A 57,671-nucleotide genomic window follows, 5' to 3' on the forward strand; every position below is an offset into this window, starting at 1 on the left:
CCGCCGGGGGGCGCGCCCGCCCGAGGGGTGGCCACCCCGGGGCGCGCCTGGGGTTGTTGGGGCTCGCTTGTGTACAGTAGTACACGGCGCTCGCCACGCCTAGCCTGGCGCTCCCTGGCTTGGCAACGCGTGGGGGGTTTAATTGATGACACGCCCTAATCATGCGGCTTGCATTGGGGCAGGATCGGCTGGTATCGAATGGATTGGCCATGCAGCACACCCCGCCAAAGTGGATCAGGCTTGCTGCTTGGCAAACACGTACCCCACGCCGCGTACGGTCAAGATGCGCTTGGGGTTCTTGACGTCTTCCTCTATGGCCGCGCGTATGCGGCCCATGTGCACGTCAATGGATCGATCGAAGGCTTCCAATTCCCGCCCGCGCACGGCTTCCATGATTTGATCGCGCGTCAGCACACGGCCTGCGCGTTCTGCCAACGCCACCAGGAGATCAAATTGATAGCTGGTCAGATCAGCCGGCTGACCAGCCAAGGTCACCACACGCGCATCTCGGTCAATTTCCAGGGCACCGAAGCGCATCAGTTTGTGCTCCGGCGTGGCACCTGTCTGATGGCGGCGCAACACGGCACGGATGCGGGCCAGCAGCTCTCTAGGTTCGAAAGGCTTGGGCAGATAGTCGTCGGCCCCCAGTTCCAGACCGATGATGCGGTCCATGGGATCACCCTTGGCAGTGAGCATCAATACGGGAACACGCGCCATGTCACCGGAGAATGCGCGAATGCGGCGGCAAACTTCCAGGCCGTCGACGTCGGGCAACATCAAATCCAGAATGACCAGATCGGCAGGCTTGTCCCGCAGCGCGGCCAGTCCGGACTCTCCATCCGTCATGTGAGTGACGGAAAAGCCTGACTGCGACAGGTACTCGCTAACCATGCCGGCCAGGCGGGTATCGTCCTCGATCATCAGCAGGTGGTGTGTACTCATGCGTTCCTTAATCCTTCATCGCCATGCTGCCTGCATTAGGACAGCCGCGCTTGTCGGAGACGTAAAGATAGGTAAACCCATGCCCTGTTTCAGCGCTTTCATTCAGTGTGACCATGCCCTGGTTTACATCGGAGAGTTGTCTGCTCTTCTACAGGCAATGCGCCTCACGCGCTGCCCACGTGCCTGCGCTGCACGCGCATGGCCACTGCCACCAACACCAGCACAGGCAGCCCCAATAGCGCGGTACTTGTGAAAAAGGTACTGTATCCAAAGGCGTTCACGTAGTCGCCAGAAAATCCGGCAACGAACTTCGGAGCCAATAACATCAACGAAGAAAAAAGCGCGTATTGCGTGGCTGAATAACTGATGTTGGTCAAACTGGACAAATAGCCCACAAAGGCTGCAGACGCAATTCCCGAGGCAAGGTTGTCCATGGAGATCACTGCAATCAGGGCGGGCACACTGTGTCCGTAGCCAGCCAGCCATGCAAACAGCAGATTGCTGCCTGCGCTCAGCACGGCGCCGAGCATGAGAATGCGCATCACGCCAAAACGCAGCGCCAGGCTCCCGCCCACAAAGGCGCCAACCAGCGTCATGATGACCCCGTAGATCTTGGTGACGGCCGCCACCTCATCTTTGGTGTAGCCCATGTCGACATAGAACGGATTGGCCATGATGCCCATCACCACATCGCTGATGCGATAGACCGCGATCAAGGCCAGGATCAATGCCGCTTGCCACTTATAGCGGCGAAAGAAGTCCGCGAACGGATCAATGAGCGCCGTTTGAATCCACTCTGCGGCACTCCGCGCACGCTGCAAGGGTACGTTGACCGGTTCGGAGGAATACAGGACAGTCAGCACCCCAATGACCATGGAGCAAGCCATGATCAGGTAGGCGGCCTGCCACGCTGAATTGTCATAGCCGCCAGTGGACCCTTGCGCCCGTGCGGCCAACCACAGCACGCCAGCGCCTGCCCAGATCATGGCCAGACGATAGCCTGTCTGGTAGCTGGCAGCCAAAGCCGGCTGGTGGTCTGCAGGGGCGGATTCAATCCGGTAGGCGTCCAGCGCAATATCCTGCGTAGCGGACGCGAAAGCCACCGCCAGCGAACACCACACGACGGTCATAAGCGACACACTGGGGTCTGCCATAGCCACCCCCACCAAGCCCGCCGCCACGCAGCACTGAGCCAGCAGCAGCCAACTGCGCCTACGCCCTAACCAGCGAGTGAGACCAGGCAGTGGCACACGGTCAACCAGCGGCGCCCAGACCCATTTGAAGCCATAGGCCAGACCCACCCAACTCAAATGGCCAATGGTGCTGCGGTCAATACCTGCTTCACGCAACCGAAAGGACAGCGTTCCCAGAACCAGCATCAACGGCAATCCGGCGGAAAAACCCAGGGCCAGCATCCGCAGGCTCGCCGGTTCCAGGTAAATCTTCAGGCTTTCAAGCCAGGACGGCTTGCGCGCTGACGCGGCTGAGGCTGAGTCCAGCGCCTGCTCAGACACAGGCCACTCCGGCAACGATCCTGTCGCTGGCGCGCAGGACGCCAAAGGCCCGGAGAGGGAAAGCGCTGCGAAGTGTTTCTTGGTTACTCATCGCTCTATTATTCACGCTGCCGGAACAGGATCTACCGGCATCAGCAAACCTTCCTTGATCTCTTCCATCACCACGTAACTGTTACTCTGAGCCGGAACGGGTACTTTGCGCAGGATTTGCCCCAACAGATCGCGGTATTCGCGCATGGCAGAAAGCCTGGCCTTGATGAGGTAGTCGAACGTGCCGGACACCAGGTGGCATTCCAGCACACGGGGTTCATGAAGCAGCTCTCGCCGCACCTGCTCAAAGACCTCAGCAGATTTGGACGAGAGCGTCAACTCAACAAACACCAGAAGGCCTCTACCCAGCGCTTCCGGGTCTACCCGCGCGTGGTAGCCCTTGATGACCCCTTCTCGCTCCATGCGCCGGACGCGTTCAGTGCAAGGGGAGGTGGAAAGCCCCACCCGCTCGGCAAGATCGGTCATGGAAATGCGGCCTTCACGCTGCAGTTCATGGAGTATTTTTCTGTCAATTCGGTCGAGGAAGTGCATTTCACTGACAAAACAGTTTCTATCAGTGAATTTTGATAGCTAATCAGCGAAGCATCAAGCAATTCAGTGATTTTTTTGGCGCACTCTTTCTTAGACTTTCTTCTCATTCGAGGAGACGGCGATGAAAGCAATTGTTCTTGGCGGCGGGGTGATCGGAGTCAGTACGGCCTACCATCTGGCGCAGGCTGGAGTCGAGGTAACTGTTCTGGAGCGCCAGCCTGGCGTGGCGCAAGAAACCAGCTTTGCCAACGCGGGCCAGGTATCGCCTGGGTATTCCACGCCATGGGCTGCCCCTGGAATTCCTCTCAAAGCCATGAAGTGGCTCATGCAGCGACATGCGCCGCTCGCCTGGAAACCAGACGGATCACTTTTTCAGTGGCGCTGGATGGCCGCCATGCTGCGCAATTGCACAGCCGAGCGTTATGGGGTGAATAAGGAGCGCATGACACGACTGGCTGAGTACAGCCGTGATCGCCTGCGGCAACTTCGCCTTGAAACCGGTATTGAGTACGAACAACGCACGCTGGGAACGCTGCAGGTTTTTCGCACTGCAGCTCAATTGGAGGCGGCCCGGCGCGACACCCAGGTATTGGATGCCTGTGGCGTTCCTTACCGGCTCATGACGAACAGCGACGCACTGCATGAAATCGAGCCCGCGCTGGCCCACGCAACCGGCTTGGTCGGAGGTTTGCACCTGCCTGGAGATGAAACTGGCGATTGCCATCGTTTCACGACGCAGTTGGCAGATCTGGCCAAGCAAAAAGGCGTGCGCTTGCGCTTCGGAACCCGCATTGCAGGCATGCTCACCAATGGTGACCGTATCACCGGAGTTCGGCTTGAAGGGGGTGAGGTCCTGGAGGCCGATCGCTACGTCCTGGCACTCGGCTGTTACTCACGTGAGTTGCTCGCACCATTGGGCCTGGATCTTCCGGTCTACCCCGTCAAAGGTTATTCCCTGACCGTGCCCCTGGTGGACGCTTCGCGTGCGCCCCAATCCACCGTCATGGATGAGACCTACAAAGTAGCCATCACGCGCTTTGACCAACGCATCCGTGTGGGCGGCATGGCCGAACTTGCAGGATTCGACCTCGCGCTCAACCCGCGTCGGCGAGCCACGCTGGAAATGGTTCTGGGCAATCTGTTTACCGGAGGCGACATCCCGCGCGCGCAGTTCTGGACAGGCCTGCGTCCCATGACCCCCGACAGCACCCCCATCGTGGGCCCTACCCGCTACGACAACCTTCTGCTCAACACTGGTCATGGCACGCTCGGCTGGACCATGGCTGCCGGCTCAGGCAAGTTGGTTGCAGACCTGGCCACGGGACGCCCCACCGACATCTCGATGGACGGGTTGACGCTGGACCGTTACGCAAAAAGCGGATTCGGTGCGGCGCCAGCTTGGCAACGTGCCTCTGCCTGAAGCGCCAGCGCGTGCCTGATCAGCCCGGTTTTGGGACCAGGTACCTGGCGTATCAGGTTCCGCGCACGAAGGGGTTACTGCGCCGTTCCTGTCCGAAGGTGCTTTCCGAACCATGGCCTGGAATGAAGACGGTGTCATCACCCATGGGCCATAGACGCTGGGTGATGCTGGAGATCAACTCTGGATGATTGCCACCGGGAAAATCGGTACGGCCGATGCCTCCGGAAAACAGCACGTCGCCTACGAAGGCCCGCTTGGCTTCCGGTGAATGAAACACGACATGTCCTGGCGTATGGCCCGGAGTGTGCCGAACGTTCAGCACGCTTTCACCCACTTGCACGGTATCGCCATCTTGCAGCCAACGTGAGGGCGTAAAGGGCTCCGCCTTGGGAAAACCAAACATCTGCGACTGCTGTGCAAGGCCGTCGATCCAGAACTGATCGCCCGGATGCGGGCCTGTGATCGGAAGACCATACCTTTTCGCCAATTCGGCCGTGCCGCCGGCGTGGTCAATGTGGGCGTGGGTGAGCCAGATCTGCTCCAACTTGAGGCCAAGCTCCCGGACAGCAGACTCAATTTTGTCCAGATCACCACCGGGGTCAATCACGGCGGCTTGGAGGGTTTGGTCACACCAGACGATGGAACAGTTCTGAGCAAAAGGTGTGACAGGAACCGTGAGGTATTTCAGCATGGGATTCTCGACATATCGGATAGCAAAGTTTCAAAAACTCAAAACATAATGTCAAAACGCCTTGATTCGAAACGACTTTTGGGAGCGTAGCATCACGCGGGCTGCGAAATTTTCGCCTGACTGCGAATCGCCCTTTGTTTCCAGTTCCGCCTAGTGGGTCCAGCGCAGAGAACCCATCCCAACTTGGAGCGGTTGAAACTCAAGGAACTCACTCAGATGCTCTTTCTAAGACAGACGGCCATGCTGTGTTCCTTCCCTGTTTGTTGCGCTGGCGAACCGCTATTGATGCCGTCCTTTGGCAATGGGCGTTGCAGTCCTAGTCACGGTGTGCTTTGCTACTTCAGTTTCAATGACACGTAAGGGGACTGCCCCTACAGGCAGGGCCTTCTCAATCACGAGCTCATCGCCATTGACGCGCAGTTCAGCCTGAAGATTTGTGAAGTCCTGGCACCATCGGGACTCGGCATCAAGGTCGCGTGTCATATCTCTCGATGCAGAGAGCGCAACCGCTCGAACTTGAAATCTTTCGTTGGCAGCCCCACCAGCTACTTCTACGCCGTAACCTGGCATGTCTGGCTTTTTGATGACCAAGCGGCCATCCTGAGCCAGTGTGGTCGACATGCCTTCTTGTACAGAGTACCCCAGCTTGGCCAATCCAAGAAGTACCGCCTGCCTGCGAGCAAGCGCAGTTTTGGATCGCAAAGCTTGAGAAAGTTCGTTTCGCCCCTCATCCGCCAACAAGCGGAGGGGCTCCACAGATCTCTGTTGGGTGGCTAGATCAACCTTGGCCTGCCAACTTGCCGCGTCGATTCCAGCCCTCGAAAACTCAGCTGTCACCAATTGCAGTTCCTTGATGGCTTGTTCGGCGGCAACGAAGGCTGTCTTTGCATTGCGAGCATCAATAAGCAGGCTATCCATGCGCATTGCGTATTGAGTCGTGTCACCGCTTTGCAGCAGAGATGCCAGGTGTGTATTCAACATCTCCGACGTACCGACGTCTCCCAACATGGCCAACTCAGTGATTGCTTTGAGCAGGGCCTCTTGGCGAGAGTCAACCTTGATCTGGTTGGCTTTCCACTGCTCCAAGGTTTGCGTGGTTTCACCAGCTCCCAGACGGCCAGCCAGTTGGCGTTGCCCTTCGGTCAACTGCTTGCCTTCTCGATTTGAAAGCAGCTGAATACCTTTTGCCAACAGCTGGTCGATTGCAGCGATGGATAGGTTCCCTGTTGCCGCCCCTTCGAGCTCGGCGATCAGGTTGGCATCGACACCGGCCTTTGCACGCAACGCTTTAGCCAATGCCTTGGCGTTCTGGCGGCCAGACACATCTCGGGCGCGCTCTCTTGCTTTGGCTTCAATGGCAGCCTGACGTCGCGTCTCAACATCGGATTGAAGATACCCGATTTCATTGTTCGCACCTTTGCTGAATGCTTGGAACTGATCCGCGCGGAGCAGCGTTTCCAGTGCATCGCGGCGCGAAACGGCGTTAGTCAACTCTTGCTCGGTTATCTGTCCAAACTGAGCGCATTGACGCCGCCAAATGTTCAGTGCTTGATCCAGTCGAGCCAGCAAAGACTCTCCCTGAGCCACCAACTCTTCTCTGGTCACAACCCGCACAACTTTGGGACCACTCATGCCGCCACCTCCAAGCGCAAAGCTGCTTGGACAGCGTCAGCAAGTCGCTGCCGCTCATCAGCACCGTTGTGATACCAGCCATGGGACGAAACCCTGTGTACCACGGGGATGGCCCGCCCCAAGACCTTGGAGCGCCACACCTCTCTAGCACGAGCGCGAGCGAGGAGCGCATGCCTTGGGGCATCACATTCAATGCCGATGGCAAACAATCCGGTGTCGGGGCGCTCTACTGCGTAGTCCAAGCCGAAGGCATCGCCTTCCTCCGACGCTTTGATGCTCAGGTTCAATGAGCGCAAAAACTCTCCCACAGCATCAATGAAGCCATCAGCAGATCGTTGAGGCTTCTGCGATGCCGTAGTTTCTCTCGAGATAGAGAGTCTTGAAAGCAGCGTCCGCGCCGAGCTGAATTCGCCGCCAGATACCGCCCTTGCATATTCCATGTAACCCTGAAGGAAATCCCGAGGTGTTGTGGGTGGGCGCCTGGTGGTCAGGATGTCGGATATATCGGATATTGGCATGGATGTCACCATGACAATCTTCTGCCGTGACCGAGTGACGGCGACATTCAGGCGGCGTTCTCCACCCTTTTGGCCCAGCACCCCAAAGTTCCTTCTGAACGTTCCTTGTTTGTTTCGTCCGAACGTCGATGAGAAGAAAATGACATCGCGCTCATCGCCTTGTACGTTCTCAACGTTCTTGACAAACACACCCATGTCCTCGCCGTCTTCATTGCGCTCGCTCTCCAGGCGGTAGGCTTCACGGAATTCTGGATCTTGCTCTGCGCGCAGTTCAAGTGCCTCCTCAATCAGGTCAGCCTGCTTCCGGTTGAATGTGACGACCCCAACGGACGGCCGCTGCGCATAGGGTGCCTTCCACATCTCCGCCAGCAACTCCACCACTTTGTTGGCTTCTTCGGGGTTGGTTTGATCTTGGTAGACGCCATCGACTCGAACCATCTCGATAGGTTTTTCTCGCAGAACTGTGGATTCTGGGTGGCGGACCGGTACGCTCAAGTCATTCCCATAGAAGGCTGCGTTGGAGTAGTTGATCAGCTCCCTGTATGCTGATCTATAGTGAATTTGCAGTCTCGCATTGGGCAAGCAGGTCCGAGCAAGTTGCAGAAGATCTGGACAGTCTTTGATTTCCCTGCGGTTCCAGGTCTCATCAAAGCTTTCGCGCTCGTCCTCCGTGGCATCTTCGTCCGGCATTTCGCCATCAAACGCCTGGGCCTCATCATTCTCGATCCTGCTGGAGAAGAACGCCGTTGGCGGCATTTGCTTCTCGTCTCCACTCACGATGGTCACCCGCGCCCTGAACAAGGACGGCAGCGCGAACTCGACGGGCATTTGAGACGCCTCGTCATAGATGACTTTGTCGAACAGCGCCGCTTTGAGTGGGAGGACGCGACTGGCGACATCCGGATTCATCAGCCAGATCGGACGGAGCTTCATCAGTCCAAGGCTGCTGCCCATGTCGATGAATTCTCGCAGACGTCGCGCACGTTGTCCTGTCAGGCGCGTGATGTCTTCCCAAGCTCTCAGTGGCGCGATGGAGCCTTGCTCGAAGTCCTCCTTCAGAAGTTCACGGTTGAGGGCGCGCATCTCAAGATCAAGGGTCTCAAGGCTCGCGATCTTGCTTTCGAGCTCGTGCCGCTCGAAAGCAAGTTCTGGTGTGGACTGTTCAAAGCTGTTCTTCCAGCCAAGTCGCGCTTCTCTGTTGAGGATCCTTCGAGTGAGCTCTTCAAGCTCATAAACCGGCACAACTTCAAGCTGAGCCTCTCTGGCCCGCATAGCTGCGAATGCTGAGGTGGCCAGTGGGCTCAGTCGTTGCGCTCGACCTCGGAACTGCTGGTATGCCGACAGGGACGGTAGCGCAGCATTAATTGAGTTGACGCTCGTCGCGTTGATCTCATTGGTCACGATGGCCCGTGAGCATCTCTGCACCCATTCTGGTTGCACCCAGCTCTCGAGTCTGTGGAGTGCCTTTTGGCTCTCTGCTCGAGCCTCGAAGCGGGCAAATGCGGCGTCGAATTCGGCAAAGAGCTTCAAGACTGCATCTTTGGATTCCTTAGCGACAGCCTCATCCATACGCTCAGGCCACGGAGCGATAGCCAGGTGGGATGCCAGCACTGATGTTCCTGTAACGTCCCCCAGCGTTCGCGCCAATGTAGGCAGGAGTGTCAAACCGGCATCTGCCTCGAGTTCAGGCAGTTTGAGTTGCGCATGGACCTCCACGATCCGAGCCCGAATGGGGCGCCATTTCAGTTCAAGTGTCGCAGCAGATATCAGCGCCTCAAGGCGTTGCGGTGTCCCTGTATCTCCCAAGTCCTTGAGAAACCGAACGACTTGCCTCTTTCTCAACGCTTTGAATGGATTGAACTTGCCAAGCATTCCGCTGGGAGCACTGGCCTCGGTGGCGAGATCCTTCAACTTGGTGAGCCTGGCCGCTTCTACCTTGGTCAACGCGGGCGACAACTGCCCGTCGTGATCAGCGGATCGGCATGAAGTGAGATCATCTCGGAGGGCTGACAGCTCTGAAATCAAGCGATCGCCAGGCCGGTCTGCGTGCCGGAACAAGGGCAGCCATCTGGCCAACGTCAGTCTCTGCTCGTCGGGCAGATCCAAGAACTCGTGCCCATGCGCAGCCAGCCAGGCTCGATGTGGCGAAGGATCGTCCACTTCAAAGCTGCTTGAGCGGGTCATCAGCACATCGACCCGTAGCGCTTCGCACTGTGCAAAGTGCTTGAAAGCTTCGGTGAAGTCCTCCAGCGTGGCTTGATCCGGTGCGAAGGGCAAGAGCGGAGCCAGCCCGCTGCCCTCGTATTTCGCAGGCAACCAGTGGCGGACCAGAGGTGCAATTTCCTCCTCCAGTGAGGCCAATTCGCCCACACTCACCCGATCCAAGAGTGGGCGAAGGGCTGGGATATCGAGGGGCGGCGCGGGCTCTTCCAGCCGAATCAACTCACCCAGCACCGTTCTGTAGCTGGTGCCGATTCGATCATCAACACGGTGGAGCGCCTCGTGATGTCGGTCGATGGCGCCCTCAAGCGCATCAATTCGGGCTGCAGTAGCCTCTCGCTTTCGTCGAACCGCTGCGACGGGGTCAATACTGCGGCGAGCAAACTCCTCGAGTTGCTCCCGCACCATTCGAATGATGGGCATTCGATCGCGGTTGACGTCGTTGACCATGACGATACGTTGCCCTAGCCCTTCAGCAATGAGCCGCTTGCAAACCACTTCGAGCGCCGCGTGCTTTTGGCAGACGATCAATAGACTTTGCCTTCGACCAATAGCGTCACAAACCATGTTGACGATCGTTTGGCTCTTGCCGGTGCCTGGTGGACCTTCCACCAAAAGACCTGGGGCTTCGCGACTAAGCAACACGGCTTCTTCTTGAGAAGGATCGCTGTGGACCGTGAAAAAACGATCGACTTCTCGCGAAGCTTGTGCCCCCTTCTCGTCGCCATGGGGCTTTGCATTCAAACGTAGCGCCGTCTCAAGGCCAGTCCCCGCAGGCGACCGCTCTTTCAACGTACGAATATCCTCACCAATCGCCTGGCCCATGAAAGTCACATGGAACAACACGGCGGAGCAATCCAATTCATTGCTTCGTGGTGCCACTTGTGTCTTGGGGCCTGGTAGTTGGCCAAGCGCACGGGATCGTGGCGCTGCGAGGGTACCGAACGCGTCGATGACGTCGGCGGCCGTCAATGCGGATCGCCCCAGAACCTCTGCCGCAGCTTGCTGCCACGCCTTTGCTGCCTCAGGCCCCAAGATGGCGTCAAGCGCCGGGTTGAGCCGAACTTCCTCGCGATCATTGTCAAAGCTCAGTGTCGCGTTACCTCGTGTCCCCACCTCGTGATGCAAGCGAACGGGCCATAGCAACACCGGTGCGATCCGCGTGGACGAGCCGGTTCTGCCGTCCTTGGTCAGAATAAAGGGGAACCCCAGATAAAGGCCATCAATCCCCGTGTCACGCTTGTAAAGCTGGTTGTGGCGCTCCAGGCTTTGAAGCCTGGAGCCGGTTGAACTTTCAGGTCTATCTAGTGCTGCTGGATCCAGCGTAACGGAGCGCTCACTGCGCTGAATCAAGTGATTGAGCAGAGCGCTGGCATCTAGTCGGCTTGTTTGAAGTTCTGACAAGTCCACGCGTGGTGAACTTCTTGCAATGGTCATCCGCACCAGTGGTCCCCGCAGGACTGCGCTCACTACCTTCTTCTCAAAGAAGTCAAGAATCTGAGAGATGTACTGCTGCTTCTGTGGTTCTTGCCATTCCTCCTGAGGGATGGACAGCAACACAAGGGCCTTCGAGAGGGGCAGGCGCTTCTCTAGCCTGAACTGGTCTGCCCATTCATTCAGGGGCGCAAAGGCGCATTTGGCAAAGCCTTCAATGCGCTCCGCGACCGCTTGGAGTATCTCGCCGCGTGGCCATTGGATGATGTCCTGCGCGCTCGTTTCGTCGAAAATCAATACGCCAGCCTGCCGGGCCAAGCCCCCCGCTTCATTGACGATGGCATCACAAGATCGAAACTGACTGATTGCTGCACTCAGGACAACGATGAGGTCTTCCTCGCTGACGCTTCGTCGTTCCAACAAATTGAGCAACCCATGGTGTTCTGAGTCCGGCAGATACTTTATGCGTTCTTCCCATTCAGCGGCAAGGCGGGCTCGCGAGGTACTGAGGAGGTTGATGCGGAGCGTGTCTTCGTCGAGATCGATGGACAAGTTGTGGGCACGTGTCCGGACCGCAATGGCACGAGACTTGAGCCGGAGAAGCCAGTTCTCTGCATCAAGTTCGGAAAGCAGATCCGGTACAGCGCCAGACACCAGGTCGTAACCTTCGATCGGATGGTCGAGCAGCCATTTCGGGGTGACGATATCTCCCCGGTAGATCGGAGGCATCTCTGGATTGAGTACCTTCAGCGCAACCAGCAGGCGACAGTCCTCGTCAATGGTGTCGATTTTGGCGATGCGGCGAAGGCCCGCCAGGACTTGCGGTGCGAAGGCTGCGTCTTGTGCCCAGGTAGTGATGCTGCCCCGAGTGAAGTGATCTTGAGCTTCTGCCCAATTGGCGGCCTCTGCGGCGGCCAAGGCATAAGTCTGCGGCGAAAAATATGGGTTGCCACCAAGCGTAAGGCGCGGGCCTCGGCATTGATCTCCTCTAAGCGTTGCCAACGGAGGGGCATAGGGCGCATGGCCGTCAAGCCAATCTTGTACTTCAGACCATTTCCATCGTTGATGTCGATCTCGTGCAAGCAGGCCCCTGAGTAGCACTTCTATGTCTGCAGGCAACCCAGCGGGCAAAGTGACCCCGTGCGAGAGAATGTGAATGAGGAATGCGTGCTGATTGACGCCCTCAAAACACGCTCCTCGCGTGATTTGTTCCAGGAGGACGATGCCAAGGCTCCACCAGTCTGATGCAGCTGCGACGCCTCCCGCCACGGCTTCCGGAGCCATGTATCTGGTCACCTCGAGCGGAGAGACAATGTCCAGGTCGAACTCGGAAAGGCGAGCAGACCCAAAGCCTCCAATGACAAGGTCCAATGGATCGCGGTTGCGAACGAGGAGTGTTCCTGGCCGGATATCTCGATGCCGAAGGCCAGATTCCGCCAGGGCATCCAATGCTTTGCCAAGTTCATAGACGATCCGTCGAACAGAGGTGGCGTCATCTACGACGATGCCCAGGTCCGCCAAGGTGCCTCCGGTTAGTTCCTCCGCGACTTCAAAGGCGCGATCATTCCAGCGGCCCGTTGCGAAGATCTCCGGAACGTGCTCCAGCGATACGCGACGCAGTGCGTCGTACACAGACGGATCTGGCTCGGCACCATGGTGGTACAGCGTCAAAACGCCTGAGCGATCAGAGTCTGTTTCTTCGACCAGGTAACGATCTCGCAATCCAACAGCACTGCTGATCGCGCGAAGCACCCGCCACCCCCCTATGACAGTCTCCTCCGCCTGTCCAGGCGCCGGCTGCGTCGATGGCGTTGCGGCAACTTCTGTTTGAGCAAGGTCTGCGCCGCAGACCGAACATATCAGGTCGCCCGCTTCCATGCCGTGGCCATTGGCGCATGTGAGCGTAGCTGGTGGCTGTGGGGCTTGCGCGGGGATCACGGGTGCTGGGCGCCAGCCGGTGGGACGAATGGAGACGTCCAACAGATTCCAGTCGCAGCGATGGGCGCCAATCGTGCCTTCGCAGAACATCTCTGTGAGAGCTCGCTCAGTTTGGCAGTTCGGGCAAAACCGAACAAGCGTCTGGTCGTTCATAAAATTTTCGGTGCTTCTGTGATGTGTGCCACATGGCCGCTCTCGCGCAGCATTGCCGCGAGGCGATGCATGTCTGCCTTGCGCGGAATACCGGCCAACCACACGGTGCCTTCGTCGTCAAACATGACATCCAGGCTTTTGTCTGAGTCACCCAGTTGCCGCTCGTATTGACCGAAGACGGCCTCTCCCAGCTCAGAGAGGAAGTGAAGACGCTGATTGTCGCTGCCTCTGAGAGGCTTTGTTTGATCCGCATCCCCGACATAAGGGTCCGTGATCAATGCGTCGATCAACCCCCGACGCAACTCTTGATGTGCGTCCAGCCGCTCTAGATCGTATCCACTGTAGACGAGCACATTGGCCGCGCGCCTGTGAGCTTTGATGCGTTTCAGCAGATCAAACAACCCCGCAGCCTGATCGAAAGGCTCACCACCGGAAATCGTGACGCCGTCGCATTCGTTCATCCAGGGGGCTATCCGCCGGATGACATCTTCCGCCATGACGTCACCCTCACGAAATCGCCACGTGTCTCGCGAGATGCAACCCGCACATCGGATCGAGCATCCCTGGAACCAAATGCCGATACGTCGCCCAGGGCCTAGCGTTGTGACGGGGTAATGGATCCGCGAAAGTGAGAGCTTCATGCTCACTCCTCGGTCAATCTGATCTGCCCCTCTCCGATGGCATCGACTCGAAGTCTTGCGCCTGTCTTGACGTCCATATCAAACAACGCACGGGAAAGTGGGTTCACCAAGTGAGCCTCCACTTGATTGCGGATGCCGCGCCCGCCATTAGAAAGATCATGCAAGCAAAGCCCACGTAAGCTCTTTCTGGCAGCATCACAGATGCCGATCGTCAGCCCTTGTGACAGCAAATCAGCTGTAATGCTGTCAACCATTTGCTCAAATATCTGCAGGGCGACGTCCTCCCTGATGAAGTCGAAGACGATGATGTTCTCGCCAATTCGGTTCAGGATTTCAGGACGGTTCAGGACAAGCTTGAAGTGCCGATCTATCTCTGATTCAACCCGCCCCTTTACAACATCGTATGGCTCTGATGAGGAGACGTTGAGCACACGCGCTCCGTCATCGGTGGCTTTGTAGATTCCAAGGTTCGATGTGAAGATGATGAGCGCCTCGGAGAAGTACACCCGGTCACCTCGACCAGAGGTCAGCACACCATCATCGAGTATTTGGAGAAACTTATCCAGGACTTTGGGGTGGGCCTTCTCGATCTCGTCGAAGAGTACGATGCTGAAAGGCTTCTCGCGAATCGCATTGGTAAGTTCGCCACCGGCGTCGTACCCCACATAGCCAGGCGGCGCACCGATCAGGCGCTGATCGGCGTGTTCTGCGCTGAACTCGGACATGTCAAAGCGAATATATGCGCTCTCATCGCCGAACAGCAGGCTTGTCATGGTCTTGGCCAACTCGGTTTTGCCCACGCCTGTTGGGCCGGCAAGAAAGGCAACACCCCTGGGGCGTCCACCACGTTTGCCGCCACCCACCCCCGTCATTGCGCGCTTGACGATGTCAAGCATGTGCGTGACCGCATCGGATTGACCTTTGACGCGTTGACGGACTAACGTTTCAGCATTCCTGATCTTGTCGCGGTCGATCTTCAGCCACGGATCTTCGGTGACGCCTACCTTGTAGCGACGGACAGCGTCAGCAATCTTGTCTATAGTGACCCCCTCCACTCTTGCCAATAGCGCAATGGCATTCATGTCCAGCAGCAGCATGCCTTCCGTGCCATCCACAAAGGCATCAATAGACTTCTGTACCAGCGTCTGATCAGCGTTTGCGGTACTGGCCAGCGGTCGAACCAGTGCCGAGGCGAGCGCCCTTCGCGCTTCGCCATTGGGACGCGAAATCGGAATGTGTCGAATCCTGGGGTTGGCGACCAGAAGCCAATCAGGCAGATCGGCTTCACGTTCTGTGATCCAGACGATGGAGTTGAAATAGGGTTTGCGATCAGGGCCCGCAGGGCGGCTGCGGGCTTTGTGAGAAAGCATCAATGCCCTCGTGAAGAGTTGCTGTTCGGCGCTGGTCAAATCTGATGGTCGGGCAATCAGTCTGGCAGCGAAATCCACAATGAGTGCTACTGGCTCGCCCTGTCGCTCAACCAGCTGCGCCAAGACCGATGAAAGCATGTCAATGCCGCCCGCAGCACGACCATTGGCGACGACGAGGCCAAGCTGTGTCAACACCGATTCAGCGGGGGCAGGGTCCTCTCCTGGTTGGGTGATGCAACTGAAGCCAAGAATAGGTTCATACAGGATGGCGTGGGCATACCCCCCTTGGCGAAAGCTGGCGGCGAGCAATTGCGCAAGAGGCAGCACCGTCACGACACCTGGGGAAACCTCCGCGATTTGTTGATCCCTGACGTTGCCAGACAGAACGAACTGACTTTTGAGAGGTAAGAACCTGTCCAGGTCCTTTTGCCACCTTGGGCGCTCGTACGGGCGTACGGACTCCATCATCTACTCCAGTGCTTGTAACATTTGACGTTATCAGTAAACTACCATAAGTTGTGACGCCATACGGCGTGGCCCGCAACGGGTCATCTTGGGTTCTGGTGGATTCCCGTGAAGCTCATGACCGAATTGCAGGTATGAAGAAGGGCAACTTGCAGGCGTGTTCATTCTCACAGGACCGTCACTGCAGCATCGTCAGCCCTTAGCCATCCCATGTTCCCGGCTAGATTTCAATCTGCTAGGTGGCGGGTTCCGAAATCAGGGTAAGTTGGCTGGACTGACAGCGGTCGATTGCCTCAACAGCCACTGAAAACAACTCGGGGTCATTTGCCCCGGGCCCATGACACCGCAGCCTTGCAGTCGCGACAGATGCCCGCCCTCGCGCAAGTCGGATGAGCGGGTCGACAGACCACCGAGTATGGAATCGATCCACCAACTCCACATGGCCAAGGCCGACCATGCTGATCAATTGCTTTAGCAGTTCGATGTCGGACTGCTCAACCTCTGGCGCTGGTCGTTAGAGTGTTCAGCACAGTCAAATTGCAAGACTTTGAAATCCGTTGCTCAGGAGCGAGTCAAGCTTGGAGTGCTACTTGGATGCGAAACACTCCAGTTCTACCCGAGCGTTAAACGCCAGGCCTGACGAGCCGAAGGCGCTTCGCGCTGGGAATTTTCCCTTCTGGAAGTAGGTCTGATAAACCTCATTGAAGGCGTTCCACTCCTTCATGTCCGCAAGCATCGCAGTGCACTTGACGACATCGGCCATCGAATAACCGTGAGCTTCGAGCGAGGTCTTGATGTTCTCCAGCACCTGCTTGGATTCGCCAGAAATACCGCCAGGTGCGAGATTGAGCGAGCCAGGAATGTTGCCGATCTGACCGGACATCCAGAGAGTGTTGCCTACCTGAACGGCTTCAGAAAATGGGAGGGTTGTCGGCAGAATTTTGCCGGAATTCTTGTACTGCGGGGCGCTAGCGCACGCCGTCAGAGTTGCTACAGCAGCCACTGCGATGATGATGTTGGAAATGCGTCCGATGTTCATGATAACGGTACTTTCTTGGTTGAATCAGGGGGTGCCAACAGCGTTCAAGAAGGTCTGGATGTCAGACATGTCGTTGAACACTGAGGGCGAAATGCGGGCATGGTTCGCGCGCAGCGTGATGACCACGTTTGCTGCGGCGAGACGGGGCGACAGCCGTGCTGCGTCCTGATAGGCAAACGTAACGATGGGAGACGTACTGTCGGGTGGCGTGACCACCTGGAAACCTTTGCTGCGCAGCCCACTCTGCAACGCCTGGAGCATTGGTTGACGATAGGACTGGATTGCGTTTACCCCAACGCTCTGAATCCAATCCAGCGATGCCGCACACGCTGTCTCTACAGCACTGGCTGGGAAAGACCCCATAAAGTAGCCGGCGACACTGTTTATTTGTTCGCTTTCGTATGGAACGACACCCGGTGGGTCGAGTGGGTAGACATGCAGAATTGGGGCGGCAAAGTTCCGCGTTTGGCGATAGCCGTACCAGGGACGTTTGAGCTGCGGAAGCAGGGACTTGCGAACATAGAGGAACGCGAAGCCGAAGTCGCCCATCAGCCACTTGTAGGTTCCGCACGCTGCGAAGTCCACCCCCATTGCTTTCACGTCGATGGGCACAACGCCTGCCGATTGAATCAGGTCTACGTAGACCAGCGCGCCGCGCGAGTGCGCCAGATCGCACAATGCCTTCAGGTCATGGGTGAAGCCGTTGTAGAGCGAAACGTGGGATACGGCCACAAGCTTAGTGCCTGGCGTAATGACGGTCGCCATATCGGACATCGAGATTCGATACTCGCCATCCATCTTCACGGTCACGACGTCCAGCCCCTGCTTCTTGTATTGCTCGTACATGTAGAACGAGCCCACGAAGTGCAACGCATCGGTGACCACGCGACCGCCCGATTCGGGCAGTCCCATTGCCTTGGTCACCAGGTACTCGCCCATGGACGTCGAGGGCACATAGGTCACCTCGTCAGCATCGGCGTTGATGAGCTGTGCGAACCTCGCAGTAGCGCTGACTGAGCCACTCGCAAGCGACAGCTTGGCCTCCCCATATTTTTTCAGAGCGTCCGTGGCCGCCTGATTCCAGGGATGGTCAGCAGCCGAATTCAGAAACACCTTGCCGGCCACGCCGGGAAACATAGCCTTGGCAGGCAGTATGGTGGATGCCTCTGCGCTCGACATCACCCCGCCACCGCCGCAAGCCGACACCTGGGTGAGAAGCGAGGTCGCCAAAGTGGCACCCCCGGCCTTCTTGAAAAAACTCCTCCGCGCAACGTCCATATACCCTCCAACAATCAACATAGTGTTAAATACCAGAGCGAACCTCAGGTAGTGTGGTTCGCCCTCGGACACAACCAGCGCTCGCGCTCGCGCGCAGATGCGCATTTGCTGCATAGTGCAATCAATGCGCCAAGTATCAACATTTTGTTGAAATATTGAACAAGGGTGAACCCTATGAGGGATGCCGGTAATTACTTCGCCGAAGTGATACCTTCGCGTTCGCGGAGGATATCGAGATAGTTGTATATGGTGAACCGGGTAACGCCTAGAGCCTGCGCCACACGACCTACGCCACCGCGTACGAGGAGTACTCCTCTGCTCACCATAGGCTTGAGGGCTTCAAGCTTTTCGTCGCGGCTCATCTCGCGCACAGGCTTGCCCAACCGTGCCACCGCCTCTTCCACGATAGTGCGCATTAGAACTTCAAGGTCTTGCTCTTTGGGCGCCGCAGGTACTTCGACAGCAGGTGAGTGAGGCTCTTGCCGGGGTGGCTCGCTCGCGCCAGCAGGTGTCAGGAATCCTTCCAGCCAGCGCATAGCGTCTTTGACTAATTGCAAGTCCGAGTTCAGGCAGAGCGCGAGAAACGGCACCCCGTCCTGATCTCTGAAGACAACGGTCGCCGACTTAAGTGGCCGCCCGTCAGGTGCGAGTGTCGGATAGTCCAAAATGACGGAATGCTGGTTGCCCCCGGGCTGGGACAACTCGCGTCTGGCAGCCAGAAACGCTTTGTCATTCAAGGGGCCACCCAGAAGCGAGGCGCCTGTCGAACGTCCAGTCACATGTCCGTTTGCGATGTAGATGACCGAGTTCTCGGGCTTACACAGGTCGTGCAGCACGATTTCCACGTGTGGTCCAACCATCGACTGCCAGGCAGGAAGAGTTACCTTGATGGCGGCAAGGATATGCGCTCGTGTCGGGTCCATGGGTGCCTGGCAAAAGGAGTTCGAATGAGTGTGTGCGCCCGACACTGTATCGAAGTTCACACTCGGGGCGCTCGACACCATCTGCAACCTGGCCCCCTGGGATCACCCGGCTCCCCAGAGGAGATCAGGCGCTCCTGCTCCCCGCAATATCCTTGGTGACGGCATGAACACCAAAGTCAAGCTTGTCGAGAATGGCTTCGAGATGCTTCCTGTCATCTGCTGTGAGCACACTCGTGACGCGCTCTTCTACCTCGTGTGATAGACGGTCAAGCTCCTGATTGATGGCGGCGCCACGCTTGGTGACTGTCAAGACAGCGCGCCGACCATCAGCACTGTCCTGCTCACGTTCAATCAGGCCCTCCTCTACCAACCTGGTCACGACCCTGGCCACCTTCGGCGAATCGGACGATGTTCGGTCGACGAGGTCGCTCGGAGAAACGGGTTGATAGCACCCAATGACCGAGAGCATTTTCATTTCGGCCGGGTTGAGCTTGTACTTCTTGCGCGCCATCGAAACCACCAGCGAACTCCAGCGATGGGAGATTTGGTTGAAGCGGTAGTTAATGCGCCTGTCAAGCGGCTGCAATGTAGTTGGCACGGGTGGAGCTAAGTCAGGTTGGTTGTAGGGCGTTCATAGCAATTCTAGTCAGGGGCGGCCCTCAGCACACTCAGCGGAAACCCCGCGTAAACACGCCATTGACATGCCTGCAATTTAATTGCATTATGCAATCATATTACAGGAGACAAGCCATCATGGAGATAGATGTGGTTATCGTCGGTGCAGGTCCGTCAGGACTTCGAGCCTCCGCGAGGTTAGCTCAAAACGGCGTCGCCGTGATAGTCCTTTACCAGGGGCTCATCGGAGGTGAACTCAAGTCGGTTCCGTGGATAGAAGATTCAGAAATTGCCCCGAATGGAATGACCGGCTTGGAGCTCTCGGAAAAATTGGCGGATGCAGCTACGCAAGCCGGCGTGAAATTCCATGTTGTTGAAGTGCACGGTGTTGAGGCCTACGCGGACTGCGCAACCGTACTCCTGGCGGACGAAGCATTTCTCACCGCAAGGGCTGTCATCCTTGCGACGGGGACCAAGCCCGTTCAAATGGACTCCGTCAACTTGAGCGCATACGAAGGCGCTGGCCACATTGCCTGCGTTTCGTGCGATGCAATCTTCTATGAGAATTCGCCAGTGTTGGTCAGCGGCGGCGGCTATGGTGGCGCCGGCGACGCACTGCACCTGGCGCGATATGCTTCCAAGGTGTTTGTGGTGGAGAAGTCCTCCCAGCTCAACTGTGGCGCGACTCGCATGCAGGCCATCGTCGCCCATCCCAAGATTGAGGTATTGCTCAACACGCAGGTGACTTCAGCTGGCGGCTTCAATGGTCTGGACTCGGTGGTTGTCCAAGGCGATGATGGACTCGAACGAGCGCTCCAAGCAACGGGAATATCTATTCAGATCGGCCGCCAGGCAAACAACAATCATGTTCGTGGCGCTTTGGACTTGGACCCAGACGGCTTTATCAAGACCGATGGCAATGGCATAACAAGTGCACCCAACTTATTCGCCATCGGTGATGCGAGGAGTGGCTCCAATCGAACCATTCTGGACGCTCTGGTGGACGCTGACAAGTGCGCAGCGCTCGTTGCATCGGCATTGGATAAAGAGCTTTCAGCTTGATCAGGGGACAAAAATGTTGACAACTCGCCGCCAAATTCTCAGCTTCAGCCTGGCTTCGCTTTTTGCCGGAGGCGCTCACGCGAGCGCGTTCTCTTCCTCATCGCCCCCCATTAAATTCATTATTCCTGCGCCCCCCGGCGGACCAGCTGACCTCATGGCGCGAGCAATGATTCCGACCATGTCGGCAGAGCTTAATGGCAACCCCATCATCGTTGACAACAAGCCTGGTGGCGCGACCGTGCTTGGAGCCAGCCTGGTTGCAAAGGCGCCGTCCGACGGCTTCACGCTGTTACTGACCATCAACGCAACGCACACCCAAGTGCCTCACCTTCTTGCCAAGATTCCCTACGATCCATTCAAGGATTTCACGCCCATTTCCCAGCTCTTCCGAAGCGGCGTGGTGGTGTGTGCGCAGAAGGGCCTGCAAGCGAAGGATCTTCGGGAACTGGTTACCTTGTCTCAGTCATCGCCGGTCACTGCAGCGTCTGCGGGTATCGGCACCACCGGACACCTGTACATCGAGATGCTCAACAGCATCTATGGTGCCAAGCTCATTCACATTCCCTACAAGGGCGCTACGGAGGGACAGCGGGATTTGCAGGCTGGCATTGTGCAGGTCTACTTCGACTCCGTCTCGTCCGCCATTCCCTTCATCAAGGCGGACAAGGTCAAAGCGCTTGCAGTAACGGGGATCAAGAGGCTCGAAGTGCTTCCTGATGTTCCATCCGTCGTCGAGCTCGGGCTCGATGCCTTGAACATCAGCGGTTGGTTTGGAGTGTTTGGACCAGGCAATATGCCAGACTCGGTGGTGGCAGCGCTGAACAAGGCAATACGAGCGGCCGTTCAATCCCCTCAAGTCGTCCGGCAGTTTGCGCCTCTCGGCGTGGAGTTGACAGGCACTACCGCATCTGAGTTCAGCGCAACTGTGCGAAAGGACCACGCTGCGTGGGGGGAGGTCATCAAGAAAGCGTCTATAAAAATCGACTGATCCTTTTGGGTTCAGTATGGGGCGGAAAAAATTCAATGTTGACGCGAACCTTCCCGGGTGGATCGACTTGCTCGTGGCCGACGCGCGCAAGCTCCTCGGCCACTGAGTCTTACGGCTACTTCCAATTGTCGACTTTGACCGTAGACGGATTGTAGAACTGCCAAGCTTGCGACATCGGATTGGTGCGGCCACCCACGACAATGATTTCAATGGAGTTCTCGGGATAGACGCGAAGCTCCGTGTCGTCAGGAGCATCAAGATAGGACTGGGGCCAGCGCCGCTGTTGGTAAGCTGCACCGTTGCCTCTGATACCTTGCTCCATGAATGCCTTGTAGAAGTAATCGCTGCGGAAGTCCTTGGCTGTACGTGTCGCCTTCTCCCATAAATACCGTGTGACGTCTTCTTTAGAGTATCCGGCCCCATGCAGTTTGTCAGCAACGATGGGGTCGAGCAGGAGAAGCGCGCCGCGCGGCATCTCGAACTGTGCCAGACCTCTGGCCATGGAGTCCAGGCCTAATTCAATGCTGCTCATGAATCTGGCAAAAGGAGAAAGAAAATTCCAACCGCCGTAGAGCACCGACACAAGGTCCTCACTGTCGTCAAAACCCCGGGACGCATGGTAGGAGGGCCACGGGCTCTCTATCTGGTTCTCGGTAAATGCCAGGCTGTACTTCGTAGGATTGCCAATGCTGCTGAGGTCACTCACTCCCGATTTAGAGCCTCCGAGGCAAATCAGCGCGAGACGCATGAAGCGACCGATGGTTGCATTTACCCGGTTACCGGTGCCCGCGCCGAGGGCGTTGACGCCGCCATTCATCCCGATGCGCTGTGCGATGGGCCCGCTAACTACGGTTGCAAGAGAGAAGGCAGTGGTTGAACGAACGCACGAAGCGAAGGCTGGTGCACTGACCGCCTTCACCATGGCAAGCAGTATCGGCAAGTGTTCAGGCGTGCAGTTGGCCATGGAAGCCACCGTTGCGACTTTTTCGACCGTGACTCGGTAGCCCTCCGGGTGAAACCGATCGACCACCACGTCTGAGGCATTGCGCGAGGTCCCCCGAAGGAGCTTGCTCACGGCGGACTGAGTGGGAGGAAAGACTGGCATTCCGTCGCTCCAATGGCGGCGGTCAAAGAACTCATTGACCTCTTCCAGGCTGCCCTTGAATGCAATGCGTTGGGGATTGAGGTCACTCGTCTGAGCGGGCGTCATTTCGGCTTCAGTCAGAGGTTCTGTCAGGCTCTGGATGAGCCGTTGCGCGATTGACTCCATTTCTTTGTCCTCAATCATGTCGCACGGATGCGGTACATGCACCCTGCGCAGTGATGGCATGCCTTCCTTCTTGCATGAAATCTCAACATCGAGCCGGAATGGTTCGTCCACGACATACACCGTCGGCACCTTGAGCTTCTCGATTTGCACAGACCAATGCGTCCCCCACATCGAACAGGAGCCGCACGCGCCGCATCCATAAATCACTGCGTCGGCATCCTCTTCCACCCGTTTCCACAAGTCGGGTTCATCTGACATGTAGGTGGTTTCGCGGCGAACAAACACAGCATTGACGCCTGGCGCGAAGCGGTGCAGGTTCTCTGCCATCCATGAAAGAAATGAGTCCGCGCCGCCGATGACCTGGCTGATGCAATACACGGTTTTTCCCTCCAAAGAGGCAAGCCGCCCAGTGGGGGTCAGGGGAGGTGCGTAATGTGGTTCGCCTGACGGGTTGAGTACGGCATATGAGGGCTGATTCGGTTCGGTTACTGCAAACATCTTTGTCTCCTATTCGATGGTATTTTGCTGCACTTTACCTGCAATATGCAATCAATATCTCGGCAAGGCAGTAATCCGTGCGGCACCGGGCCAGGCACAGAGCACCTTGCTTGCGTTAGAAGATTAGCCACGCTCGGGTTTTAGCAACCAAAAGCGCAGTGGCTCGCCTAGCTACCGGGTCCGAGATGAGCGATGGCCCCGTAGCTTGAGATCTCGGCTCAAATCGAATTCATCCACGCAGGAACCGCGCGCAGCGCTACTTCCGTCACAAGCACCTGGAACGTGGCTGCATGCCAGAGCAGTGCAACGTTGTCCAGCGTGGCACGGGCTTCTGGTACCACAAGCCCTGCCCAGGATCTCGCAATCAAGTAAACACCGAGGATCAGCAGCACCACGGTATGAAATCCCTGATAGGACAGCAGGATCGCGACCGACGCGCTCCAGCCATCTACTGTGGGTGAGAGGTTGGCGTCAACCTGCCCACGCAATGCGAGTGCGAAAGCAGCGCCCATGAACAACAAGGCCAGCAGGGTGAATCCACGCAGAGATGTTTGCGAACCAGGCTGAAGACCTCGCCTGGTATTGGCGAACATGCATGCGCTACTCATCACCATGAAGGCGATGTTCGCGTAACTCAACCAGGGGTTTGCCAGACTGGCGCCCGGCGGTGGGCACACATCCAGAGCCATGGAAAGATGCACATGACTGTAGATAAAGGACGCGAAGATCGTGCAATCCACGATGACGAGCAGCAAGGTCGCCCACCATGAATGCGAGCGCCTTGTGAGGGGTTGCACGGGCACGCGCACCCCCTCGCCAATCTCGGCCCATGGCCGCGGGGCTTTGCGGTCCAGTTGCCAGACCCACTGGACCATGGCCGCGATGGAGCCCATTCCGAACACAAACGCTGTAGTCATCCATTCCACTGTCAATAGCAGGAAAAATCCTGCTGTACCCACCGCAGCGAGAAAGGGTTGCCAGCCCTCTGAAGGCAAGCGCAAGAGCTGCAAGGGGCGTGCAGTGCGTGCATGGGTAATCAGCGTTTCACGCCCGCCGAAAATAGTTCCGGGTACCCACCACCGGCCTTGCTCAACCTGTTCGGAAAGTGAAGGGTTATCCCAGAGTGGCTCGGTTCCGCGAACTTCCGGAATACTGCGCACGCCATAATCGCGTGGCGGCAGCCACTCCAACGTGCCGGCGTTCCAGGGATTGTCATGATCACGATCCGGTTTGAGCAGAACGCGCACCGCATCTATGAGGAAAATCAAAACCCCCGCCGCCAAGGTGAACGCCCCGATGGTGGACACCAGGTTCAAGGCATTCCACCCCACATAGTCGGAATAGGTGTATACACGCCTTGGCATTCCGAGCAGACCGGTAATGTGCATGGGGAAAAATGCCAGATGCAGACCAGCGAACATCAACGCGAAACACCAGCGACCCAGGCGCTCTGACAGTTGAGCGCCATTGATCACTGGAAACCAGTAGTACAGCGCGGCGAACACGGGAAAAACCATGCCGCCCATCAAGACGTAATGCAGATGGGCGACGATGAAGTAGCTGTCGTGGGCCTGCCAGTCGAAAGGCAAAACAGCCACCATGACGCCTGTCAGCCCCCCGATCAGGAAGATGCAATGAAAGCCCAGCAGAAAAAGCGTGGGCGTGTTCATGCGCACACGACCGTTCCAGAAAGTGGCTATCCACGCAAAAATCTGAAGCCCGCTCGGGATGGCCACGACGAAGCTGGCAATCGATGTCAGCAGCAAAGCGTTGATGCCCACGCCGCTGGTGAACATGTGGTGAATCCACAGCAGAAAACTGACCACTCCAACACAGACCAAAGCGGCCACCACAGCACGATGACCTACCAATGGAATGCCTGCCATCGCCGGCACCATCATGGAGACCATGCCCGCGGCGGGCAAGAAGATGATATAGACCTCCGGATGGCCAAAAAACCAGAATAGATGCTGCCAAAGTACCGGGTCTCCGCCACGCTGCGGATCGAAGAATGGCCAGTCAAACGCGCGTTCGAGCTCCAAAAGCGTGGTGGCGGCAATGACCGCTGGGAAGGCGAAGATGATCATGACCGCGCTCACCAGCACAGCCCATGCAAACACCGGCATATTGGAGAGCTTCATGCCCGGCGCGCGCGTGAACAAGATTCCGATGATCAGCTCAATGGCTCCGGCGATGGCGGAAATTTCAATGAAGCCTATACCCAACAACCAGAAGTCTGCCCCAATCTCGGGCGAAAACTGTTTGCTGGTCAGTGGCGGGTACATGAACCATCCACCGTCGGGTGACACGCTCCAGAAGATGGTGCAGAAGAACGCCAACCCGCCTATGGCATAAGCCCAGAAGGCGTAGGCGGACAGACGCGGAAACGGCAGATCGCGTGCGCCCAGCATATTGGGCAGCAGGAAAACTGCAATCGCCTCCACGATGGGCACGGCAAACAGAAACATCATCACCGTGCCGTGCATGGTGAAGAGTTGGTTGTAGGTGCTGGCCCCAATCAGATCGTTGTCTGGCGTGGCCAGCTGCAGGCGCATCAGCAGCGCCAGAATCCCTCCCAACACGAAAAACACCATTGCTGCGATGATGTAATAAATGCCGATCTGTGAGTTGTTCACCGCCGTAAGCCTGCGCCAGCCCTGCGGGGGCTCCCAGGCCCGCTCAAGCGCTTCTCGTTCCCCCGTCGGGCGAGGAAGACGGTTGGGGAATGCCTCTTGTATGGCCCCTGAAGACGCCTTCATTTCAGCTGACTGAGCCATTCGGCAATGTCCTCCATGTCCTTTGACGGCACGCGATCGGCGCCAGAAGGCATGCGTGCGCCAGGCTTGATGTCTTGCGTATGTTCGATCCAGCGGCGGAGGTTCTGAGGCGTGTTGGGCAAAGTGGCCGCAGCGAGAGACACACGGCTGCCGACGTGAGTGAGGTCAGGACCGAGACCTGATTGGGCAACGCCGGGGTCGGCATCCGAAATGCCCCGAACGGCATGGCAGAAGTTGCAGCGATTTTGGAGGAAGGCGCTACGACCAGGGTGACTCAACAACAGATCGGTGGTCATGGCAGGCTGAGCCTGCGTTAAGGCCCAGGCATTGAATTCCTCGGCAGAACTCACCACCACATCAAGCGCCATCAAGGCGTGTTGCTCGCCGCAGAACTCTGCGCATTGGCCTCGCCAGCGCCCCAGGGCAGCAGGCGTGAGCAAGAGATGCTGGATTCGCCCAGGAACCATGTCCATCTTGCCTCCCAGTGCGGGCACCCAGAAGCTGTGAATCACGTCCTCGCTTGCCAGCGCAAAGTACACCGGCCTGCCTTGTGGCAGACGTATCTCGTTGGCCGTGACAAAGCGGCTGCCCGTCTGCGTGTCGTGGTAGGTGACTTCCCACCACCACATGTGCCCGGTCACCGAAACCACCAGTGCATTGGGTGGCGGAACAGGTTTCCACGCAGGACGCTTCCATTCGCTGTAGAAAAACAGCGCGGTCAGCACAACCACAGGCATGAGTACGCCCCCTCCCATGAGCCAGAGGCGGGTATGGGCCCGACCTTCGCGAGAGAGGGACAAAAAGAGCAGAAGCATGACGCCCGCAAAGATCACGGTCGCGCCGGCCACCAGTACTATCGTCAACTCAATAAATGCCGCTGACTGTTCGCCGCCTGCATGAAACGCAGATTGCGGGGTCGATAAGGTTGCACCTGAACTCACCGTAGAGTCCCAAGATAGTTCGCCATGTCCTGGGCATGTGCCGGGGAGACCGCCAAAGAGGGCATGGTGGCTGCGGGGACCTGCGAATGAGGATCTATCAGCCACGTCGCCAAGGCTGAAGGCTGGTTAGGAATACGTCCGCCAATAAAACTACGACGTCCAAAGCCCTCTAAGGAAACTGCGGTGACCCCGCGCGCATCAGCCACACCCGGAATGGTGTGACAGCTGCCGCATTGGTACTGAGAAATCAGCGACTTACCGCGCAGCACTGATTGCACAGACGCAGAAGTAGATGCTTGAGGTTCAGGCGAACTCGAGTCGCAACCTATCCCCGCGAATGCCAACACCAGGACGGCCGAAGACAAAACGGGTCTCAGCGACCCGTGCTCGAAGAGGTGGTCCGCCTGCGGCATGTAGTCATTATCGGCCGCGATGCGAAGGCTTTCACCGACAAGAAAGCCAGCATCGCATGTAGGACAATTTCGTATGGATAAACGCGGTGCGAAGATCGTGGCTCTCACGCTGGTTGCAGTCGCAATGACCTGCGTCGGCGTTGCATGGTTTGTGGTGTCAGCAGGCTTCTACAACGTGGCGGGCAACGTTCAGCATCTGCCACCCGTTCATTCTCTGTTTGAGTATGCTTTGCAGGAATCCGTGCGTCATCACGCGCGGAACATAGAGCCGCCAGACGTTGCGGATGCGTCGGTCATGGAGCGCGGTGCGCTGTGCTATCAAAACAAATGCCTGCAGTGTCATGGAGGCCCCGGCATTGCGGCCAATGACTTTGCACAATCGATGCAACCTCTGCCAGGGCCATTGATCGATGCTCCTCAACGCTGGCACGCGCGTGAGATTTACTGGATCACGCGCAACGGCCTCAAGATGACAGGCATGCCCGCGTGGGAACACCGCCTGTCTGAGCAGGACTTGTGGGCCGTGACGGCCTTTGTTCAAAAGCTGCCTTCCCTGACTCCGGCGAAGTTCGCGCAATTGATGAGCCCCAGCGACCGAGGCCAGCGTTGCGAGCGAACGGCAGATGGAGAAGTTCAGGCAGGGGATGTAGAGCGTGGAAGGCGCGCCTTCTATGCCTACGCCTGCATCGGCTGCCACACCATTCCCGGCATCATATTCTTTCCTGACCCTCAGGTGGGCCCCACGCTGAGTGGCATGGCCAGCCGAACCCGGATTGCGGGCGTGGTGGACAACACCGAGGCCCAAATGGTGCGCTGGTTGCGCGACCCGAATGCCGTCAAACCGGGATCAGCCATGCCCGCGATGGGCATGACCGAGCAAGACGCCGCGGACTTGGCCGCATTTCTAGCCACCTTGCGCTGAGCATCCATTTCCTGACGAGGCGACTGCGCCATGGGTTCACCTCGGCTTTAATTTCCCTCTTGGTTCGAAGGGGGTTCAATGGCTCGTCGATCTTGAGCTCGATGCGTGCCATCGTTGTCGGTAGACGTCATTTCAACACTGCCCTTCGTGCTGATGACAATGGGCTATTTTCACCAACCCGGATTAAGTGCAAAGTAGAGCCTCCGGTCGGCGCGAGCCAACCGAGAAATAACCCAGAGACCTCCCATGTATCTCCCACAGCATTTTGCAGAATCAGACCTCACTGAGATTCACCGCATCATCCGAGCCCATCCGCTGGGCATGCTGGTCAGAACGACGTCCGACGGCCTTGAAGCAGACCACCTGCCGTTCCTTCTGGATGCCGATCAAGGCTCAGGCGGAACATTGATTGCCCATGTGGCGCGTGCCAACTCCGTGTGGAAAGAAGTTCAGGACGGCGCCGATGTGCTCGTGGTGTTCCGCGGTGTGGACGGGTACGTCTCACCCAACTGGTACCCTGGCAAGCTGGAAACCCACCGACGTGTACCCACCTGGAATTACGAAGTGGTTCATGCCCACGGCAAGATTCACGTGCGAGACGATGAGAAGTTCATACGAGGTGTAGTGGCGCGCCTGACGCACAAGCACGAGGCCGACCAGGCCAAGCCTTGGAAGATGGGAGATGCGCCGACCGACTACCTCGCCGAACAACTCAGTCGCATCGTCGGCATCGAGATCGTGCTGACCCGCCTGGAGTGCAAGAGAAAGCTCAACCAGCACCGTGAACTGCCTGATAGAGAAGGCGCTATTGAAGGACTTACATCCAGTGGCAACCAGGCTCTGGCGCAGGCCATGCGCGACACCCTGAAGGCGGGCGAGGCGAAGAATCCCAAGTGAATTGATCAGTTCCGGCCCCACACGCGCAGCGCAGCCGGGCTTCATGGAAAATACACGCATGCGCATAGTTACAGCAAACCTCAACGGAATCCGCTCCGCCGCGAGCAAGGGCTTTTTTGACTGGGCCAGCCAGCAGGAAGCTGACGTCATTGGAGTTCAGGAAGTCAAGGCTCAAAGCGAGCAGGTGACCGGCATCCATTGCCATGTGGGCAAGATGCCTGGTCAGTTTCATTACGCCCAGAAACGCGGCTACTCTGGCGTGGGCATCTACATGCACCAGGAGCCTTCCGAGGTCATCGTGGGCTTGGGCGACGAAGAGTTCGACTACGAAGGCCGGTGGGTAGAAGCCCGCTTTGACAAGCCCGGGCGCAAGCTCAGCATCATCAGTTGCTACTTCCCCAGTGGCTCATCCGGCGAAGAGCGGCAGCAAGCAAAGTTCCGTTTTCTCGCCCTGCTCTACCCCCGATTGCTGGCATTGCGTGAGGATCGTGAGTTCATTCTCATGGGCGATGTGAACATTGCCCATCAAAACGCCGATCTTAAAAACTGGCGGAGCAACCAGAAAAACAGCGGTTTCCTGCCAGAGGAGCGGGCCTGGATGACCAAAGTCCTGAGCGAAGGTGGCCTGGTAGACGTCTATCGCCGGCTGCACCCCGACACGACTGACACCTGCTACACATGGTGGAGCAATCGGGGACAGGCCTATGCCAATAACGTGGGATGGCGACTGGACTACCAGATCGCCACCCCTGGCATCGCGCAAACGGCGCGCGCTGCGGCCATCTATAAAGACGTCAAGTTCAGCGATCACGCGCCCTTGACGATCGACTACGACTTCACTCTGTAATCCGATCAGTTTGGCGCATTTTTTGGCGCCGTGAATCTTCGGCTTTCATCGGCGAGTGAACAAATGACCAAACGAGAGTAAAGCAGACCTCCGGCACGGCAATCTGATTCACTCTTCTGCTGTAAAGCCGGTCGAAGAAACAAGAGGCCCCCGTGTTTGTCGGTCCGCCTTGATCTTGGCCGCGAATTCGGTCAGGTTCAGAATCATCGTGGTGAATCTCAACTCGAACAGCCGCTTTTCAATCTCCGGCTTTTTCATCTCTGACTGGATTGCTGTACTGCGCCGGGCTGCGGTCGCCGTAGTCGTGGCTGAAGGCGCAAACATAGCGAACTGCTGGTCCGGAAGCATGCCCTTGTCCCCCCATTCCGTGAATGTCAGAACATTAGACGTGATGAGGGACCGTCTAGGCCCGGTCGTCGCGAGAATCCGCACCTTTTTTTAGATTTGAGATAAGGCACGCTAGCTAAGCGCCATTCGATTGATGAAGAGGGCCGCCAGGCGACCACGTCGTCTGTGTAAACAACAGTGATGACATCCTAGATTCTCAGCGTCCACCTCCGACCGTGGCGATGTTGGGGATTTCACTGAGATACAGGTGCACTGGATGCACTCGGTTTACAGCGACTTCTGCGGATACGACCATTCACAGCAGTCCGAAACAGATTGCGTGCGGTGCACTTCAACGAAAAGCGGACAGTTTGCAAACTGGAGACCTACGTGCAGATCACAACCTCAACTCTCATACGACGTGTTGCCGCGCTTTGCATTGCTGCGGCGTCATGCGTTGCCTCTGCGGAAACCTTTCCTTCACGTCCGATCACGTTGATGGTGCCGTTCGCACCGGGTGGTCCGACAGACACCATCTCACGCAACATCGCGCAGAAAATGACGGAGACGCTGGGCAAGTCTGTCTTGGTAGATAACAGGCCCGGCGCTGGCGGACAGATTGCCGGCAACATTGTTAAACAGGCACGACCCGACGGCTACACCTTGTTTGTCGGCGCGAGCGAAATGTTCGCGATCAATCAAACATTGTTCAAAAAATTCAGCTACGACCCTCTGAAGGACTTCATTCCAGTCGCCGCCTTCGTCGAGACGCCGATGGTGCTCGTGGTCTCTAAAGAAAGTGCCATCAGCTCAGTACAGGAACTGATGGCACTTGCGAAATCGAAGCCGGGGGGCCTCAGCTATGCGTCACAGGGGCTTGGCTCGGTCGGTCACCTGCTTGGAAGCAGCCTGGGGTCAAAGGTCGGCACCACCATGGTCCACGTGCCGTACAAAGGTTCGTCGCCTGCCTTGCAAGATCTTGCAACCGGGCGAGTTGACATGATGTTCGATGTATTCGCGAGCAGCGGTCCTTTGATTACAAGCGGGAAACTCAAGGCCCTCGCGGTCGCGAGCCCAACACGGTCTGCCAGCCTTCCGGGCATCCCTACACTGACGGAGAGCGGTGTCACAGGCCTAGATGCGAGCGTCTGGTTTGGCGTGGTCGCCCCGGCAGGAACATCTCAGGAAGTCATCGCGGTACTCAACAATGCCGTGACCACCGCGATCGGCAACCCCGAGTTGGTGAAGCGCTTCGGCGATCAGGGCATGCGGCCACTTTCTCTGACACCTCAGAAGTTCACAGCCTTCATGAAGAGCGAGATTGAGCGCTGGACACCCATCGTCAAGGCGAGCGGCGCAGAGGTGGAATGATGTCCAGTTTCACAGATCAAAACACCAGCCACTTCGTGGAGATCACCGAAGGCGAACTCAAGCTGCGGCTCCATTACAACGACGCTGGCCACGGCAAAGAGGCGGTCGTCCTGATTCATGGCTCAGGTCCCGGTGCGAGCGGCTGGTCGAACTTCCACCGGAATGTTCAGCCGCTCGTGAATGCTGGCTACCGCGTCATCCTGATGGACTGCCCCGGCTGGAGCCAGAGCGACCCGGTCATTTCCCGCGGATCTCGCTCAGAACTAAATGCCGCTGCGCTCAAGGGACTACTCGACGTGCTCGGAATTGAACGGGCGCACCTCGTGGGCAACTCTATGGGCGGGCACAGCGCCGTCGCGTTTGCATTAGGGCATCCGAAACGCGTTGGAAAACTGGTTCTTATGGGAGGCGGCACGGGAGGCGCCAGTACATTTGCACCCATGCCCACCGAGGGGATCAAGTTGGTGCAGTCGGTCTATCGCACGCCAACGGTCGAAAACCTGAAAGCGTTGATGAATGTCTTCGTCTATGACGGCTCCACCATTGACGACGTGCTTCTGCAAAGCCGCCTTGCCAGCTTGAATGCTCGACCAGAACATCTGGTGAATTTTCTCGAAAGTGCAAAGCTCAACCCGAAGCAATTTCCCGATGTCAGCCCGCGCCTGTCCGAAATCACAGCGCCCGCACTCGTCATCTGGGGACGCGATGACCGATTCGTTCCTCTGGATATCGGCCTGCGCTTGGTGGCCGGCCTCCAGAATGCCGATCTAATCGTCTTCAGTCGCTGTGGACACTGGGCTCAATGGGAGCATGCGGACAAATTCAACAGGCACGTGATCGGATTTCTCAACGGCGGTTGAAACACGCTGACAAGTTCACTCCTCTATCCAGGATCGGCTTGCGCTGCCGATCGAATGAGCGAGTTTCGTCAAGCGCACTGCGTAGCGCGACTTCAAGTCGCCTGGAGAGACTGCGTTGCGCGGAAAGATCATGTTAATGGCGGCCAGCAAGCGTTTGCCGGAGAAGACCGGGACGGCGATCGCGCCGAAGTCGGACTCGAGGCTCCACTCACCTTCATTGATGGCGTATCCGCGACGCAGAGTGTCGCGGACCATCTTGGCGACCTGACGGCGATCGCGCGCGATTTCGCTCGTCTCATCTCCACGCTCTGCCAGGATCTTGATCAGTGTGTCTCGCTCTTCATCGGAGCATGCGGCCAGATAGGCGCGGCCGACAGCCGTCACCAGTAGTGGCAACTTCTGACCCAGCCGTGCGTGATGCTGCGACAGCGTGCTCCATCGGTGTGTCGACTCGCGCACGACCATGAAGCCGCCTTCGAGAGTCGCGATGTCACAAGGCCACAGCAGGTCTTTCACAGAATCATGCATGAGTGGAGTGGCGACCTGAGATACCCATGCCTCATCGGCAAAGCCCTCACTCAGACGTCTCACTTCAAAGGTTAGGTAGTACTGGCCATCGCGCTCTCCATGACGAACGAGTCCTGCGGCGCGCAGCGTTTCCATCAAGCGCTTGACGGTTGTTCGGTGCATTGCGCAAGCACGTCCGAGTTCTGTTGTGGTGGCGATGCCGCCCGGGGACGCATTGAGCGCCTTGAGAAGCAGAAGGCCACGTGTAAGACCGCGGACTTCTTTGTAATTGTTGTCCGATGACGGCGCTGTGGGCATGCAAGTCTCCTGGTGTTGGCACTTCGGCAACGGGTTTTTACGAAGGCATGAGTGCACCTGATGCACTCAGTTTACAGCCTCCTTGTGAACCGCGAGCATTGCATTTATTACAGAGCAACTGCCGGGTGAAGATATGACTGCATTGACTGAATGGGACGTGGTGATCGCAGGTGCGGGCCCCTGCGGACTGACTCTCGCGAATCACCTTGGCATGCTCGGCATTCGCACCTTGGTCCTCGAGACCCTGCCCGCGCTGATCGACTATCCACGCGGTGTGGGACTTGACGACGAGAGTCTGCGCAGCTTCCAAGCCATTCAACTGACAGATTCTGTCCGGCGGCACAGCGTTCCCAATCAAGCGATGCGCTTCATCGACCGCCGTGGGCGCGTGCTGGTGTCGATCAACCCACAGGCACAACCTTTCGGCTGGCCGCGACGCAGCGGATTTATCCAGCCGTTGATCGATCGTGAGCTTGCATTTGGACTTGACCGCTTTCCGCACGTCCAGTTGAGCTTGGGCCATGGCGTCGAAGGCGTCGTCGATAACGGGGACCACGTACGCATCAAGGTGCAATCAAAATCAAGCCAGGACTCACCTGCTGAATCGACTCGGGAAATCACGGCTCGCTTTCTGGTGGGTTGTGACGGTGGCCGCAGCGCCGTACGCGGCATGCTGGCCATCCCGTTCGACGGTAAAAGTGAGTCCACAAAGTGGCTGGTGATCGACATTGCGAACGATCCCATCGGCACGCCCAACGTCAGTCTGGTGTTGCGTGACGACTTCCCGTACGTCGAGATCGCGTTGCCCCACGGCATTCGACGCTTCGAGTTTCTCGTTCCGACAAACGCAGACGAACGAACCTATGAAGAGACTCACACTATTCGCGAGCTGCTCAAGCGTGTGCTGCCGGCACACGTCAACCCCGATATCATTCGGCACCGCGTATATACGCACCATGCTCGCATCGCACCGAGCTTCCGCCGCGGCAATGTCTTTCTGGCGGGCGATGCCGCGCACCTGATGCCCGTATGGCAGGGCCAAGGGTTCAATACCGGAATCCGCGACGCAACCAACCTGGCGTGGAAGCTCGCGCTGGCGGTACAGGGCCGCAGCGGCGAACGCCTGCTCGATACTTACACCGAAGAAAGGCACGCGCATGCTGCCGCAATGATCGACCTGTCGGTGCTCGTGGGTCGGATCTTTGTCCCGGGCAACGCTCTACTTCGCACGCTTCGAAATGTTGCTGCACCCTGGATCTCGCGCATCCCGAGTCTACGCAACTACATCGCGGAGATGCGATTCAAACCTATGCCCTTCTTTCGCAGTGGGGCTATCGTGCACGCCGCATCGCCGGACCCTAAAGGGTTGGTGGGCAAGATGATGCCGCAGCCATGGATAAGTGACGCAAGCGGCCAGAGCCTTCGCCTGGACGATGCCATCGGCCTCCGCTTTGCGCTCGTCAGCTGGAGTGTCAATGTCGACCGGTGGTTGGGGCTGCGCGCCCGCCGCATTCTCAAGACTTTGGACACGTTGTCGATCGTTGTGCGGCCCCCATGTCAGTTGATCGACCGTGAGCCTCCGCAGGATGGCATCGTGGTGACGGACCGTGACGACGAGTTGCGTAGGTGGTTTGATATCGCGGCGGGTTCGGTCGTAGTCTTGCGACCAGACCGGATCGTCGCTGCCGTTTGCATGCCTTGCGATCTGGATACGACGCTCGATGCGTTGGCCCGAGCAATGGACCTCGTGCAATCTGAAGATCCTGCATCGTCGATATACAAAGCTGAAATCAAGCCAAGCAACCCGACAGCCGTCTGCCCAGCAAGTCGGCCGGCAACTCAGGGAGTCGCTGCATGACCGCCCGGGGTATACGCGCGTTCCTGGGCATGTCTCACACACCGCTTCTCGGCCTGGCAAAGATCGACCCGGCGATTGAAGCCAGACTCCGAAGTGCGATCGAGCAAGCGCGTCATCATGTCCTGCGTTGGGCGCCTGACCGCATTGTGCTGATTGGACCCGATCACTACAACGGCTTCTTCAATGAGCTGATGCCAACCTTTTGCATCGGAAGCTCGGCCACCTCGGTGGGTGACTACCTGATGCCGACCGGATCTCTGAACGTGGACGCACACACCGCACTTGCCTGCGCCGAGTTTCTGACGGACATGCGATTCGATCCTGCTGTTTCTCGCCGGATGCGTGTTGACCATGGTTTTACACAACCCCTGCAGCTTATCTGGGGTTCGCTCGACACACCACCCGTCCTGCCAATCTTCGTGAATTCGGTAGCACCGCCCTCCATCCCGCGGGTGGCTCGCTGTCTCGAACTGGGGCGGGCACTGGGCGCTTTCGTCGAGCAGTTGCCTGGACGTACGTTGCTGCTCGGCTCCGGCGGGTTGTCGCACGAACCACCCGTTCCGCGCATGGACGATAGCGATCCGGCTGTGCGAGAACGCATCACCACCCGCTCCGAACTGACGGAGGAGATCAGGCAAAGAAAAATCAAACTCGTGATCGCAGCCGGGCGTGCGCTTGCCGCGGGTGATCCTGCGATGAAACCACTCAACGAGGCATGGGACGCGCGCTGGATGGAAGCGATCGAGCATGCGGACTTCGCCTACTTCAAGACATTGACCGAGGACGCCATCACACGGGACGCCGGACTGTCTGGGCACGAATCAAAAACCTGGCTGATCGGCCGTGCCGCCCTCCCTGCTGGTGTCTCGGGGTGCGAGTTTCGTCACTACCAAGCCATCGACGAACTCATCGCCGGTTACGGCCTGATGTTCGTGGACGGCTCCTCTCCACAACACCCCCAACTACCCCATGAATGAAGCTGAAACTGTCAAGGAAATGGCGGAGATACTGCGACGCGCGCAGTCATTGCGCAGCCCCATCCCTGCGCTACGCGACGTAGCAGGACTCGATGCTGGCATGCGTCCCGAGCTGGCCTACAAGGTTCAGCAGTTCAACGTAGACCATGCGTTGTCCAATGGGCGGCGCGTCGTAGGGCGGAAAATCGGACTTACCTCGCTGGCGGTCCAGAAGCAGATTGGCGTCGATCAACCCGATTTCGGAACTTTGCTGGACGACATGGTTTACGGCGACAACGAAGTTGTTCCGATGACCAAGCTCTTGCAACCCAAAGTCGAGGGAGAGATAGCGTTGGTTCTTTCCAAGGACCTTCCGCATCTTCATACCACATGGATTGACATCGTGAGCGCCACCCAGTACGTCTTGCCGGCCATCGAGATCGTCGACAGCCGAATTGCGGACTGGAAGATCGGGTTCTTCGACACGGTGGCCGACAACGCATCGAGCGGGCTGGTCGTGGTGGGAGGTACACCTCGCAAACTTGAGGGCCTTGACCTGCGTGACTGCCAGATGGCAATGAAGATGGGAAACCAGGTGGTGTCCAGGGGCACAGGAGCCAACTGCCTCGGACACCCACTCAACGCTGCCGTATGGCTTGCAAGAAAGATGGCGAGCTTGCAGCAACCGCTTAAAGCTGGCGATCTGATTCTGACAGGGGCCTTGGGCCCGATGGTCGCAGCCAAGGCAGGAGATCGTTTCGAGATGCAGATTTCCGGAATAGGGTCTGTTGCTGTGCAATTCAGCGAAATAAAAACAGGAGAACTCTATGAGTAGAAAGATTGGATGCGCGGTTATCGGACCGGGAAACATTGGCACCGACCTGCTGGCCAAGTTGCAGCGAAGCGAGTTCGTCGAACCACGATGGATGGTGGGTATTGACCCTGCATCTGATGGACTTCAGCGGGCAGATGAAATGGGCATCAAGACGACTGCCGACGGCATCGATGGTCTGCTTTCGCACATTACCGAAGACGGGATCAGGATCGCCTTCGACGCTACGAGCGCCTATGCCCATCGCGAGAACAGCCGGAGACTGAATGAATTGGGCGTATTGATGATCGATCTCACTCCCGCAGCCATCGGCCCGTTCTGCGTACCTTCAGTCAACCTGGCGCAGCACATCGGAAGCGGCGAGATGAATGTCAATATGGTGACTTGCGGCGGACAGGCAACCATCCCGGTGGTCGCTGCCGTCTCGCGTGTGCAGAGCGTCAAGTACGCGGAAATCATCGCAACGGTTGCAAGTCGTTCCGTGGGCCCGGGCACTCGGAAAAACATTGACGAGTTCACCCGCACCACGGCTAAGGCCGTGGAAGCGATCGGCGGCGCCCGGCAGGGGAAGGCCATCATCGTCATCAACCCAGCCGAGCCGCCGCTAATCATGCGCGACACCATCCACTGCCTGACGGATGAGACACCCCGTGAAGAGGAGATCAGAGCGTCGGTTCTTCAGATGGTCAAGGAGGTTCAGCGCTACGTCCCAGGCTACCGCCTTGTCAACGGACCCGTGTTCGATGGCAACAGAGTTTCCATCTTCATGGAAGTCGAGGGTCTGGGAGACTACCTGCCGAAGTACGCCGGCAATCTGGACATTATGACGGCGGCGGCCGCACGGACCGCCGATCTTTTTGCACAACAGATGCTTTCGTCCAGTTCCATGGTCGGTGCACAACCACTTGAGGAGTCACACCATGCAGTTACAAGGTAAGAAAATCACAGTCCACGATATGACGTTGCGCGATGGCATGCATCCCCAGCGCCATCAGATGACTCTGGATCAGATGAAGTCGGTCGCTTGCGGCCTAGATGCGGCGGGCGTACCCCTGATTGAGGTGACGCACGGAGATGGCTTAGGTGGAAGCTCCGTCAACTACGGGTTTCCGGCACATACAGATGAGGAGTACCTGAGTGCCGTGATTCCGCTCATGAAGCAGGCTCGCATTTCGGCCTTGCTTTTGCCCGGAATAGGGACGATCGATCATCTCAAGATGGCGCACGAGTTAGGCGTTGGCACGATCCGCGTTGCAACCCACTGCACCGAAGCGGACGTGAGCGAGCAACATATCAACCGTTCTCGCGAGCTAGGCCTGGATACTGTGGGCTTTCTCATGATGGCGCACATGAACAGTCCTGAGGGCTTGGCAAAACAGGCCAAGCTAATGGAGAGTTATGGTGCGAACTGTCTCTACATCACCGATTCGGCCGGTTACTTACTTCCCGACGACGTCACGTCTCGCATAGCGACAGTGCGCGCTGCATTGAGCCCGGAGACGGAACTCGGCTTTCACGGGCACCACAATTTGGCGATGAGCATCGCGAACTCGCTTGCGGCCGTCGAGGCTGGCGCTAATCGGATCGACGCGTCCGCCGCGGGTTTGGGTGCTGGAGCAGGCAATACGCCGATGGAAGTGTTCATTGCCGTGTGCGCACGCATGGGCATTGAAACCGGTGTCGATGTTTTCAAGATCCAGGATGTTGCGGAAGATCTGGTCGTCCCGATGATGGACCATGCGATTCGCATCGATCGCGACTCACTGACTCTGGGCTACGCGGGCGTGTATTCGAGTTTCTTGCTTTTTGCCAAACGCGCTGAAGCCAAGTATGGCGTACCCGCTCGGGACTTACTGGTCGAGCTCGGCAGAAGAGGCATGGTGGGCGGTCAGGAGGACATGATTGAAGACACTGCGATCACGATGGCACGACAGCGATCAGCTCAAGTTGTTGGCCGCGAGGCGGTCCCACTTGCGATAACGGTTCTTTGAGATGTTCAACACCCCCCTGCCCATTACGATCTATTCGGGGTCGCGCAAGCGTCATGGCGGGATGGGATGAAAGGCGCGATGCGCAGCCAATAGCCCATGCGGCGCAAACGACCTTCAAACCATCCCGATTGCGACCCAACGCGACCCCGAATAGATCGTAAACACGTTCTTAAGCCTGCTTGTGAAGCTGGGAATCTCAGGCCGGTTTCCGAGCCACGATGAAGACCCGGAAGTCCTTGCCCCGTGTGCCGTGCCGCTCGACCGATACGATCTCCAGCCCCTGCCGGAGGACGGCCGATTGCAGGCGATCCGCGTTGAAGCACAGCACGTCGGGAGCCTTGCCGATGGCACGCATCACTGGCAATGCGAGCCAAGGGATGAGCGGGTTCATTTCGGCGATGCAGGGCGTTTTGGAGATCAACAAACCGCCCGGCCGCAAGGCCTGCACGGCAAGCGCCAACGCGTGGTCGAGATCGCTCACCAGATGCAGTAGGTTGAAAGCCAGCACCGCGTCGTATGCACCTTGCCCAATCACCGGCGCGTCGGCGTCTGCTACCGCGAAGCTAAGTTGAGGTACAGGTTGCGCCGTCAGCTTCTCTTGTGCGATGGCGATCATCGCGCCCGAGACGTCGGTGGCCAGCAGCCGCCGGGTTGAAGGCGCCAGGCGCAGCGCGGTGGTGCCAGTGCCGCAGCCGAGTTCCAGTACATCCTGATCTGCCGACAGGAAGGCCTGCACGCGCCGCAGCGTGGCCTCGTACCCCGCCATGTCCGCGATCGGGTCAGCCGCGTACTTGCGCGCAGTGCGGTCCCAGAAAGCTGCCTTGCGAGCGGCTGCGATGGAAGGGGGTAAGGCGTCGGAGCGCGGGGTCATGGCGAGGGACGACATCAATAGAGAGGGCAGCGTTTGAGCAAGCGGCAAGACCTGGATGCTAGTTCTGTGTGTAGCAAATCTTGTTGGGGATGATGGCGTTGACGTAGCTCTCCACGCTGGCCGCTGTGGGGAATACCGTCGGTGTCTGATCGCCCAGCAGGCAGAGATACGCTCCCTTGCGCGCCCACACAGTGCGCGAAGTTTGCCCGGTGATCTGAGCCCAGTTGCCCCAGAAGGCGCTGAGCGTGGGTGTTGCATCCGTGCGGTCAAACTTGAAATCGCCCCCGTCGCTTGCCTGCCCGCCGATGATCTGACCAGGTACTGCGCAGTTCGCATCCGTGTACGTGGCAACGCCTAAGCTGACGGTGGCGTGCGTTTCACTCTGCTTTGCAATGCGCCATAGTGAGCGACCCCATTGGCCGGGGCCGATGAGCACGCATGCCTCCTGCTTCCAGTCGCCCTGCGGCAAGGCTGCCGCCAATGTGGCGCAGGTCACTTCCACCGCCCCCACATTGGCCGAGGCCACAGTGCCGCTGCCGTTACGCACCGTGCAACTCTGACCCACGGGCTGGGACTTGACCGTGACGGCGTAGGCGCTGCCCGCAGCCAATGCCGAAAGGAAGGTAAAGCCGCCGTTGCTGGCCACCAGCAAATCGTCGCCCAAGTTGTTCTGCAGCACCATAGAGCCTGTCAATCCCGACACCGAGCCCCCTACCGTGAAGGTGGCTGGCGCCAGGTTGTCGCAGCGCACCTGCACATCGCTCACATTCGTTGTCGCGGTGCCCGTGGCTTGCGTCACGATGCAGCGCTGCCCGATGGGTTGCGTCTTGACCGTCACGGCGTAGGCCACGCCACTGTCCAGCCGGGTGTCAAACACAAAATTGCCGTTCGCACTCAATGCCAAATCGTCGGTGCCGGAGTTCTGTAGCGTCAGCGTTTTCCCCGTGCCCAGGCCGCTGACCGCCCCCCCTACCGTAAACATCCCGCCGGAGGGTGGAGGTGAGGTTCCGTTGTCGTCACTGCCGCCGCCACAGCCCACAAGCATCACTGCAGCCAATCCAAGGCAAGCCCAGCGGAACAGCGGACTTGCGTTTGCCTTGCTCATGAAAAGGAACTTCTGGACCGGGAATGAAAAGTAGGTGAGATTTGACATAGGGATGAAAGAGCAACAGTTGGGCGTGAGGTAAGACTGAAATGCTATCCATACGCAGGTCAACAGGAAATAGCGGAAACTTGCAGTGGAGATATACATTTATGCATGGACAAAATCGACTGGAACCAGCTCAGGGCATTTCTGGAAACCGCTGAAACCGGTTCGCTGTCGGCGGCTGCCCGCAAGCTAGGCCTGACTCAGCCGACTCTGAGCCGGCAGGTGGCGGCCATCGAGCAGCGCATGGGCGTGACGCTGTTCGAGCGCGTGGGCAAGGCCATGGCACTTACCCCCACCGGGCTGGACCTGCTGGAACATGCCCGGGCCATGGGCGCTGCAGCCGAGGCCCTGGGCATGGCAGCCACCGGCCGATCGCAGACGGTGGGCGGTGTGGTCACAGTATCCGCCACAGACATGGTCGCCTTTTACCTGTTGTCCCCGCTGGTGCGGCAGCTGCGCGAACAGGAACCGCGCATTACGATCGAGGTGATCTCGTCCGATGCGCTGAGCGACCTGCTGCGCCGCGAGGCCGACATTGCCATCCGCCACGTGAAGCCGGAACAACCCGAGTTGATTGCCCGCTTGATCCGGCAGGCGGAAGCCAACTTCTACGCATCTGAAGACTGGGTGAAGATCCACGGCCATCCGCGCAGCGCCGAGGAAGCGGCCCACCTGCCCTTTGTGGGCGCCGACCGCTCAGGCCAGTTCCTGGCCTACCTGCGCCAACATGGCCTGCCCGTTAGCGAAGTGAACTTCAGCTGCTATTCGGACCACACGGTAGCCCACTGGGCGCTGGTACGCCAGGGCATGGGCATCGGCGCCATGATGGACAAGATCGCCCGCGAAACCCCCGGCATGGTTCGCGTACTGGACGACGTGCCGCCTGTGATCTTCCCGATCTGGCTGGTCACCCACCGCGAACTGCGTACCTCGCGGAGGATAAGGGTGGTTTTCGAGGCATTGGCGCAGGGTTTGAGTGAAGGTAATTCGATTGAAGATGGCTTCACTCTGTAAGCCGCTCAGCGAGTGCCACCTGCGGCACCGCCACGGCGTCGCGACGCATATCCGGCCGCATACAGACATAACAGAGCCAACAACGCCAGGGCCCATTGGTTCAAGGTAGGAATTGCCTTCGGCGCGCCGCCGTCGGAAACGAGCGGACCGGAGGGGTCGATGATCTCCCCATTGACGGCCCAGTCGTCATCGCCCTGTTGCCCATCGGTCACGGTAAATGCGACCACCTGTCCAGCCACATTCAGGCCGGTGGGGGCAAAGTAGCTGTTGGTACCTGCACTCGGCTCAGCTTTTCCATACTTGATGTAAGCGGTGACGGCTGTCGGCCAGGTCACGGTGACACGCACTGGAGAGGCATCGCATCCCACCAATTTGAACTTGAACAACCCCTGGTTGAGTAGCCGACCAGGCGGAGGTGGTGCAGTCGCAGCGATAAAGCCTGTGTTGCCGGAATCCAGATCAAACGCACAGCGCGGGCCACCGCCTGAGATCGTGGCTGTTGCCAGGCCGGCCGGGGCGCTGCCTACACCACCTGGGGGTTGCGTGGTGCCGCTGAAGGATGTAATTGGCGCGCTAATCAATATGCTTTGTTGGACTGCTTCGGCATCTGAATAGTTGACGTCACCAGCCTGGCTGGCCTCCACGTCACATGTGCCGCTGCCCACCACCGTCACTTCGGTGCCACTCAGCGTGCATATGGCCTCAGTCAGTGAGCGATAGACAATGGGTGCGCCACTGTTAGGACTTGCGCTGGTGGCGAGGGGATTGATCGAGAACGTTCCGCCTACCCCCAAGACCTGCGCAGCTTGAGCGTCAAACGTGAGCGTTTGCGTGGCCTTGCTGATGCTTACGGTTTGTGTCACACGCGTCGCAGCTTCGTAGTTGCTGTTGCCTGCCTGATCCGCATGAACCACACAGTCACCCGCAGACAGCATGGTGATGGTCGTACCGTTGGCACCGCCCGACGCGCACACGCTCGCACTCTCTTCAGCAATAGTGACGGTCACGGGTAGCGCTGATGCGCCACCCGTTGCGTTCACGGTAAAAGTGCCGCCAGGCGTGAATACGATGGTGCTCGGAGAGACCTGCAAAGTAATGACTTGACTCTGCTTGCCAATCGTTACCGTAAGGCTAGCGGCAGGCGCTGCGTTGTAATTGGCGTTACCGGCCTGGTTGGCCGTCAATGCACAATCCCCCGCGGCTACGATGGTGGCTGTACTGCCTGCCACCGTGCACACCGCAGGCGTGGAACTGTCAAACACCACTGGATTGCCCGACGCCCCGCCGACCGCAGCCAGGGCAAACGTTCCACCCGATGCGAACACCGGTGACGCTGGCGTCGCAGCGAAGTCCGTAATAGCTTGACTCTGTTTGCCAATTTCTACCGTGATGCTAACGGCAGGCGCTGCGTTGTAGTTGGCGTCGCCGGCCTGGTTGGCCGTCAATGCACAGGAACCTGCGCCAACGGTGGTGGCTGTACTTCCTGCCACCGTGCACACCGCAGGTGTGGAGCTGGCGAACACCACAGGATTGCCCGATGCCCCGCCGACCGCAGCCACTGTGAACGTTCCGCCCGATGCGAACACTGGTGCCGCAGGCGTCGCGGCGAAGTTTGAAATAGCTTGATTCTGCTTGCCAATCGTGACAGTGAGGCTCGCGGTAGGCGCTACGCTGTAGTTGGCGTCGCCGGCCTGGTTGGCCGTCAATGCACAGGAACCTGCGCCAACGATGGTGGCTGTACTTCCTGCCACCGTGCACACCGCAGGTGTGGAGCTGGCAAACACCACAGGATTGCCCGATGCCCCGCCGACTGCAGCCACTGTGAACGTTCCGCCCGATGCGAACACCGGTGCCGCCGGCGTCGCGGCGAATGCCGTAATAGCTTGACTCTGCTTGCCAATCGTGACCGTGAGGCTAGCGGCAGGCGCTGCGTTGTAGTTGGCGTTACCGGCCTGGTTGGCCGTCAATGCACAATCCCCCGCGGCTACGATGGTGGCTGTACTTCCTGCCACCGTGCAAACTGCAGGCGTGGAACTGGCGAACACCACTGGATTGCCCGACGCCCCGCCGACCGCAGCCACTGTGAACGTTCCGCCCGATGCGAACACTGGTGCCGCAGGCGTCGCGGCGAAGTTTGAAATAGCTTGATTCTGCTTGCCAATCGTGACCGTGAGGCTCGCGGTAGGCGCTACGCTGTAGTTGGCGTTCCCGGCTTGATTGGCCGTCAATGCGCAGGCACCTGCACCAACCATGGTGGCTGTACTTCCTGCCACCGTGCAAACTGCAGGCGTGGAACTGGCGAACACCACTGGATTGCCCGACGCCCCGCCGACCGCAGCCACGGTAAACGTTCCCCCCGATGCGAACACCGGTGCCGCTGGCGCGGAGGCGAAGTTTGAAATACTCTGCGCGCGCTGCGCGATTACGATGCTGTAGGTGCGGAAACCACGGAAGCCATTGGCTGAAGTGGCCTGCACAGTAAAGGTATACGATCCTGCACCGTTTGGTGTTCCCGCCAGCACGCCGTCAGGCGAGAGTGAAAGACCATTGGGCAGAGTCCCTGCGGTCACTGCAAAGCCGTAGGGCGCCGTCCCGCCGTTCGCGCTGGCTGCAGAGAGCTGTTGCGGCGAAATTGGCAAGCTGTGTGTGCCGCCCGATAGCGTCGCCGGATTGACGGATACCGCCACTGTGATGCATGACAATGCCACACTCGTGACGTTAGCGCCAATATTCGTTCCGCTGGAGGAACTCAAAGTGCATAACTGCCCGGCGGGCGCGCTCGACACACTGGCACTCCAGTTCGCCCCCGCTGGCAAGCGTGTGCCAAATGCAAATGCCGTGGCGCCCGCTGGAACGGTAAGCTGTTGGCTACTCGCCGGATTGGAACCCACCAGCGCAAGATTGACGGCCCCTGTCTGACCGGACACAGTGCCGCCTACCGAGAATGTGGGTGATGCGAAGCAGATCAATGCCGATCCATTGCCGGCGTTAACCCCATTGTTGATGGTGACACTGGTCAATCCGCTGGCGGCCGTCGAGCCTCCAGCGCCACCCCCGCCGCCGCCATTCCAATTCTGTTGGCAAGTCGTCGTGCCAACGCCAGCGCCTCCACCACCGGCGCCAATCGTGGCGCCGCCGCCGCCGCCGCCGCCGAAGCCGGCGCCGTTAAACGAACCGCTGAAGTTGGAGGCATTTCCCCCTTTACCGGTGCTGGCATTGCCCGCAGTGGCCGGAAATCCGCCGCAACCAGCACCGGCCACCCCGCCAGTACCAACGGCGCCGCCACCTCCGCCGAACGGCCCTCTGCCACCAGGTACCGTGGCGCCTGCCACGCCGTTTCCACCACCGCCGACGCCTCCGGCACCCCCTGCGATCGCGTTCGCAGTACTCCAGCCGGCGTTGCCACCACCACCACCGCCGCCGGCAATGGCCACTCGGTTGCCAACCCCGTTGCCCCCGACTCGCAGGTCGGTGCCGCCGCCACCTGTGCCAAAGCCTCCTTCTCCCAGTCCACCTGCGTTCAACGATTGCGAGCCTTGGCCGCCCACATTGATGACGAGGGCAGTCCCGGGTACCACGGCCAAAGTGCCACTGATACGCCCACCCATGCCTCCAACCCCGCCCATAGAGTTCGGGCTACCACCGATGGTGCCAGCACCGCTGCGGCCATTACCACCTTGGGCGCCGTTGAGGAAAACCCTGAGCGAAGTCACGCCGGCAGGCACGGTAAGGTTCTGCGCTACCCCGGTAAAGCCAAATGCGGCAGGTGTTTCTCCAGGGCTGCAGCTTTGGGCCTGGGAGAGCAGAGGCGCTCCTAGGGCCGAAGTGAAGACAGACCACAAAATGAGGCGGGAGAGAACGATGCGTGAGCGCACCAGCGTGGGTTTGATAAAGCCCCCGGGAACTGGTGAAGCGAACTGCAGATTGGATTGCAAGGAAATAACTCCGAAAGCCCCCGATTTGCAAATTTCTGCGACGGGCGCCGCGGATTATTGCCAAAAACAAACGCCTTGTATACAACTTGTATCAATTAACTCATATTGCCACACCCAATGAGCACCGAGAACACCGGTGTAAGGGAGAGCGCTTTGACGACCTTTAGTGGCCGCAACCTTTAGTACTGTCCAGGCTGTCCATGTCCAGCATGCAATCGATGAAGGCGCGCAGCGCTGCAGGAAGTTGGCGTCGACTGGGGTGGTACAGAAACAAGCCTGGCCGCGTGATCGACCAATCCGCGAGCACCTGGACCAGTTCTCCACGGGCGAGGTGTTTGTCCACACGGCCGCGATCGAATGCATAGGTGATACCCAGTCCATGCAGCGCAGCGGCCACGCCGGTGTCCGAATGGTTGGTGACGATCGGCCCTTCTACTTCAAGCTCCACTCGCTTTCCTTTTTTCTCGAACTCCCAGCGGTAAGCCCTCCCTTCGAGCTGAAGCCGCCAGTTGATGCAGGCGTGGCTATGCAGGTCGGCTGGAGACTGGGGCGTGCCGCGCCGCATCAGATACTCCGGCGCTGCCACGGCCAGCATCTTCACATCCGGCGTCAGGCGCACGGCGATCATGTCTTTCTCAAGCCGTCCACCTACGCGTATGCCGGCATCAAAGCGGCCCGCGACGATGTCACTCAGCCCGTCATCGACCACGATATCCAGCACCACTTCAGGATTCGCGCGGTGAAACCTCCCCAACCGGGGCGCAATGACCTGCCGGGCGGCCATGCCCAGCGTATTGATGCGCAGCAAGCCGCTCGTCTGACCGGCCACGGCGCTGATTTCAGCCACTGCCTCGTCCATGTCGCGAAAGGCAGGTGCGATGCGACCGTACAAGAGCTCACCTGCGGCGGTGGGTGACACGCTGCGCGTAGTGCGATTCAACAGGCGCACTCCAAGGCGTGCTTCCAGCAGGCGGATGGTCTGGCTGAGAGCTGAAGGGGAAAGGCCCAGATGCTCTGCGGCACGCGCGAAGCTTGCGCGCTCCAACACAGCGGCGAAGGCTTTCAATTCAGCGAACTCTGACCCTCTCATTCTGTATTGCTTTCTACATAGCTCATACAGATTCTAGGATATTCCCTAAATTCTCACTAAGGCGCATCCTCAGGACATCAACTTCATTCACAAGGTTTTTCAACATGAGCACCCTGAATCTTCCGCAGCCGATTGCCGCCTACTTCACAGCCGATCAAAAAACCCCCGAAGCCCTTGCACGCTGCTTCACGGCGCACGCCGTTGTGAAGGACGAAGGCCACACTCACACCGGGCTGGAAGCCATCCAGGCATGGAAAGCAGCAGCAACGACCAAGTACACGTACACAACGGTGCCTTTCGCTTTGGAGCGAGAGGCGGACATGCAGGTGGTGCGCGCTCACGTGGCGGGCAACTTTCCCGGCAGCCCGGTCGATCTTCGCTACCGTTTTCGCCTGGAACGTGGCCTGATCGCATCGCTGGAGATCTCAGTATGAGCTTCGATCTTCAATTGAAAGGCCTGCGGGCACTGGTCACTGGCGGCACAAAAGGCGTTGGGGCCGCCGTCGTTCAAGCCTTGTGCAATGTGGGAGTTCCAGGTCACCACCACGGCGCGGTCCGTGCGAGAGCACTGGGGTCAGGCAGGGATCGACTACGAAGGTGGCAAGCAAATCATCATGCAATCCCTGAGCGGAATCTCACTCGGCCGGCCGGCCAAACCTCAAGAAGTTGCCGACCTGATCACTTTTCTCGCCGAGGGCGGGTTCGATCTCAGGCTCGGAGCACTTAATCGATGGGGGCACGGTGCCGACGGTCTAGGGGCGGTGAGCTGGGAGTTAAAGAACTGATCAATCGCCCGCTTAATGTCAGTTACCGCACCCCTCAGCCCGCAAAACCACCATTGCGTAGAAATTCAATTTCTGACGGAGTACTTGCACGACCCAGTATGGAGTTGCGATGCGGAAAACGTCCGAATCGTTTGATGATGTCTCTGTGGCCTTCAGCATGTGATCGAGCCTCAGTCCCGAGCAGGGTGTTGAGCTCAACCGATACATCCTGGTCTGCCAATTGTTCGGAATGGGCAAACGGCAGACAGAAAAAAAGCTGCAGCGAGGCAGGTACCTCTTGCATATGAGATTTTTTCAGGGCGTCGTGTGCAAACCAGCGCGCCAACTCGTCGGTGGCATACATGCGCGCGGTCCCGCGAAAAGAATTGCGCGGAAATTGGTCCAGCAGAATCATGAGAGCGAGCGAGCCATCTGCAGTGTCAGCCCAGTGATCAAGCTCCCGCCTGCCAGCAGCTTCATGGAGCCTCAAAAAACGGTTCCTAAAATCCCGGTCGAACGCAGGGTCCTTGCGAAACCAGTTGCCCTTGTCACCGGCTTCGCGCCAGTAGGCAACTATTTCGCGGGCCTCATTCAGAGGAAATGCAACCGTGGGATTCAAAGTTCAATCTCCTCGGATCCACCGCAAGCCGCTCTCACTCTGATGAGGACGGCCGGTGGCGTTAACCACGCGAGAGCTGCCATGCTGCGAGGGCCGCCAGAATGGCAGGCAACGCGAAGTTGAGCACCAGGATGGGCGTTTCCTCACGGACAGAGTAACCCGCGTGGCTGACCCCGACCCACATGTTCACGCAAGCCACCACCAACCAGACTGGCACGAAGGCTTTTACCGCCAAGGCGATACCAGCAGTGCTCGCTCCCCATAACCAACCGAACATCGCGAAAACGCATAGCAGCAAGATGCCGGCACCGATGACCATGACGATATGCATAACCCACTCCCTTGTTGACAATGAAACTTCGCGACGAGAAGCACCTGGCCAGGACGTGCTAGCACGCCCTGGTTGCGCACAGATGAGATCTGCTGAGCAATTTCGCCGAGCATCGACGCTGTACCTTCTCCCCACTACGGACAGGCACTGCGCCATCACAACACAGCTTGGCTTATAGCCTGACTTCGATCTCCGCGCCTTTGCTTTTTTTGCGCATTTCCCACTCTTCCCACGCTTGGCGCTTTTTTTCTTATTTGGTGGTGTAGCCACCGTTGACCAGAATGGTCTGCCCGGTCACCCACCAGCCGTCGCTCACCAGATGGCGAATGAACGGAACCACATCTTCAATGTGGGTGAGCCCCGTGGGCGAGAACGGTGACAACGCTGCTGCAGTCTTGTGATACGCCACAGCTTCGGCGCCTTCAGCGGGGTAGAAGAACGGGGTATCCATGGGACCGGGACCCACAGCGGTGACCGAAATGCCCCGTGCACCGAACTCCTTGGCTGCCGCGCGAGTAAAGTGTTCCACAGGTGCTTTCGTGCCCGCATAGGAGGCATAGAACGGAGTGAAAGCGCCCAGCAGGGAAGTCACCACAGTCAGCACCTTGCCGTTGTCGTTCACGTTGCGGCCAGCCTCCTTCAGGAAGAAAAAGGCAGTCTTGGAATTGACAGCCGTCATCTCGTCATACTCTGCTTCGCTGATCTCGGTAATCGGTTTTTTCAGTACTTTGCCGACCGTGTTGATGGCGATGTCAGGCTTGCCAACGGCTTTCTCTGTGTCCGCAAAGAGCTTCTCGACGGCTGCCGCGGAAGTCAGGTCGCCTTGAAGTGCAACCGCCCTCGCACCGGCTTTCTCAACGGCCGCTACCGTGGCATCAGCGTCGGCCTTGCTGGCGGCGCTGTTGTAGTGGATGGCCACGGCCTTGGCGCCTTGCGCTGCCAGGTCACGTGCGATCAGGCCGCCCAGGTTTTTCGCGCCGCCGGCGATCAGGACCACTTTCCCTTGAATACTGTGCTTGTTCGACATTTCGAATCCTTGGTTGAGTAAGGTTTCTTATGCTATTGACATAAAAATAAAGATAAATAGAGAAATTCTCGTTAGTCCATCCATAAAACCGCAACAATGGTGAGCCATGGACCGTATTGACCACCTTCGGATCTTCCTGCGCATCGCAGAGTGCGGCAGTTTTGCCCAGGCGGCAGACCAGCTAGAACTGCCTCGCGCCACCGCGTCCTTGGCGATGCAGCAACTCGAGCGCCGACTGGGTGCCCGTCTGCTCCACCGGACCACACGAAAGGTCAGCCTGACGCTGGACGGAGAAGCCCTGCTGGAACGGGCAGCCACGCTGATCGCGGACATGGACGATCTGGAAAACCAGTTTCGACCCAACGCCGATGCCATCACGGGCCGCCTGAAAATCGATGTTCCCAGTCGGATTGCACGCAGACTGATTGCACCTCAGCTGCAAGACTTTCTTGATCGCTACCCAGGCGTGGACATTGACCTGGGCTCCTCCGACCGGACCATTGACCTGGTTCAGGAAGGAGTGGACTGCGCGCTGCGCATGGGCACCTTGGTATCGAGCAGCCTGGTGGCCCGCCGCTTGGGCGTATTCGAACTCATCAACTGCGCCAGCCCAGCATATTTGGCCCAACATGGAGAACCAAGAAGTCCCTACGATCTGAGCACGCATTGCGTGGTCGACTACCTTTCTCCGTCCAATGGGCGGGCCGCGCCCTGGGAATGGATGGAAGACAGCGAGCTCCGCACCGCTGCGCCTTCAGCTCGCGTCAGCGCGAACAATGCGGAGACCTACATCGCCTGCGCACTGGCGGGCCTGGGAATGATCCAGATTCCAGCGTTTGACGTCCAGGACCATTTGCTCGCAGGTGAACTCGTGGACATCATGCCCACTGCCCGGCCCGGGCCTATGACGGTGAATTTTGTGTACCCCCACCGCCGCCATCTGTCGCTACGCTTGCAAGCATTTTCGCAGTGGCTGGAGGGCTTGCTTACCCCTCACATGGCACGCCCATCTCAGAAATTTTCCACTTGAACACAATACTTTAGGACTCACTGGTGAACTCACCACACCAAGGATCCCTATTCAAAACTAGAATAAAGGAGCGAGCAGATTCCGGTACACAAATACAATCCGGTCGAGAATTTTTCAGCCATGTGGCTATAGCTTTGGTGGTAGCCCAGCGTGATGCGCTCCAATGCGCACCAAGTCAGGCTGGAGAACTTGAATAAAGGAAATCGACGATGAAACCGGACGACTCGGTGTCCGCAAACGCCACCCGCGATGCAATGGCGCAGGAATTCGTGCAGTTCGCCATTGAATCGGGTGTGCTGCGCTTTGGCGAGTTCAAGACCAAGGCAGGTCGCCTATCGCCCTACTTCTTCAATGCGGGCCTGTTTGACGATGGCGCCAAAATAGGCCGCCTCGCTCAGTTCTACGCGCAAGCGCTACTGGCATCAGGCATTGAGTTTGATGTGATCTTTGGGCCTGCCTACAAGGGCATTCCCCTGGGTGCGGCGGTGTCAGTGGAATTGGCCCGGCTCGGATACAACAAGCCATTTGCTTATAACCGCAAGGAAGCCAAGGACCACGGCGAAGGTGGTGTCCTTGTCGGTGCTCCGCTCAAGGGTCGGGTGTTGATCGTCGATGACGTGATCTCTGCCGGCACCGCCGTCCGTGAATCCATAGCGCTCATCCGATCGGCCGGCGCAACCCCGCACGCGGTGGTGATTGCACTTGACCGCCAGGAACGCGCAACCGAGAACGGCGAAGACGTTTCCTGGAGTGCAGTGCAATATGTTCGTGACACCTTGGGACTGCAAGTCTGTGCCATTGCACAGTTGGCGCACTTATTGCAACACCTGCAGAGAGATGACAATTTTTTGTCGCACTGGCAAGCGGTTTCCGCCTATAGAACACGTTACGGTATAGAAGAAGGGTGAGCAGCGCTCTGTTTTTCTGTCAAATCTTGGTCCGCCAGCGCAAACTTGCCTTGGTGGCGGGTCTGTTCGTGCTTGCAGGTGCTGCGTTGGGTCAGGCCAGATCAACAGGCAGCACCACGGACATCTATGCCTGTGTGGACGCCAGTGGCAAACGTTTGTCTTCCGATCGCCCCATCGCAGATTGCATAGACCGTGAGCAACGCGAACTGAACCGCAGCGGCACCACCCGACGCGTGGTCGGCCCTTCCTTGAGCGCCAACGAACGCGAAGCGCGTGAGCTGCGCGAGCGCGAGGCAGCCTTGACCCGGCAACGCGCGTCGGAATCCCTTCGGCAGGACCGTGCGCTCCTTGGCCGCTACCCAGACAAGGCCACACACGACGCCAGTCGGCGCGAAGCACTGGCGCCCTCACAGAGCGTGATTGAGGCCGCAAACCGGCGTATTTCCGAACTGGCCCAGGAACGCACATCTCTGGATGAAGAGATGGAGTTCTATCGCAAGGACCCCTCGCGAGCACCAGCCCAGTTGCGTCGGCGCATAGAGGGCCACGGCCAAAGCGTCGTGCAGCAGCAAAACGCCATTGCGGCCCAGAATACGGAGCGCGCCCGAATCAATGCGCGGTTTGATGAAGAGCTGGCCCGCCTGCAGCAACTCTGGCAGGCTCAGCCCGGTAACCGACCTTAGAACAAGCCACGGGCCGCCAAAAAGCAGCCCGCACAGCGCTGAGCCTCAGCCGCCCAGCTTGCTTTTCAAAAGCGCATTCACCTGAGCCGGATTGGCCTTGCCTCTGCTCGCCTTCATGGCCTGGCCGACCAGCGCATTGAACGCCTTGTCCTTGCCCGCCTTGAATTGAGCGACATTGTCCGGGTTGGCCGCCAGCACGTCATCAATGATCTGCTCCAGCGCGCCGGTGTCGTTCATCTGTTTGAGGCCTTTGGCTTCAATCAGAGCGTCGACCTCAGCGCCCTCGCCTTCCCACAAGGCATCGAAGACCTGGCGGGCAGCCGCGTTGCTGATGGTGCCATCCTGAATTCGCTGTATCAAAGCGGCCAGTTGTGCGGCCGACACGGGAGCGGCTTCAATGCCCATCTCACCGGTGTTCAGACGGCGCGAGACCTCGCCCATGATCCAGTTGCTCGCCAGTTTGGGTTGTCCACTGGCCTTGGCAGCTTGTTCGAAGTAGGACGCCATCCCAGGCGACTGAGTGAGCGTGACGGCGTCGTATTCGGGCAGGCTGTAATCGGCCACAAAACGATCTGCCATCTTGCGTGGCAACTCCGGCATGCGAGCGCGCGTTTCCTCGATCCATTGCTCTGAAACGCAAAGAGGCGGGAGATCGGGGTCGGGGAAGTACCGGTAATCGGCGGAATCTTCCTTGGTTCGCATGGCGCGGGTTTCGCCGGTATCGGGATTGAACAGGACTGTAGCCTGCTGGATCTTGTGACCATCTTCTATCTGATCGATCTGCCAGCGGATTTCATAGTCGATCGCTTGCTGCATGAACCTGAAGCTGTTCAGGTTCTTGATCTCGCGCCTGGTTCCCAATGGCCCCCCGGGTTTGCGCACAGACACGTTGGCATCGCAGCGGAAGGAGCCTTCCTGCATGTTGCCATCGCAAATGCCAATCCACGTCACGATCTTGTGCAGCTCCTTGGCGTAGGCCACGGCCTCCTCGCTGCTGCGCATGTCGGGCTCTGTCACGATTTCAAGCAGAGGCGTGCCAGCACGATTGAGGTCGATGCCGCTCATGTCCTGGTAGGCCTCATGCAGGGACTTGCCTGCGTCTTCCTCCAGGTGCGCGCGCACCAGGCGAACGGTTTTCTTTTCCTCACCCAGGAAAAATGAGACTTCTCCACCCTGCACCACCGGAATCTCGAACTGGCTGATCTGATAGCCCTTGGGCAAGTCAGGATAGAAATAGTTCTTGCGCGCAAAAATACTGCGCGGCGCAATGTGGGAGCCCAATGCCAGACCCAGCTTGATGGCGCACTGCACAGCCTCTCGGTTCATGACCGGCAACGTGCCGGGCAAGGCCAGATCCACAGGACTGGCCTGGGTGTTGGGCTCAGCACCGAATGCGGTGGAGGCACGGCTGAAGATCTTGCTGTTGGTCTGCAGTTGGGTATGCGTTTCGAAGCCGATGACGACTTCGTAGCCCTGAATCAATTTTGGAGCGCTCATGGTCGGGCTCGGGTTCACAGCGCTACTCCTGCAGGACGGTGAAGATGGAAATCAGTCGCTTGCTGCAAGCGGTGCGCCACATTGAGTAGCCGCGCTTCCTGCAGGTAGTTGCCAATCAATTGCATGCCCACGGGCATGCCGCCTTCGCCAAAGCCTGCTGGCACGGTCATGCCAGGCAGCCCCGCGAGCGAGGCGGGGAGCGTGAAGATATCGGCCAGATAGTCGGCCAGCGGATCTCTTTCCTGTGCACCCAGCTGCCACGCCACTGTCGGGGCGACCGGTCCGGCGATCAGGTCGCACTGCTTGAATACCTGCTGGAAGTCATCGGCGATCATCCGGCGAATCTTCTGTGCCTGCAGGTAGTAGGCGTCATAGTAGCCATGGCTCAGCACATAAGTACCCGTCATGATCCGGCGCAAAACCTCTTCGCCAAACCCTTCGGCGCGGGTTTTCTTGTACATGTCTTCCAGATCGCTGTAATGGCTCGCGCGATGGCCGAACTTGACGCCGTCAAACCGCGCCAGGTTAGAGCTGGCCTCTGCCGGCGCGATGATGTAGTACACCGGAATAGCCATCTCTGTGCGAGGCAGGGAAACCTCGACCAGGCGAGCACCTTGTTTCTCGTACTCCTTGAGCGCAGCTTCAATGCAGGCCCGTACGTCCCCGGCCAGCCCTGAACCGAAGAACTCCTTGGGCACACCAATGCGCAGGCCCTCGATGCTCTCGCCCAAGCTGCGGGAAAAGTCCTCGGCAGGCACATCAAGGGAAGTGGAGTCGCGATCAAGGTCCGGCCCGCACATGGCCGAGAGCAGCAACGCACAGTCCTCGGCGGTTCGCGCCATGGGTCCTGCCTGGTCCAGGCTGGACGCAAAAGCGATCATGCCGTAGCGCGACGCACGCCCATAGGTCGGCTTGATGCCCGTGATGCCGCAAAAACTGCCGGGCTGGCGAATCGAGCCACCCGTGTCCGTGCCGGTTGCCGCGGGAGCCAGCCGGGCAGCCACCGCTGCAGCGCTGCCGCCAGAGGATCCTCCGGGTACACGCGCAATGTCCCAGGGGTTTTTCACGGGTCCGTAAGCGGAATTTTCGTTGGCAGAGCCCATGGCGAACTCGTCGCAGTTGAGCTTGCCAAGGGTGACCATGCCCTGGCTGGCCAGGTTGGAAACCACCGTGCTATCAAAAGGAGAGCGATAACCGCGAAGCATTTTGGAGCCTGCGGTGGTGGGAAAATCCTTGGTCACAAAAACGTCTTTGTGCGCTATGGGCACACCGGCCAGCGCTGGGGCAGTGCCCGAGGCCAGAAGCACATCGGCCGCGCGCGCCTGTGCCAGTGTGACGTCTTCGTCCTGAACAAGGAAGGCACCCAGATCCGCATGCTCGGCTGAACGGCGCAGGAAATGCTGAGCGGTCTCTACTGCAGATATTTCACGTGCGCGAAGACGGACAGACAGTTGCGCGACCGACAGGTCATGAATCTCGTGAGGACTGGTCATTCGATCACCTTCGGCACCAGAAACAGGCCTTCTTCGACCATAGGGGCGCTGCGTTGGTTGGCTTCGCGCTGATTGGGCTCGCTCACCACATCGTCACGCAGGCGCAGTTGCACATCCTGGATAACGGCAATCGGATGCGCCAGAGGCTCTACGCCGGTGGTGTCCACCGCTCGCATGGCCTCAACGATGGCAAAAAAGTCATTGAGCTTGGTGAGCATGCGCTCACTTTGATCGTTGCTCAAGCCGAGCCGTGCCAAATGGGCGATACGCTCAATGTCAGGAGAGGTCAGGGACATGTGAAAATCAAGGAAATCCAGAAGAATCGGATTGAAACCAAATGTAACTTATAACTCAAGGGAGCTTTGTGCCCTGAGACCCCCGAGGGGGATGCGTTATTATCCCGCCTTTGATGCAACGTTTCGAAAACGGCTCGCATCTGCTCTAGAAACACCTAAATTCTGCGGCGAAACCGCTGGCGGCGGCGGTATGGTGCACGCCGTGTGCCCAAGAGGACAATTCATGTTTGGAGCTTTCCGTCGGTACTTCTCCACCGACCTGGCGATCGACCTCGGCACCGCCAATACCCTGATCTACGTTCGCGACAAAGGCATCGTCTTGGATGAGCCTTCTGTCGTGTCCATCCGTCACGAAGGCGGCCCGCAAGGGAAAAAGACGATTCAGGCGGTAGGTAAAGAGGCCAAAGCCATGCTGGGCAAAGTGCCCGGCAACATTGAGGCCATCAGGCCGATGAAAGACGGCGTCATCGCCGACTTCACTGTCACTGAGCAAATGCTCAAGCAGTTCATCCGCATGGTGCATCCGCGCGGTCTGCTCAAGCCCAGCCCACGCATCATCATTTGCGTGCCATGTGGCTCAACGCAGGTCGAAAGACGGGCCATTCGCGAATCAGCGCTGGGTGCTGGTGCCAGCGAGGTCTACCTGATCGAAGAACCCATGGCCGCAGCCATTGGCGCCGGCCTTCCAGTAAGCGAGGCCAGCGGTTCCATGGTGGTGGACATCGGTGGCGGCACCACCGAAGTGGGCGTTATCTCGCTCGGCGGCATGGTCTACAAAGGCTCGGCACGCGTGGGCGGAGACAAATTCGACGACGCCATCATCAACTACATTCGCCGCAATTACGGCATGTTGATTGGAGATCCCACTGCCGAGGCCATCAAGAAACGCATCGGCAGCGCATTCCCAGGCAGCGAAGTCAAGGAAATGGAAGTCAAGGGCCGCAATCTTTCTGAAGGCGTGCCCCGCAGCTTCACCATCAGCAGCAACGAAATCCTGGAAGCACTGACCGAGCCGCTCAACAGCATCGTCTCCGAAGTCAAGAAAGCCCTGGAAGAAACGCCTCCAGAACTGGGCGCCGATATCGCTGAACGCGGCATGATGCTCACCGGCGGTGGTGCCTTGCTGCGCGATCTTGATCGCCTGCTGGCCGAAGAGACCGGCCTGCCTGTGCTGGTCGCGGAAGAGCCTTTGACCTGCGTGGTGCGTGGGTGCGGCCTGGCGCTTGAGCGCATGGAGCGCCTGGGCAACATCTTCACCAGTGAATAAGTGCAGGCAAGGTGCTTGCGCGCCTTGCCTTGACCTCGGTCAAGATCCAACCGGTATCTCCCCAACAGCAGAATGCAGCCACCTCTGCCATGGTCAGTGAAAAGACTGACCCATGCAGAACTATTTTTCGGCTTGTTTCGCTCATTTTTCAGGAGCATCAGCGATACTAGCGCCGTGAGTCGCAAGTACGATGCAAAGTCTGTGGGCTTCGATCAGTGTCATGCAGGGTTCACCGTCTCGCAATACCATGTGGAATTGCACGGAACCTCGGGCCTGCTTGATACTGGCTTTGTAGATGCTTGGCGAGCTCTCCCATTCACGACATCAGGTTAAATACCGCCGCCGTGCCGCTCCTCTGACATGCCGCTGGAATCGCTAGATCGCTTGCCACCGCCCTTCTTCAAGCAAGGGCCATCGGCGCTTTCCCGGCTGGTGTTCTACAGCGCATTGGCCTTGTTCCTGATGGTGGCGGACGCCCGGTTTCGCGTGGCTCAGCCCCTGCGGGCTGGCGTAGCAACCATTCTGTATCCGGCGCAATGGCTGGCTCTGCAACCCGTGCAGATGGTGCAAACCTTCACGAGCTACCTCACGGACCTGAAAACCGCCCGCAAGACTGAACTTGCAGCCCGCGTGCAACTGGCCGAGCAATCGCAGCGCGCGGGCCAGGTGGAGCAGTTGTTGCTGGA

The 57,671-nt window shown here is 58.4% G+C and carries 48 protein-coding genes and 1 pseudogene (1 of these 49 running past the window's edge); 21 read left to right on the top strand and 28 right to left on the bottom strand.

The genetic code is table 11. The annotated features are described in order from the left end of the window. Window positions 1-234 precede the first annotated feature (234 nt). From ABIE13_RS24785 to ABIE13_RS24795, 3 genes are all read right to left on the bottom strand, one after another. The gene (locus ABIE13_RS24785; RefSeq protein WP_354448521.1) at window positions 235-942 is read right to left on the bottom strand and encodes a response regulator transcription factor; all 708 of its coding nucleotides are present in this window, start codon (window positions 940-942) and stop codon (window positions 235-237) included. 164 nt (window positions 943-1,106) lie between these two features. Further along, window positions 1,107-2,357, bottom strand: a complete 1,251-nt coding sequence (locus ABIE13_RS24790) for an AmpG family muropeptide MFS transporter (protein WP_436278484.1) — start codon at window positions 2,355-2,357, stop codon at window positions 1,107-1,109. Window positions 2,358-2,558: 201 nt separating this feature from the next. Further along, the gene (locus tag ABIE13_RS24795; protein ID WP_354448525.1) at window positions 2,559-3,038 is read right to left on the bottom strand and encodes a winged helix-turn-helix transcriptional regulator; all 480 of its coding nucleotides are present in this window, start codon (window positions 3,036-3,038) and stop codon (window positions 2,559-2,561) included. 121 nt (window positions 3,039-3,159) lie between these two features. Here ABIE13_RS24795 and ABIE13_RS24800 point away from each other — a divergent pair, with 121 nt between their 5' ends. Continuing rightward, on the top strand, window positions 3,160-4,458 hold the full coding sequence (locus ABIE13_RS24800) for a D-amino acid dehydrogenase (RefSeq protein ID WP_354448527.1): 1,299 nt from the start codon (window positions 3,160-3,162) through the stop codon (window positions 4,456-4,458). Window positions 4,459-4,510: 52 nt separating this feature from the next. On the opposite strand, the gene ABIE13_RS24805 is transcribed toward ABIE13_RS24800, so the two are convergent. From ABIE13_RS24805 to ABIE13_RS24845, 9 genes are all read right to left on the bottom strand, one after another. Next, window positions 4,511-5,149 carry an MBL fold metallo-hydrolase gene (locus ABIE13_RS24805; protein WP_354448528.1) on the bottom strand — a complete coding sequence of 213 codons (639 nt, stop codon included), beginning with the start codon at window positions 5,147-5,149 and terminating at the stop codon, window positions 4,511-4,513. Window positions 5,150-5,428: 279 nt separating this feature from the next. Continuing rightward, window positions 5,429-6,781: a hypothetical protein gene (locus ABIE13_RS24810; protein WP_354448530.1), complete on the bottom strand. Its 1,353-nt coding sequence runs from the start codon at window positions 6,779-6,781 to the stop codon at window positions 5,429-5,431. Continuing rightward, on the bottom strand, window positions 6,778-13,044 hold the full coding sequence (locus tag ABIE13_RS24815; RefSeq protein ID WP_354448532.1) for an AAA domain-containing protein: 6,267 nt from the start codon (window positions 13,042-13,044) through the stop codon (window positions 6,778-6,780). Before ABIE13_RS24815 ends, ABIE13_RS24810 begins: the two co-directional genes overlap by 4 nt. Next, a complete protein-coding gene (locus tag ABIE13_RS24820) occupies window positions 13,041-13,685 on the bottom strand; it encodes a 4Fe-4S single cluster domain-containing protein (RefSeq protein ID WP_354448533.1) in 645 nt (214 codons plus the stop codon). The genes ABIE13_RS24815 and ABIE13_RS24820 overlap by 4 nt, the downstream gene beginning before the upstream one ends. Before the next feature lie 2 nt (window positions 13,686-13,687). Further along, window positions 13,688-15,520, bottom strand: coding sequence for an AAA family ATPase (locus ABIE13_RS24825; RefSeq protein WP_354448534.1), 1,833 nt, complete (start codon window positions 15,518-15,520; stop codon window positions 13,688-13,690). Window positions 15,521-16,106: 586 nt separating this feature from the next. After that, entirely contained in the window at window positions 16,107-16,559 is a 453-nt protein-coding gene (locus ABIE13_RS24830) for a RidA family protein (RefSeq protein ID WP_354448535.1), read from the bottom strand. 24 nt (window positions 16,560-16,583) lie between these two features. Continuing rightward, complete coding sequence (locus ABIE13_RS24835; protein ID WP_354448536.1) at window positions 16,584-17,837, bottom strand: aminotransferase class V-fold PLP-dependent enzyme; 1,254 nt, start codon at window positions 17,835-17,837, stop codon at window positions 16,584-16,586. Window positions 17,838-18,028: 191 nt separating this feature from the next. Further along, window positions 18,029-18,760 carry a helix-turn-helix transcriptional regulator gene (locus tag ABIE13_RS24840; RefSeq protein ID WP_354448537.1) on the bottom strand — a complete coding sequence of 244 codons (732 nt, stop codon included), beginning with the start codon at window positions 18,758-18,760 and terminating at the stop codon, window positions 18,029-18,031. 124 nt (window positions 18,761-18,884) lie between these two features. Then, complete coding sequence (locus tag ABIE13_RS24845; RefSeq protein WP_354448538.1) at window positions 18,885-19,358, bottom strand: MarR family winged helix-turn-helix transcriptional regulator; 474 nt, start codon at window positions 19,356-19,358, stop codon at window positions 18,885-18,887. Between the two features lie 155 nt (window positions 19,359-19,513). Between ABIE13_RS24845 and ABIE13_RS24850 the strand changes: the two genes are divergently transcribed. Both ABIE13_RS24850 and ABIE13_RS24855 read left to right on the top strand, forming a co-directional pair. Further along, a complete protein-coding gene (locus ABIE13_RS24850; RefSeq protein ID WP_354448539.1) occupies window positions 19,514-20,437 on the top strand; it encodes an NAD(P)/FAD-dependent oxidoreductase in 924 nt (307 codons plus the stop codon). A 166-nt stretch (window positions 20,438-20,603) separates the two neighbouring features. Next, window positions 20,604-21,425, top strand: a complete 822-nt coding sequence (locus ABIE13_RS24855; RefSeq protein WP_354448736.1) for a Bug family tripartite tricarboxylate transporter substrate binding protein — start codon at window positions 20,604-20,606, stop codon at window positions 21,423-21,425. A 115-nt stretch (window positions 21,426-21,540) separates the two neighbouring features. On the opposite strand, the gene ABIE13_RS24860 is transcribed toward ABIE13_RS24855, so the two are convergent. The 4 genes from ABIE13_RS24860 to ABIE13_RS24875 all read right to left on the bottom strand — a co-directional run bounded on the left by ABIE13_RS24860 (window position 21,541) and on the right by ABIE13_RS24875 (window position 27,276). Beyond that, complete coding sequence (locus ABIE13_RS24860; RefSeq protein ID WP_354448540.1) at window positions 21,541-23,193, bottom strand: UGSC family (seleno)protein; 1,653 nt, start codon at window positions 23,191-23,193, stop codon at window positions 21,541-21,543. Between the two features lie 218 nt (window positions 23,194-23,411). Then, window positions 23,412-25,970, bottom strand: a complete 2,559-nt coding sequence (ctaD, locus tag ABIE13_RS24865) for a cytochrome c oxidase subunit I (protein ID WP_354448541.1) — start codon at window positions 25,968-25,970, stop codon at window positions 23,412-23,414. After that, window positions 25,949-26,911 carry a cytochrome c oxidase subunit II gene (coxB, locus tag ABIE13_RS24870; RefSeq protein ID WP_354448542.1) on the bottom strand — a complete coding sequence of 321 codons (963 nt, stop codon included), beginning with the start codon at window positions 26,909-26,911 and terminating at the stop codon, window positions 25,949-25,951. The genes ctaD and coxB overlap by 22 nt, the downstream gene beginning before the upstream one ends. Then, window positions 26,908-27,276: a c-type cytochrome gene (locus tag ABIE13_RS24875; RefSeq protein ID WP_354448543.1), complete on the bottom strand. Its 369-nt coding sequence runs from the start codon at window positions 27,274-27,276 to the stop codon at window positions 26,908-26,910. Before ABIE13_RS24875 ends, coxB begins: the two co-directional genes overlap by 4 nt. A 121-nt stretch (window positions 27,277-27,397) precedes the next feature. Between ABIE13_RS24875 and ABIE13_RS24880 the strand changes: the two genes are divergently transcribed. The 3 genes from ABIE13_RS24880 (at window position 27,398) to ABIE13_RS24890 (ending at window position 29,990) form a co-directional block, all read left to right on the top strand. Next, window positions 27,398-28,246, top strand: coding sequence for a c-type cytochrome (locus tag ABIE13_RS24880; protein WP_354448545.1), 849 nt, complete (start codon window positions 27,398-27,400; stop codon window positions 28,244-28,246). A gap of 246 nt (window positions 28,247-28,492) precedes the next feature. Next, the gene (locus ABIE13_RS24885; protein ID WP_354448547.1) at window positions 28,493-29,143 is read left to right on the top strand and encodes an FMN-binding negative transcriptional regulator; all 651 of its coding nucleotides are present in this window, start codon (window positions 28,493-28,495) and stop codon (window positions 29,141-29,143) included. A 58-nt stretch (window positions 29,144-29,201) separates the two neighbouring features. Then, the gene (locus tag ABIE13_RS24890; RefSeq protein ID WP_354448549.1) at window positions 29,202-29,990 is read left to right on the top strand and encodes an exodeoxyribonuclease III; all 789 of its coding nucleotides are present in this window, start codon (window positions 29,202-29,204) and stop codon (window positions 29,988-29,990) included. A 108-nt stretch (window positions 29,991-30,098) separates the two neighbouring features. On the opposite strand, the gene ABIE13_RS24895 is transcribed toward ABIE13_RS24890, so the two are convergent. Beyond that, window positions 30,099-30,422 carry a tripartite tricarboxylate transporter substrate-binding protein gene (locus tag ABIE13_RS24895; protein ID WP_354448551.1) on the bottom strand — a complete coding sequence of 108 codons (324 nt, stop codon included), beginning with the start codon at window positions 30,420-30,422 and terminating at the stop codon, window positions 30,099-30,101. Window positions 30,423-30,707: 285 nt separating this feature from the next. On the opposite strand from ABIE13_RS24895, the gene ABIE13_RS24900 reads away from it, so the two are divergent. Then, complete coding sequence (locus tag ABIE13_RS24900) at window positions 30,708-31,688, top strand: Bug family tripartite tricarboxylate transporter substrate binding protein (protein WP_354448552.1); 981 nt, start codon at window positions 30,708-30,710, stop codon at window positions 31,686-31,688. Beyond that, entirely contained in the window at window positions 31,685-32,548 is an 864-nt protein-coding gene (locus ABIE13_RS24905; RefSeq protein ID WP_436278481.1) for an alpha/beta fold hydrolase, read from the top strand. The genes ABIE13_RS24900 and ABIE13_RS24905 overlap by 4 nt, the downstream gene beginning before the upstream one ends. Before the next feature lie 15 nt (window positions 32,549-32,563). Here the strand turns inward: ABIE13_RS24905 and ABIE13_RS24910 are convergent, their stop codons facing one another. Further along, the gene (locus ABIE13_RS24910; protein WP_354448554.1) at window positions 32,564-33,373 is read right to left on the bottom strand and encodes a DNA-binding transcriptional regulator; all 810 of its coding nucleotides are present in this window, start codon (window positions 33,371-33,373) and stop codon (window positions 32,564-32,566) included. A gap of 133 nt (window positions 33,374-33,506) precedes the next feature. Here ABIE13_RS24910 and ABIE13_RS24915 point away from each other — a divergent pair, with 133 nt between their 5' ends. The 5 genes from ABIE13_RS24915 to dmpG are packed head-to-tail and all read left to right on the top strand — an operon-like array spanning window position 33,507 to window position 39,010. Then, window positions 33,507-35,231, top strand: a complete 1,725-nt coding sequence (locus ABIE13_RS24915) for a bifunctional 3-(3-hydroxy-phenyl)propionate/3-hydroxycinnamic acid hydroxylase (RefSeq protein ID WP_354448555.1) — start codon at window positions 33,507-33,509, stop codon at window positions 35,229-35,231. After that, a complete protein-coding gene (locus ABIE13_RS24920) occupies window positions 35,228-36,208 on the top strand; it encodes a 3-carboxyethylcatechol 2,3-dioxygenase (protein ID WP_354448557.1) in 981 nt (326 codons plus the stop codon). The genes ABIE13_RS24915 and ABIE13_RS24920 overlap by 4 nt, the downstream gene beginning before the upstream one ends. Beyond that, entirely contained in the window at window positions 36,201-37,022 is an 822-nt protein-coding gene (gene mhpD / locus ABIE13_RS24925) for a 2-keto-4-pentenoate hydratase (RefSeq protein ID WP_354448559.1), read from the top strand. The genes ABIE13_RS24920 and mhpD overlap by 8 nt, the downstream gene beginning before the upstream one ends. Further along, window positions 37,015-37,956, top strand: a complete 942-nt coding sequence (locus tag ABIE13_RS24930; protein ID WP_354448561.1) for an acetaldehyde dehydrogenase (acetylating) — start codon at window positions 37,015-37,017, stop codon at window positions 37,954-37,956. Before mhpD ends, ABIE13_RS24930 begins: the two co-directional genes overlap by 8 nt. Then, window positions 37,940-39,010: a 4-hydroxy-2-oxovalerate aldolase gene (gene dmpG, locus ABIE13_RS24935; RefSeq protein ID WP_354448562.1), complete on the top strand. Its 1,071-nt coding sequence runs from the start codon at window positions 37,940-37,942 to the stop codon at window positions 39,008-39,010. The genes ABIE13_RS24930 and dmpG overlap by 17 nt, the downstream gene beginning before the upstream one ends. Before the next feature lie 196 nt (window positions 39,011-39,206). On the opposite strand, the gene ABIE13_RS24940 is transcribed toward dmpG, so the two are convergent. Next, the gene (locus ABIE13_RS24940) at window positions 39,207-39,929 is read right to left on the bottom strand and encodes a class I SAM-dependent methyltransferase (RefSeq protein ID WP_354448564.1); all 723 of its coding nucleotides are present in this window, start codon (window positions 39,927-39,929) and stop codon (window positions 39,207-39,209) included. Window positions 39,930-39,939: 10 nt separating this feature from the next. Beyond that, window positions 39,940-40,986 (bottom strand): hypothetical protein, encoded by a 1,047-nt coding sequence (locus ABIE13_RS24945; protein ID WP_354448566.1) that lies wholly within the window; start codon window positions 40,984-40,986, stop codon window positions 39,940-39,942. 153 nt (window positions 40,987-41,139) lie between these two features. Between ABIE13_RS24945 and ABIE13_RS24950 the strand changes: the two genes are divergently transcribed. Then, complete coding sequence (locus ABIE13_RS24950) at window positions 41,140-42,045, top strand: LysR family transcriptional regulator (protein ID WP_354448568.1); 906 nt, start codon at window positions 41,140-41,142, stop codon at window positions 42,043-42,045. Window positions 42,046-42,050: 5 nt separating this feature from the next. On the opposite strand, the gene ABIE13_RS24955 is transcribed toward ABIE13_RS24950, so the two are convergent. Beyond that, the gene (locus tag ABIE13_RS24955; protein ID WP_354448569.1) at window positions 42,051-45,980 is read right to left on the bottom strand and encodes a beta strand repeat-containing protein; all 3,930 of its coding nucleotides are present in this window, start codon (window positions 45,978-45,980) and stop codon (window positions 42,051-42,053) included. A gap of 163 nt (window positions 45,981-46,143) precedes the next feature. Further along, on the bottom strand, window positions 46,144-47,070 hold the full coding sequence (locus ABIE13_RS24960; RefSeq protein WP_354448570.1) for a LysR family transcriptional regulator: 927 nt from the start codon (window positions 47,068-47,070) through the stop codon (window positions 46,144-46,146). A gap of 104 nt (window positions 47,071-47,174) precedes the next feature. Between ABIE13_RS24960 and ABIE13_RS24965 the strand changes: the two genes are divergently transcribed. Next, complete coding sequence (locus ABIE13_RS24965; RefSeq protein WP_354448572.1) at window positions 47,175-47,504, top strand: nuclear transport factor 2 family protein; 330 nt, start codon at window positions 47,175-47,177, stop codon at window positions 47,502-47,504. A gap of 141 nt (window positions 47,505-47,645) precedes the next feature. Beyond that, window positions 47,646-47,826 (top strand): annotated as a pseudogene (locus ABIE13_RS24970) (short-chain dehydrogenase); the annotation flags it as partial. 63 nt (window positions 47,827-47,889) lie between these two features. Here the strand turns inward: ABIE13_RS24970 and ABIE13_RS24975 are convergent. The 3 genes from ABIE13_RS24975 to ABIE13_RS24985 all read right to left on the bottom strand — a co-directional run bounded on the left by ABIE13_RS24975 (window position 47,890) and on the right by ABIE13_RS24985 (window position 49,811). Next, complete coding sequence (locus tag ABIE13_RS24975; protein ID WP_354448573.1) at window positions 47,890-48,453, bottom strand: DUF924 family protein; 564 nt, start codon at window positions 48,451-48,453, stop codon at window positions 47,890-47,892. A 61-nt stretch (window positions 48,454-48,514) separates the two neighbouring features. Continuing rightward, entirely contained in the window at window positions 48,515-48,784 is a 270-nt protein-coding gene (locus tag ABIE13_RS24980) for a hypothetical protein (protein WP_354448575.1), read from the bottom strand. Between the two features lie 250 nt (window positions 48,785-49,034). Continuing rightward, entirely contained in the window at window positions 49,035-49,811 is a 777-nt protein-coding gene (locus ABIE13_RS24985) for an SDR family oxidoreductase (protein WP_354448577.1), read from the bottom strand. Window positions 49,812-49,917: 106 nt separating this feature from the next. Here ABIE13_RS24985 and ABIE13_RS24990 point away from each other — a divergent pair, with 106 nt between their 5' ends. From ABIE13_RS24990 to ABIE13_RS25000, 3 genes are all read left to right on the top strand, one after another. Beyond that, a complete protein-coding gene (locus tag ABIE13_RS24990; protein ID WP_354448578.1) occupies window positions 49,918-50,841 on the top strand; it encodes a LysR family transcriptional regulator in 924 nt (307 codons plus the stop codon). Between the two features lie 209 nt (window positions 50,842-51,050). Then, window positions 51,051-51,749, top strand: coding sequence for an orotate phosphoribosyltransferase (gene pyrE, locus ABIE13_RS24995; protein WP_354448580.1), 699 nt, complete (start codon window positions 51,051-51,053; stop codon window positions 51,747-51,749). Next, entirely contained in the window at window positions 51,746-52,432 is a 687-nt protein-coding gene (locus ABIE13_RS25000) for a DUF4124 domain-containing protein (RefSeq protein ID WP_354448582.1), read from the top strand. Before pyrE ends, ABIE13_RS25000 begins: the two co-directional genes overlap by 4 nt. Window positions 52,433-52,477: 45 nt before the next feature. Here the strand turns inward: ABIE13_RS25000 and gatB are convergent, their stop codons facing one another. The 3 genes from gatB to gatC are packed head-to-tail and all read right to left on the bottom strand — an operon-like array spanning window position 52,478 to window position 55,718. Further along, window positions 52,478-53,929, bottom strand: a complete 1,452-nt coding sequence (gene gatB / locus ABIE13_RS25005; protein ID WP_354448583.1) for an Asp-tRNA(Asn)/Glu-tRNA(Gln) amidotransferase subunit GatB — start codon at window positions 53,927-53,929, stop codon at window positions 52,478-52,480. 14 nt (window positions 53,930-53,943) lie between these two features. Beyond that, window positions 53,944-55,422 (bottom strand): Asp-tRNA(Asn)/Glu-tRNA(Gln) amidotransferase subunit GatA, encoded by a 1,479-nt coding sequence (gene gatA / locus ABIE13_RS25010; RefSeq protein ID WP_354448584.1) that lies wholly within the window; start codon window positions 55,420-55,422, stop codon window positions 53,944-53,946. Continuing rightward, entirely contained in the window at window positions 55,419-55,718 is a 300-nt protein-coding gene (gatC, locus tag ABIE13_RS25015; protein WP_354448585.1) for an Asp-tRNA(Asn)/Glu-tRNA(Gln) amidotransferase subunit GatC, read from the bottom strand. The genes gatA and gatC overlap by 4 nt, the downstream gene beginning before the upstream one ends. 223 nt (window positions 55,719-55,941) lie before the next feature. On the opposite strand from gatC, the gene ABIE13_RS25020 reads away from it, so the two are divergent. Together ABIE13_RS25020 and mreC are read left to right on the top strand one after the other, a co-directional pair. Beyond that, window positions 55,942-56,985: a rod shape-determining protein gene (locus ABIE13_RS25020; RefSeq protein WP_354448587.1), complete on the top strand. Its 1,044-nt coding sequence runs from the start codon at window positions 55,942-55,944 to the stop codon at window positions 56,983-56,985. A gap of 360 nt (window positions 56,986-57,345) precedes the next feature. Continuing rightward, a protein-coding gene (gene mreC, locus ABIE13_RS25025; protein WP_354448589.1) for a rod shape-determining protein MreC crosses the window boundary here: on the top strand, window positions 57,346-57,671 show its 5' end (the start). Its footprint extends 646 nt past the window's final position; only the first 326 of its 972 coding nucleotides appear in the window; its start codon is at window positions 57,346-57,348; its stop codon lies beyond the right edge, outside the window.

It is taken from the genome of Ottowia thiooxydans, assembly GCF_040548795.1.
In the GTDB taxonomy this organism is placed as follows: Bacteria; Pseudomonadota; Gammaproteobacteria; order Burkholderiales; family Burkholderiaceae_C; genus Ottowia; species Ottowia thiooxydans_A.

What these genes read in the sequence shown, in the direction of transcription:
- ABIE13_RS24785 (WP_354448521.1), bottom strand. Translation starts at nt 942, where the DNA reads ATGAGTACACACCACCTGCTGATGATCGAGGACGATACCCGCCTGGCC.
- ABIE13_RS24790 (WP_436278484.1), bottom strand. Translation starts at nt 2,357, where the DNA reads ATGCTGGCCCTGGGTTTTTCCGCCGGATTGCCGTTGATGCTGGTTCTG.
- ABIE13_RS24795 (WP_354448525.1), bottom strand. Translation starts at nt 3,038, where the DNA reads ATGCACTTCCTCGACCGAATTGACAGAAAAATACTCCATGAACTGCAG.
- ABIE13_RS24800 (WP_354448527.1), top strand. Translation starts at nt 3,160, where the DNA reads ATGAAAGCAATTGTTCTTGGCGGCGGGGTGATCGGAGTCAGTACGGCC.
- ABIE13_RS24805 (WP_354448528.1), bottom strand. Translation starts at nt 5,149, where the DNA reads ATGCTGAAATACCTCACGGTTCCTGTCACACCTTTTGCTCAGAACTGT.
- ABIE13_RS24810 (WP_354448530.1), bottom strand. Translation starts at nt 6,781, where the DNA reads ATGAGTGGTCCCAAAGTTGTGCGGGTTGTGACCAGAGAAGAGTTGGTG.
- ABIE13_RS24815 (WP_354448532.1), bottom strand. Translation starts at nt 13,044, where the DNA reads ATGAACGACCAGACGCTTGTTCGGTTTTGCCCGAACTGCCAAACTGAG.
- ABIE13_RS24820 (WP_354448533.1), bottom strand. Translation starts at nt 13,685, where the DNA reads ATGAAGCTCTCACTTTCGCGGATCCATTACCCCGTCACAACGCTAGGC.
- ABIE13_RS24825 (WP_354448534.1), bottom strand. Translation starts at nt 15,520, where the DNA reads ATGGAGTCCGTACGCCCGTACGAGCGCCCAAGGTGGCAAAAGGACCTG.
- ABIE13_RS24830 (WP_354448535.1), bottom strand. Translation starts at nt 16,559, where the DNA reads ATGAACATCGGACGCATTTCCAACATCATCATCGCAGTGGCTGCTGTA.
- ABIE13_RS24835 (WP_354448536.1), bottom strand. Translation starts at nt 17,837, where the DNA reads ATGGACGTTGCGCGGAGGAGTTTTTTCAAGAAGGCCGGGGGTGCCACT.
- ABIE13_RS24840 (WP_354448537.1), bottom strand. Translation starts at nt 18,760, where the DNA reads ATGGACCCGACACGAGCGCATATCCTTGCCGCCATCAAGGTAACTCTT.
- ABIE13_RS24850 (WP_354448539.1), top strand. Translation starts at nt 19,514, where the DNA reads ATGGAGATAGATGTGGTTATCGTCGGTGCAGGTCCGTCAGGACTTCGA.
- ABIE13_RS24855 (WP_354448736.1), top strand. Translation starts at nt 20,604, where the DNA reads ATGATTCCGACCATGTCGGCAGAGCTTAATGGCAACCCCATCATCGTT.
- ABIE13_RS24860 (WP_354448540.1), bottom strand. Translation starts at nt 23,193, where the DNA reads ATGTTTGCAGTAACCGAACCGAATCAGCCCTCATATGCCGTACTCAAC.
- ctaD (WP_354448541.1), bottom strand. Translation starts at nt 25,970, where the DNA reads ATGGCTCAGTCAGCTGAAATGAAGGCGTCTTCAGGGGCCATACAAGAG.
- ABIE13_RS24880 (WP_354448545.1), top strand. Translation starts at nt 27,398, where the DNA reads ATGGATAAACGCGGTGCGAAGATCGTGGCTCTCACGCTGGTTGCAGTC.
- ABIE13_RS24885 (WP_354448547.1), top strand. Translation starts at nt 28,493, where the DNA reads ATGTATCTCCCACAGCATTTTGCAGAATCAGACCTCACTGAGATTCAC.
- ABIE13_RS24890 (WP_354448549.1), top strand. Translation starts at nt 29,202, where the DNA reads ATGCGCATAGTTACAGCAAACCTCAACGGAATCCGCTCCGCCGCGAGC.
- ABIE13_RS24905 (WP_436278481.1), top strand. Translation starts at nt 31,685, where the DNA reads ATGATGTCCAGTTTCACAGATCAAAACACCAGCCACTTCGTGGAGATC.
- ABIE13_RS24910 (WP_354448554.1), bottom strand. Translation starts at nt 33,373, where the DNA reads ATGCCCACAGCGCCGTCATCGGACAACAATTACAAAGAAGTCCGCGGT.
- ABIE13_RS24915 (WP_354448555.1), top strand. Translation starts at nt 33,507, where the DNA reads ATGACTGCATTGACTGAATGGGACGTGGTGATCGCAGGTGCGGGCCCC.
- ABIE13_RS24920 (WP_354448557.1), top strand. Translation starts at nt 35,228, where the DNA reads ATGACCGCCCGGGGTATACGCGCGTTCCTGGGCATGTCTCACACACCG.
- mhpD (WP_354448559.1), top strand. Translation starts at nt 36,201, where the DNA reads ATGAATGAAGCTGAAACTGTCAAGGAAATGGCGGAGATACTGCGACGC.
- ABIE13_RS24930 (WP_354448561.1), top strand. Translation starts at nt 37,015, where the DNA reads ATGAGTAGAAAGATTGGATGCGCGGTTATCGGACCGGGAAACATTGGC.
- dmpG (WP_354448562.1), top strand. Translation starts at nt 37,940, where the DNA reads ATGCAGTTACAAGGTAAGAAAATCACAGTCCACGATATGACGTTGCGC.
- ABIE13_RS24945 (WP_354448566.1), bottom strand. Translation starts at nt 40,986, where the DNA reads ATGAGCAAGGCAAACGCAAGTCCGCTGTTCCGCTGGGCTTGCCTTGGA.
- ABIE13_RS24950 (WP_354448568.1), top strand. Translation starts at nt 41,140, where the DNA reads ATGGACAAAATCGACTGGAACCAGCTCAGGGCATTTCTGGAAACCGCT.
- ABIE13_RS24960 (WP_354448570.1), bottom strand. Translation starts at nt 47,070, where the DNA reads ATGAGAGGGTCAGAGTTCGCTGAATTGAAAGCCTTCGCCGCTGTGTTG.
- ABIE13_RS24965 (WP_354448572.1), top strand. Translation starts at nt 47,175, where the DNA reads ATGAGCACCCTGAATCTTCCGCAGCCGATTGCCGCCTACTTCACAGCC.
- ABIE13_RS24980 (WP_354448575.1), bottom strand. Translation starts at nt 48,784, where the DNA reads ATGCATATCGTCATGGTCATCGGTGCCGGCATCTTGCTGCTATGCGTT.
- ABIE13_RS24985 (WP_354448577.1), bottom strand. Translation starts at nt 49,811, where the DNA reads ATGTCGAACAAGCACAGTATTCAAGGGAAAGTGGTCCTGATCGCCGGC.
- ABIE13_RS24990 (WP_354448578.1), top strand. Translation starts at nt 49,918, where the DNA reads ATGGACCGTATTGACCACCTTCGGATCTTCCTGCGCATCGCAGAGTGC.
- pyrE (WP_354448580.1), top strand. Translation starts at nt 51,051, where the DNA reads ATGAAACCGGACGACTCGGTGTCCGCAAACGCCACCCGCGATGCAATG.
- gatB (WP_354448583.1), bottom strand. Translation starts at nt 53,929, where the DNA reads ATGAGCGCTCCAAAATTGATTCAGGGCTACGAAGTCGTCATCGGCTTC.
- gatA (WP_354448584.1), bottom strand. Translation starts at nt 55,422, where the DNA reads ATGACCAGTCCTCACGAGATTCATGACCTGTCGGTCGCGCAACTGTCT.
- gatC (WP_354448585.1), bottom strand. Translation starts at nt 55,718, where the DNA reads ATGTCCCTGACCTCTCCTGACATTGAGCGTATCGCCCATTTGGCACGG.
- ABIE13_RS25020 (WP_354448587.1), top strand. Translation starts at nt 55,942, where the DNA reads ATGTTTGGAGCTTTCCGTCGGTACTTCTCCACCGACCTGGCGATCGAC.